Genomic DNA, 56277 nt, shown 5'->3' on the forward strand with positions numbered 1-56277 from the left:
TCGAGCGCGGCAAACAGTGCTTTCTCCTCGTCGGTCTCTGCGAATTTGACGTCCGGGCCAAAGCTGTATTCGACACCGTCCTTCTCTTCGGCCTGCGTCAGGATGTTATTGGCGCGTTTGAAGCCTTGGATCAGGTTGGTGCCGTCTTCCGTGTCGAGCATCGCCTGCAACGCGCGAGCGCGTTTCACCAGAAGCGTGATATCGTCATTGCCCGGCATCGCGAGACAGGCGTCGATCACGTCGTGACGAATGCCCTCGTCACGCAGGAAGACTTTCAAGCGATCATGGAAGAAGGACAAGAGATCGTCGGAGGTGTCCGGCACCGCCCCCGCCACGGATTTCACCGCGTCTTTCTCGTCATCCGAGAGTTTGTCGGAAATCGCGTCGAACGCCGCACCGAAGACACCGTGTTCGGCGATCTCATCGAGGATTTCTTTCAGCGTGTCGATAACACCGTCATTTTCATCCGCCGCAGCGATCTTGTGCAACAGAAGCTGGGCGTCGATGAAGCGATCAAGGCTCATGCGCACGTCGTTGGTGATCAGAAGACGGATCACACCCAGAGCTGCGCGGCGCAGCGCAAACGGGTCTTTCGAACCGGTGGGTTTCTCGTCGATGGCCCAGAAGCCGGTCAGCGTGTCGAGCTTGTCGGCCAGTGCGACGGCCACAGACACCGGATCGGTCGGCACATCGTCGGAGGGCCCGAGCGGCGAATAGTGGTCACGGCAGGCATCGGCCACAGCATCGGACAACCCGGCGATCTTGGCATAATAACGGCCCATGATGCCTTGCAGTTCGGGGAATTCGTAGACCATCTCCGAGGACAGGTCGGCCTTGGCAACTTTCGCAGCCAGTTCCGCCTCGTGCCTTTTCGCACCGACGATGGGCGCAATGTCATGGGCCAGTTGAGCGATCCGGGCGATGCGCGCGCCCTGCGACCCGAGCTTGTTGTGGAAGGTCACGTTGGCGAGCGGGGCGGCCATGGCTTCGAGCCCTTCCCGCTCCACCGTGCGCACATCGTTTTCCCAGAAGAATTTCGCATCGGACAACCGCGCGGAAAGCACTTTCTGGTTTCCCGCCAGAATGGTTGTGCCATTGTCGGCGGTTTCACGGTTGGCGACGGTTACGAATTTCTCGATCCGCCCTGTCTTCGGATTGCGGACAGAAAAGAATTTCTGATGCTCTTTCATCGAGGTCTGGAGCACCTCGGGCGGCAGGTCGAGGAAATCCGCCCCGATCTCCCCCATCAACACCACCGGCCATTCCACGAGGCCGGCGACTTCGGCCAAAAGCCCTTTGTCCTCAACGACTTCCAATCCCTGCGCAAAGGCCTGATTGGTCGCATCGTGCCAGATGTGATCGGCGCGCTCTTGCGGGTCGAGAATGACGAAATTCTGTTTCAGTTTCGCGACGTAATCGTCGAAAGAGGTTACCTTGAAACTGCCCGAGGACATGAAACGGTGGCCCCAGACAGTGTTCCTGGAGGTGATGCCGTCGATCTCAAGCGGCACCACTTCGGCCCCGTCTTCGCGGCTCATCAGACAGACAATCGAATGCAACGGACGCACCCATTTGAGGCTTCCCGCGCCCCAGCGCATCGACTTTGGCCAAGGGAAATTGCGCACGGTCGCTTCCAGTACCTCGGCCACGATCTCCGACGCCGGACGACCGGGTTTAGTGATCTTGGCAAAATAGACCTGACCTTTTTTCTCGTCACGAATCTCAAGCTCGTCTTTCGTTACCCCTGCCCCACGCAGGAAACCCTCCAGCGCTTTTTCGGGCGCATCGACGCGCGGGCCCTTGCGTTCCTCGACCGTGGTCGGGGACGCGTCCAATAGCCCCTCAATCGACAAAGCCAGACGGCGGGGCGTGGCAAAAGCGCCCGCAGAGGCATAGGTCAGACCGGCCTCGACGAGACCGTTCGTCACCAGAGATTTCAGGTCCTCGGAGGCACGTTTCTGCATCCGGGCCGGGATTTCTTCGGAGAAAAGCTCGATCAGCAAGTCAGCCATGGGTCAGTTTCCTTCAGGGGCGGGCGGACAGCCCGCAGGCGCGGGATCGCCGTCGAATACGGCCGCCCCGCAACGGTTGATCTGGTTCCAGGCATAGCCGCGCCCGTCCGGATAGACGGCAATCACACGGTCGATGCCATAGGTGATATTCTCTTCGCCCATAAAGGCGATGGCCAGCCCCGCCTCAAGATCGGCACCGATGCGTTTGGCATCAAAACACGAAAACCACGAGGGCGCGATCAGCGGCGCGGGGCGGTCGTAGGGCTGGAAGGTTTCGGTCATCATCGCCACGGAAAGCGGCGTGGTAAAACAGGCGCGGAACTTGATCGGTGAGGTGTCGGCGTCGATACCTTCGAAATTCTCGGCGATGATGTCCTCAGGCAGTCCCGCAAAGCTGGTCGCATGGATCGTGGCGGCGGGCGCAGAGGCGTCCAGCCGGTCGTAATAGGCATAGACCTGCGTGTAATAGAGGCCAGCGCCGAAAACGAGTGCGAGCACCACGATAAACCCTGCGATCAGCTTGCCGTTCATGCGCTCTGCGCCTCGGGCATCCAACCACCCGCCGTGGTCTGCACGAAGGCGTCGGCACAGGCCTTGGCCAACGTGCGCACCCGTCCGATATAGGCCTGACGCTCGGTCACCGAGATCACGCCGCGCGCGTCCAAAAGGTTGAACAGGTGCGAAGCTTTGATGCATTGGTCATAGGCCGGGTGGACCATGATGATACGCTTGCCGGTTTTCGGATCTTCCGCCGGATTGTCCAGAAGCGCGTGGCATTCCGCCTCCGCCTCTTCGAAATGCTTCAGGAGCATTTCGGTGTTGGCGGCGTCGAAATTGTGCCGGGAATATTCTTCCTCGGTCTGTTTGAAGACATCGCCATAAGTCAGCGGGATCGGCGATTGCGGATCGTTAAACGGCATGTCCATAACGTGGTCGATCCCCAACACATACATCGCCAGACGCTCAAGCCCGTAGGTCAGCTCACCCGAGACCGGTTTGCAATCATGGCCCCCGACCTGCTGGAAATAGGTGAACTGGCTGACTTCCATCCCGTCGCACCAGACCTCCCAGCCAAGCCCCCAGGCCCCCAGAGTGGGGCTTTCCCAGTCGTCTTCAACGAAACGGATGTCATGCAGATCGGTGTCGATGCCGATGGCTTTCAGGGAGCCGAGGTACAGGTCCTGCAAATCCGGCGGCGACGGTTTGATCAGCACCTGATACTGATAGTAATGCTGTAACCGGTTCGGGTTCTCGCCATAGCGCCCGTCGGTGGGACGGCGCGAAGGCTGAACATAGGCGGCGGCCCAGGCGGTCGAACCCAGCGAACGCAGCGTCGTGGCCGGGTGGAATGTTCCCGCGCCCACTTCCATGTCATAGGGCTGTAAAATAGCGCAACCTCGCGAGGCCCAATAGCTCTGGAGCCTCAGGATGATCTCCTGAAAAGACCGCGGTTTCTCGACACTCTCGGAGGGGGACAGGGACATGGGTTCTTTCGCCAATTCTGCTGATCAAACGCGGGCACATCCCTAGCGGGGCCCGGCGGGGGCGTCAATGACAAGGCAACCCGCACCGGTCCGCCAAGGCCGATTTCCCGGCAGTTTTACATCACAAGCCCGCCATTTGCGCCCATGCCTCTCCACAGCATGTTGACCTTCACGTCAAACCTGTTTTCTTAAACCACAATATAAGGGCCAAAGGGTCCGCAGGAACGTAAAGGGTTTTCATGAAAAGGTCTCTCGCCGCTGCCCCGCTGGGGCTCGCCGCCACACTGTTGCTCACCACGGCCTTGTACGCCGAACAATGGATTCAGATCGAAGCGCAACCCTCCCTGACAGAGGCAACCGAGGCCGCCCGCGGCTATGCCGGGCGTCTGCCGAATGTGGTGGGTTTCGAACTTCCGGGACGGTGGAATGCCATCGCACTCGGCCCCTACGCGACCGAGGCGGAAGCCGAGGCCGCCCGTCTGACGCTCCGCGCGCAGGGAATGATCCCCAGCGATAGCTACCTGACCGACGGCACCCAGTATCGCCAGCCGTTCTGGCCGGTGGGGGCGACGCTTTCGACCCTGCCCACGGCGACAACGCCGGATGTTGCAACCGAGGTCACGGTTCCCGAAGTGACCGAGACCGCGATGCCCGCCGAGGATCTGCCAGTCGAAAACATGCCCATCACGCTTCCCGATGAGACCCCCGCCGAGGCCCGTGCCTCCGAGCGTGCGCTCAACCGCGAAGACCGCGAGGCGCTTCAGACCGCGCTCAAATTCGCCGGCGTTTATGACTCCGGCATCGACGGTGCATTCGGTCCCGGCACGCGGCGCGCCATGTCCGACTGGCAAGCGCTCAAGGGCTATGACGTCACAGGCGTCCTGACCACGCAGCAACGCGAAGAGGTGCTCGGAGCTTATCGCACCGTGATCGACAGCCTCGGGTTGACTCCCGTAGCCGATGAGGTGGCTGGCGTCACGCTGTCCCTGCCCTTGGGGCTGGTCGGGTTCGACGCCTACGCGCCGCCATTTGCGAAATACAAATCGAAGGACAGCTCCGGCGTGCAGGTCCTGCTGATCTCGCAGACCGGTGATGAAGCCACACTGGGCGGCCTTTACGAGATCATGCAGACGCTTGAAATCGTACCCATGGAGGGCCCACGTTCGCGCGACAGCAAATCCTTCACCCTCACCGGCACCAATACGGAGATCACCTCGCACACCGAGGCGCGTCTGGTGAACGGGACCGTGAAGGGCTGGACCCTGATCTGGCCGACGCCGAAGACGACGGATGACGAGACCCGGCATCAGATGGCACTCGACGCGATGAAAACCAGCTTCGCAACGCTCGATGGCGTACTGCCTGATGCCTACGGCGAGGGCGCCGCGCAAGACATCGACCTTCTGGCCGGGCTCGACATTCGCCGCCCGGACAAGGCCGGCTCCGGCTTTTACGTCGATGACAAGGGCGCGGTTCTAACCTCCGCCGATCTCGTCGCCTCCTGCGCCAGAATCACCATCGACGATGGCTACGAGGCCACGGTGACCGCGACCGAGGACGGCATGGCGCTTTTGACCCCGGTCGAGACCCTTGCCCCTCTGGCGGTGGCGAAGTTCGACAGCCAGCTGCCGCGTCTTCAGTCCGAGGTCTCCGTGTCGGGCTATGCCTATGCCGGTCGTCTCGATGCGCCGACGCTGAACTACGGGCTGATGGCCGAGCACAAGGGGCTGTCGGGCGAAGAGGACCTTTTGCGTCTGGCGATGACCACGCTTCCGGGCGAGGCGGGCGGCCCGCTTTTGAACAACTCCGGCGCGGTGATCGGCATGCTCGCCGCGAAAGACGCTATCCCCGAGGCGCAGGCCCGCAGCCTGCCGGAGGATGTGGCCTTTGCCTATGACATGGAAAAGATCGCGGGCTTCCTGTCCGGCCACGGCGTGACCGTTTCCGCGTCCGAGAGCACCACGTCCGATGCCGATCTGGTCCGCATCGGGCGCGATCTCACGGTTTTGGTGAATTGCTGGAACTGAGCCTTTTCAGTACGCCCCTTGAAAACCCCGCTCCCAAGCGGGGTTTTATTTTTCCGGGGACACAGCACGGCGCAAAAGCGCAAGCGCCGCCTGATCCGCCTTGCCCTTTGTCAGCCAGGCTAGCGCAAAAATCCAGATACCCGCAGCCTCGCCCCAGAAGATCAGGTTATGCACATTGACGAACGTCTCCGCTCCGCCCCAGCGCGCCATGGCAAAAGCCCCGGCAATCCCCGCCAGAGCGACAAGGATGCCGTAGCCACAGGCTTTGTAGATATAGGGGCGCACGCGGCTTTCGGTCTTGGGAAACTGCACGAGGCAGAAGATGACGAGGCACAGGAAAAAGACCACCGCCGAAAGATTATGCACCCAGGAAGACGCGCTTACACCGATCAGCTTTTGCGTCACGGTTTCCGCGGGGGGCACGCAATGCGCCATACCCTCCGGCGGAATACAATCGGCCAGCGACGGGAAAAACGCCACGAGCAGGGCGGAGATTCCGGCAACAGAGGCCAGCACCTGATCCGAGAAGGTCTCGTCGGAGCGGCGCGGATAGCCCTTGTAGGAAATCAGGAACACACCGATGGCGGCGAGCGATCCAGTGAACATCTCGCGCAGCGGCGAGAAGAAGAAATTCGAAACGCTGTCGCGCAGCGAACCCTCAAGCCCCATACCGCCGACAATCAGCGCCGGGGGCAGGATCAGCGCCACCACGCCCAGTGCCTGCCGCACCCGGTAGAAACTCATCACATGCGGATCGCTCTTGTCGCTCTCGCTGGTGTCACTCATGCCCGTCCTCCTGTCGAACGGATTATGCCCGCCAGAACCGGATCGTGAAAAGGGCGAAAACCGACATCACCTCAAGCCGCCCGATCAGCATGGCTATGGCCAGTATCCATTTCGCCGGCGTGTTCACCGTCTCGAAATTCCCCGCAGGCCCGATGATCTCCCCAAGGCCCGGCCCGACACAGGCCAGCGCCGTCGCAGCCCCCGAGACAGCAGTGATGAAATCGAGCCCGGTGGCCGCCAGAAGCACCGCCGTGAGGCCCAGCGTCACGATGAAGAACGAAAAGAAAGCCATGACGGAAGACAACACGTCCTCGGTCACCGGATGGCCCTGATAGCGCGGGGTGAAGACCCCGTTAGGACTGTGGATCTTGCGGATTTGCGCCCGCATCGACGCCCAGAGAAGCTGATAGCGGAAGACCTTGACCGAACAGGCGGTCGAGCCCGCGCAGCCACCGATCAACCCGATGAAGAAAAACGCCACCGCCGGGAACGCGCCCCAAAGCTGATAATCGGTGGAGGCATAGCCGGTGCCGGAAATGATTGAGGTGACGTTGAACAGGCCTTCACGGAAGGAATGTTCGAAGTGGTCCTGATTGACGATCAGGCGATAGATCGCAAAGCCGATCGTCAGGGCGAAAATGATCGCGAGATAGGCGTGGATTTGCGTGTCACGCCACAGCGGCTTGGCGGTGCCTGCCAGCAGTTGCACATAGCGTACGAAGGGCAGGCTGGCCAAGATCATGAAGAAGGAGGAGACATATTCCGCCGGCCCCTGGAAGGCCCCGAACGACGCATCTCGGGTGGAGAACCCGCCGGTGGAAAGTGTCGTCAAAGCATGGTTCAGCGCATCGAAAACATTCATGCCCACAAGAATATAGCCGAGAAAACAGGCAATCGTCAGGGCGATGTAGATCACCGAGATGCGTGCGGCAATCTCCCCCGCGCGTGGCAACACCTTGCCATCCGTATCAAAGGCCTCGGAACGGAACACCTGCATGCCGCCGACCTTGAGTTCCGGCAGGAACACCATGGCGACAACAATGATCCCCACGCCGCCGAACCATTGCAACATCGAGCGCCACAACAAAATGCCCGCGGGCAGATCGTCGAGACCGGAGAAGACGGTGGAGCCGGTGGTGGTCATGCCCGACATGGATTCGAAAAACGCATCCGTCAGGCTCGCCTCCGTCGCACCGAGCATGAAGGGAATGCCCCCGAACAGCGGCAGGATGAGCCAGATCAGCGAGGTCAACAGGAACATCTGCCGGATCGACAGCCCCTGTTGCTGACCGTTCTGCGTGGCAAGGGCAAGCGTCACACCGGCAACGAAGGTGATCACCCCGGCCCGAAAGAACACGTGCCACTCGCCCGACCCCGTGGCGAGATCCATCGCCATAGGAATCGCCATCGTCAGGCCGAGGAGGCCGACGAGCGTTCCGATCACATATCCGACTGGGCGTAAATCCGTCATGGCGCCAAGGCTTGGCCGGGCTTCGCGGACAAGTCAAGCGCGCCTTCGGGGCAGCGGCGTCGCAGGCGGCTCAACCGACGTGAAACAAGGTCGAAAACAGTTTCGGATCGAGGCTCTGCGCGGCGAAGGTTTCGCCTTCGGTCAACACCGATACCGCATCGTGAGAATGCAGGCTTTCCTGATGCGAGGCGATGACACGGAAATCGCCGATGCGGCGGTCGTTTTCCAGCACTTCGGAGAAAAGCCGCGCCGCATCCTCGACGAAAATCGGATTGGCGGCATTGAGTTCCGCAAAGGCCTGTTCGTCCTCGCGCTTCACCATCACCTGCGTTTCGGTCGGGATGGCGGTCCGGCAGAGATCAATCAGGTCCTCGAACCAGAGCGTGTCCGGCTGGTTCTTCACCTCGACCGAAACCCGCGCCACGGAGCGTTGCGAATGTGGCGTGGCAAGCTGATGCCGGGTGCGGCGGGCATGTTCGGAAAGTTCAAGAGAACAGGGGCAAGTAGAGCTGTAAACATAGTCCAGATGCATGATTTCCGTCATTTTACCGCCCTGCTCCACAAGCTCCAGCGCGATGTCGTAATACTGGTACCCCTCAAGCCCGGAACGCAGGGAGCGGCGTTTGACCGGAAAGGAAAACCGCATCTGGATACGGGCATCGAAACTTTCGAGGTCGCTTTGATAATCCCGAAGCGCCGCCTCGATCACCTCGAAGGAAAAGCTCCGCTCCGCGTGTTTGTAGAAAGAGCGCATGATGCGGGACATGTTGATGCCCTTTTTCTCCGCCTCCAAAGACACGGTGCCGGTGACGGAGGTTTCAAGCGTCAGATCACCCGCACCGTTCAAACTGTCACGGGTCTTGAACCGGATCGGCAGACGGAAATTCGAGATGCCAACATGCTGAATCTGCCGTTTCGCCCCCTTGATCAGACTCTCCGGACCGTTTTGCAGATCCGGCAGACCTTGTTTATAGGCCTCCGAGACCTCGAAATCCTCCGGGTACGCCCGACGCAGTGCCGGGTAATTGGCGAAATCGTCCGCTTCGGGCAAGAGCCGCGCGATGGCCGGATCAAGCTCGGCCACTTCCGTGGGCGTCGCACTCTTGGCCCAGTCGCGTAGGGTGGCGAGAGCGGCCTCGGCGGCCGCTCTGTCATTTTTCTCAAGATCGCTCGTCTGGATGTTCATCGCAAATCCCCTTTGGCCCTCATATAGGAGGTTCTGAACTATTTACCAATACGAAGGAGATTTGCCTCTGGATCAAACGGCGTCGAGCGCGTGCAGAATGTCCGCGATGATGTCATCCGTATCCTCAAGCCCCATCGACAACCGCACCAGACCGTCCGTGAGACCAAGCTCCGGGCGTTTCTCCACCGGCACGTTCTTGTGCGTCGTGGTGCAAGGATGAGTCGCGATGGATTTGGCATCGGCGAAATTGTTCGAGAGCGTAAACACCTCAAGCGCGTTGAGAAATTTGAATGCCGCCTCCTTACCACCCTTGAGATCGACGGTGATCACGGTGCCCGAGGCCTCGGATTGGGACTTCGCGAGATCGTATTGCGGGTGTGATTTGTAGGACGGGTAGCGCACAGAAGCGAGCGCCGGGTGCCCGTCGAGCACCTCGCAAAGCCTCATCGCCGTCGCTGCCTGTTGCCGCACACGCAGGTCGAGCGTGTCGAGGGATTTGAGTTGAATCCAGGCGTTGAACGGTGAAATCGCGCCGCCGGTGTGCTTGATATACATTTCCACGGGCCCCCGGATCAGGTCCTTGTCGCCCGCGATGATGCCGCCGAGACAGCGCCCCTGCCCGTCCACATGCTTCGTTGTGGAATAGATGATCAGGTCCGCACCACATTCCTTGGCGTAGGAGAAGATCGGCGTGCACATGGCGTTGTCCACCACCACGAGCGCGCCGACCGCATGAGCCAGCTCAGAGACCGCCCTGAGGTCGATCACCTCCAGCGTCGGGTTGGAAATGCTCTCGCAGAACACCGCCTTGGTGTCGGGCCGGATCGCGGCTTTCCATTCATCAAGGTTCGTGCCATCGACCAGCGTCGTCTCCACCCCGAATTTCGGCAGCACTTCGGTGACGATATAGAGGCAGGAGCCGAACAAGGCCTTCGAGGACACCAAATGATCGCCCGCCTTCAAGATCGACATCAGCGCACCTGCAACGGCAGCCATGCCGGAAGCGGTCGCAAAGGCGTCCTCGCAACCCTCGATCGCGGCCATCCGGTCCTCGAACATACGCGTCGTAGGATTGCCGTAACGGGCATAGATGAACTCATCCTCACCCTGATCGACAAAGCGCGCTTCCGCCGCCTCGGCCGTGTCGTAGACAAAGCCCTGCGTCAGAAACAACGCCTCGGACACCTCGCCATATTGCGAGCGGCGTACACCGTCATGGATGAGTTTCGTACGGGTTTTCCAGTCTTTTCTGGTCATGTGATCCCTTTCGCCATTCCTAATCCCCATTCGATCAAGGGCTGGGGCACGGCAGGTTCTGACCAACCTGGTGTCTCGTCCTGACCTCTTTAGCGGTATGTTTATCGTGGCCCGCAATCCGGAGAACAAATCGCCACATGGCCCGTGGCGTACAAATCCTGCGACATTCTGTCAACAGCCCCCGCCCCCGTTAACAAAGATTCACCGCGCTGTCGCAGCATCGTGACAATCCCCACGCATCTTCGCGCGCGAGCAGTACCATCAGAGGCGGGTGCCATGCCCCTTTTGAAGATCAACGCCGACGGCCCCTTTCTGCCGCCCGAGACCCGTGTGCGCCTGCGTCACGCGCTCGACGCCACGCCCAAGGGCGCGCCCGTGGTGATCTGTCTCCATGGCTACAAGTTTTCACCCCGTGCCCCGGCGCATGATCCGCACGATCATATCCTCGCCCTCGATCCCGGTCTCAGTTCGCGCAAGGTGCTGAGCTGGCCGCGCGCCCTCGGCTTCGGCACCGGAACGGCGCAGGAGGGCCTTTGCATCGCGCTCGGCTGGGAAGCGCGCGGCACGATCTGGCAGGCCTTCGACATGGCCCGCCAGACCGGGGAGGCGCTGGCCCGGTTGATCTGGAAAATGGACCGGCCCGTGCAACTGATCGGCCATTCCCTCGGCGCGCGGGTGATCCTTTCGGCCCTGCCCCGCCTGCCTGCCGGTGCGGTGCGGCGCGCGATCCTTCTGGCCGGGGCGGAATTCCGCTCCGCCGCGCTCCATGCCCTCGACAGCGAGGCCGGACGCGCGACGGAAATTCTCAACGTCACCTCGCGGGAAAACCGGTTCTACGACCTGATGTTCGAGATGGCCCTGCCCGCCGAACACGGGGCCTCGCGTGCGCTTGGAGCGGGGCTTGGCGAAGTGCGGCGCAACTGGTGCGATCTCGCAATTGACGATTCGATGGCGCGGGCGGCGCTCGCCGGGCTCGGCTACCCGATCCCCGCCCCCGACCGACGTGTCTGCCACTGGTCTCCTTACCTGCGCGAAGGGCTCTTCGATCTCTACCGCGTCGTCCTGCGCACGCCCGAGCGCCTGCCACTGGCCCTGTTGCAGGACAGCGTGCAGCCGATCCCGCCCAGATCACGGTGGCGTGCGCAAGAATCTGTCGGTTCTCCCTTGTCCTTTTCGCGCAAAGCGTCATCCTGACGCGCATCCAACATCCGGATGACTGCACGGGCCTTAGACAAATGATCGACACCCCCATCACGCTTTACTACTGGCCAACACCGAACGGCTGGAAAATCTCCATCGCGCTCGAAGAGATGGATCTGCCCTATGAGGTGAAACTCGTGAACATCGGCAAGGGCGAACAATTCGACCCCGAGTTTCTCAAGATTTCCCCGAACAACCGCATGCCCGCCATTGTCGACCCGGAAGGCCCCGGCGGGCGACCGATCTCGATTTTCGAAAGCGGGGCGATCCTGCAATATCTCGCGCGCAAATCCGACAAGTTCTACGGCGGCGGCGAACGCGACCGGACCACGGTGGATCAATGGCTGATGTGGCAGATGGGCGGTCTTGGCCCGATGGCCGGTCAGGCGCATCACTTCCTGAGCTATGCGCCCAACATGGAGCCGCCGAACGATCTGCCCTATGCCAAGAACCGCTATCGCAATGAGGTCGCGCGGCTCTACGGCGTCCTCGACCGGCGGCTGGCCGAGGAGGAATTCGTTGCGGGCGATTTCTATTCCATTGCCGACATGGCGATCTGGCCCTGGGCCTCTCTGTGGGAGAAACAGGAACAGACGCTGGACGACAAGCCACATCTCAAACGCTGGATCGCACGAATCGCCTCGCGCCCGGGCGTTCAGCGTGGCCGCGCTCTCGCCGCCGAGAAGCGCAGCAATGTGGCCGATGACAAGGATGCACAAAAAGTGCTCTTCGGTCAGGGGGCAAAACAAGGGCCAAAAGCGTGATCCTGACCCGGCGGGACATGGTTCTGGGCGTGGGGGCACTGGCGCTGAGCGGCTGCTCGGTGCCGCAAATGACCATCCCGCCGGATATATCGGATATCCCCGTCGCCCGGCGCCGGGACCTTCTGGTCGTGACCAACCGGCGGGTGTCCGCCGCACAAGGCCTCGAATTCGACAGCCTGCGCTCCGACCGGATGTTTTATTGCGACTACGGGATTTCCGTGCCGCCGGATCGCAAACCGGGCGAGTTTTCCTTTCCACGCAGCACGCTCGATCCCGACCGCCAGTTCTTCGTCACCCAAAGCACGCATTTCCCGGACGAACGCGGGTTCCTCAACCGGCTGAACGCACGCCTGCGCACCCTGCCGAAAGGCGAACGCAACGTCGTGCTCTTCGTGCATGGCTATAACGTTTCCTACCCCGGCGCGGTGTTTCGGGCGGCGCAGATCGCCACGGATTTCGACCTCGGGCAACCGATGGTGCTATTCTCATGGCCCTCTGCCGGGCGGCTGTCGCGCTATGCTTATGACCGCGATTCCGTCCTCTACGCCCGAACGGCACTGGCCGAGACCCTGCGGATGCTGTGCAAAAGCCACGCCGAGAACATCATGGTGCTGGCACATTCCATGGGCGGACTTCTGGCGATGGAGGCGCTCAAGCGGCTGGCCTTGCAAGGCGACCGCAGGACGCTGTCCAGGCTGATCGGCGTGGCTCTGGTTCAGCCCGACATTGACGTCGATCTGTTCCGGCGACAGGTGGTGGATTTGCGGCCTTACGATGTGGATCTGGCGGTCTTCGCCTCCCGTCGCGACCGGGCGCTCAAGATTTCCGCCGTGCTCACCGGCGGGCATCCACGTGTGGGCGAGGCGGAAAATATCGAGGATCTGCGTCGTCTCGGCGTGGTGGTCATCGACACCTCCGGCGCACCTATGGGCGATCCTCTGGGGCATGCCGCCCTGATGCGCTCCCCTGCGCTCCTGTCCATGATTGCCTCGGAAGAGCTGGTGGACCGCATCGTGTCCGGCGCGCCGGGACAGGACATCCTGATCGAAGGGCTGAGCCTGACCGGCAAGGCAGCGCTGGCCATCGCCTACCTGCCCTATACGATCACCGGAAGCTGACCCCGAAAGCGGAGGCTTACTCCGCCGCGTCCTTATCGGCCTCTTCGGTCGAATGCCGCGCCATCAGCCCGGACTGGCTCATGAAGAAGGCGAGCATGGCAATGGGCAGGCCGAACGTCTTGAACTTGACCCATGTGTCGGTGGTCATCGTCCTCCAAATCGCCTCATTGGCGAGCGCGAGTCCGAAGAAGAACAGCATCATGCGAAATTCGAGCTTGCGCCAGCCGTCGGCATCGAGCGGCATCACCTCGCCCAGAACCAGTGAGAGATAGCTTTTCGAGCGCAAGAGACCGAGACCCAAGATGGCCCCGAACATCAGATAGATCATCGTCGGCTTCATCTTGAAGAAGCGTTCGTCATTGAGCCAGATCGTCAACCCGCCAAAGACGACAACCAGCACCAGCGTCATGATCTGCATCGCCGACAGCTTGCCGGTGAGCCGCCAGAGCACAAGCGTCGAGAGCGCCAGAAGCGGGATGAACACCGCCGTCATGACGATGAAACCGGAATATTCCGAGCCCGCGATCAGGAAGGTATGATCGCGCAGCGCGATATAGCCCGCGAAAAACGCGAGGATCGGACCCATTTCCAGCGTCGGTTTGATCCAGGGTTTCATCTGTTTCTCAGGTTGCTCTGACATGCGTTTCCTCTTAGCCACCCATCTCAACTATGACCGCGCCGACGGCAATCAAGGCCATGAGGGACAATCTTCTAGGCCCCACCTTTTCGCCCAGCACGATCCAGCCGATGAGCGCGGCAAATACGGTCGAGGTTTCCCGTAGCACAGCGGCCTCGCCGACATTGTCCAGCCGGGTGGCGAGCATGATACAGCCGAAAGAGAAATAGGCCACGATGCCGCCGAAGAAGCCTTTGACGGCAAGCGGGGCAAGCGCGGGTTTATATTCCATCTGGCGATAGCGCAGAAAGGCCACCACCGGCATCACCAGCCCGTCGAGGAAGAAGAACCACGCGAGGAAGGTAAACGGATCGGCGGTGGCGCGAATACCGTAGGCGTCATAGGTGGTGTAAAGCGCCACGAAAGCCCCGGTCAGAACCGCAAGCATCAGGGCGGGCACCATGGTCTCCCGCCCGACCGTGATGGTACGCAGGTTGTAGATCGCCAGCCCGAAGATGCCGGAGAGCAGCACCAGAACGCCCAGCCATTGGATCAGCGTGAAATGCTCGCCAAAGACGAACCCCGCACCGATGACGGCAAAGAGCGGCCCGGAACCGCGCACCACCGGATAGACCACGGTGTAGGCCCCTTTGGTGTAGGTGTACCCCTGCGCGATCTTGTAGCCCAGATGGATCAGGAACATGCCGAGAAAGATGATCCACATATGCGGCTCGGGCCATGGCACGACGAAGAGCGCGAAAGGCGCGGCCATCAGCCCGTAAAAGAAATCCATCGCACCGCGCGAGAGCCAGGGATCGTGCCGCCCCTTTTGCAGCGCACCGAACAGGGCATGCAGGAAAGCCGCCATCAGCGCCAGAATCAGCGCCGCGTGGTGACCCGTTTCGGTACCTTCAAGGGACAGGATGAAATCGCTCATGCCCCCTGCTATCCCTCGTCCTGCAAAAGGTCCAGAGCGTGAATATGCACAGGATGCTGCGCATCGCTCAGGAGGAGCGCTCGCGCAGATGTCGCTCCAGCCGCCTGAGCGCCAGAGAGAGCGAGATGGTCATCAGCAAGTAGAGCAGAGCGACCACGTTATAGGTCTCGAAATAGCGAAAATTGCCCGCGGAGGTGACCTTGCCCAATTGCGTGATATCGGTGACGCCCAAAACGGAGACAAGCGAACTGTCCTTGATCATCGCGATGAAATCGTTGCCCAGAGGCGGCAGTACCGTGCGCAGGGCCTGCGGAAAGACGATCAGCCGAAACCGCAGCCAGCCGTTGAGACCAAGCGCCTCGGCGGCCTCGATCTGCCCCTTGTCGACAGAGAGAAGTCCCGCACGAAACACCTCCGAGATGAAGGCAGAATAACCGATGGTCAGCGCAATAATGGCCCGCCACATCAGGGAAAAATCCCGCGTCCGGAGCGGATCGAACCCCAAGGGCACGGTCATGGAATTCACCGCCGTGACCAGCATGGGCGCGATCACGAAGGCCACGTAGAGCAGAAGCACGAGGATCGGCACGCCGCGCACCACTTCCGTGTAGAATCGCGCGATCTGACGCAACGCGGTGAAACGCGAAAGCGAGGCGGTGGCGATCAGAAGGCCCAGAAGGGTGGCGAGCACAAAGGCCACGAGGGTGACGAAAACCGTCACCCAGATGCCTTTTGAGAGCGTGCTCAGCACCTTGGCATAAAGATCGTCGGCAATCACCCGGTAGAACAGGTAGCCGCCCAAAGCAATCAGCGCGACAAGCCACCAGGGAAAATCTTTTGACCCGTCAGAGGGGGCCTTGGCAGGTCGCAAGCCTTATTCGCCTATCTTGTAATCGAGGAACCATTTGGTGTTGAGCGCCTCGATCGTACCATCCTCTTTCATGGAAGCAATCGCCGCATTGATCGGCGCCACGAGGTCGGATCCTTTCGGGAAGATGAACCCGAAATCCTCGGTCCCGAGTTTTTCGCCCACGATCTTGAGCGCGCCCTCAGAGGCCGCGACATAGCCGTTGCCCGCCGTCCCGTCGGTCAGCACAAGATCGACATCGCCCGCGCGCAAGGCCTGCACACAGGCCCCGAAGGTCTCGAAGAGTTTCACGCGCGGATTGGCCTCATCCCCGTCGAGCACGTCATAGACCCCGACATAGAAAGGCGTGGTGCCGGGCTGGGCCGCCAGAAGCAAATCCGCATCGGCGGCAAAAGAGGCGGCATCGGTGAAACGGCTTTCATCGCCACGCACCAGCATGACCATTTCAGACCGCATGTAAGCGTCGGAGAAATCGACTATTTCGACGCGATCTTCGCGAATGGTGATGCCGGTCATACCCATGTCGTACTGACCTTCAGAGACCGCCGGGATCATTGCGTCCCAGGAGATGTTCTCATAGTCGAGCGTGGCGTTCAGACGTTTGGCGATCTCCGCCATGGCATCGTATTCCCAACCCACGGCCTCGCCCGACCCGTCGATGAACTGCAAGGGCGGATAGGCGTTTTCCGTCACCACGACGATCTCGCGCCCGCCCAGATCGGGCAGATCGGTCGCAAAAGCGGCGGTGAGCGGGGCAATCAGTGTGGCGGAGGCCAGCGCCAGAGTGGAAAGGATTTTCATGAACGACTCCCTGAGATGTTTTCCCAGAGCTTACCCGCTCAGACCGCTTTGGCAACGCACGCGCCAGCCCGGTTCGATCTCACCCGACAAGCTGCCCGAAATTCAGGCGGCACGCGGGCTGTCGCTGCGCATCAGCCCCGGCATGTCGGAATAGGGATTGGGCACCAGCATCCCGTCGGTCGCCTCGATAAAAGCATAGGCCGGATCGAGACAGCCCGCGTTGATCAGCGCTTCCTCAAGGGTGCGTACCACGAAATCCGTGCGGTAGTCGGGCAAGACACCCATGCCCCAGATCCGCGCCGGGCGGTCTTCGCGCTCCGGGTCCACCACGAGCATCGCCGTGCCGACAAGGCGCGGGCCATCGACCACGACCATCTCGGCATAAAGCTCGCGATCCTCCGGCCAGTCCTCCCCGGTCTCTTCCGGGCAGACCGGATGATCGAAGAACAGCTCCTGCATGGCCTCGCGCCGCGCCACGGGATCGCCCCCCGACACCCAGCTGTTCGGGCCGATTGCGTGCAGAATTTCGAGCATCAAACCTCCAGACCCATCAGGGCCGCGGCAAATTCCTCGGGATCGAAAGGCGCAAGATCGTCGATCTGTTCGCCCACCCCGATCGCGTGGATCGGCAGGCCGAACTTGTCGGCCAAGCTCACCAGAACGCCACCGCGCGCGGTCCCGTCGAGTTTCGTCATCACAAGGCCGGAGACATCCGCGAGTTTCTGGAAAGTCTCGACCTGCGAAAGCGCGTTCTGCCCTGTCGTGGCGTCGAGTACAAGCAGAGTATTGTGCGGCGCGCTCTCGTCCTTCTTGCGGATCACCCGGACGATTTTCGCCAGTTCCTCCATGAGGTCCTGCCGGTTCTGCAACCGCCCCGCCGTGTCGATCATCAGAAGATCGGCACCGCTTTCCTGCGCCTTGGTCATCGCGTCAAACGCAAGGCTCGCGGGATCGGAACCTTCGGGCGCGGTCAGCACCGGCACACCGGCGCGCTCGCCCCAGACCTGCAATTGTTCGACAGCCGCCGCGCGGAACGTATCCCCCGCCGCAATCACAACCGACTTGCCCGCCGCCTTGAACTGCGAAGCAAGCTTACCGATGGTCGTCGTCTTGCCGGAGCCGTTGACGCCCACAACCAGAACCACCTGCGGGGTCTTGGCGTAGAGCGGCATCGGTTTCGCCACCGGCTCCATGATGCGTGCCACTTCGCGCGCCATCAGCCGTTTGATCTCTTCGACCGAAAGCTTCTTGCCATAGCGCCCCTCGGCCATGGCGGCGGTCACGCGCATGGAGGTCTCGACCCCCATATCGGCGGTGATCAGCAACTCTTCGAGTTGCTCCAGCATGTCGTCATCGAGCACCCGGCGCGTGACGGTCTTTTGGTCCTTGCGACCCAGAAGCCGCCCGAGAAAGCCGGGTTTTACCGCCTCTGCCGGGGCAGCAACCACGTCCTCGACAGGAATTTCGGTCGGGATTTCAACAGGCAACTCCGCCGGCATCTCCGTGGGAATCTCAACCGGAGCAGGCGTCACATCCGGCTCGGAGACAACCGGCACCTCCTGCGGCACATCGGCAGGCAGTTCTTCCGGGACCGGCTGCGGCGTGATCTCAGGGATGATTTCCGGCTCGGGTTCGGGAACGATCTCCGGCACGACCTCCGGCTCAGATTGTGGTTCGGGCACAATTTCCGGTTCGGGCTCGGGAATCGGCGCAGGCTCCGGCTGGGGTGCAGGCTCAGGTTCCGGAATGACCTCCGGCTCAGCGGCCTCAACCACGTCCTCGGCAAAGGCCTCCTCGGCACCGCTTTCCTCGCCGCCGTCCTCGACAATGGCTTCCAACCCCTCGTCGATCTTCGACGAGGATTTCATCAGACGGGATTTGAGTTTCGAAAAAAGCGACATGGGGCCTCCGTTCTTTCGTCACTTAATGAGTCTCACCCAAAGAAGAAAGCCCCCAGCACGCGCTCAGAGGACAAAGGCAGCAAGGATCAGCGCTTGCGCCACGACATAAAGCACCCAGAGCGCGTATCCGGCGCCGCGACTGAGCGCACCCGCCTTGTCCAGTCGAAACATCTGAATCGCGAGGATCAGGTCGGAGAGTACAAAGGCTACGGCCCCGACACTGGCCAGCCGAAGCGTGTGCGGCAGGTTCACCGCCGCCACGGCCATGGCACAGATCAACAGAACATAAATCCGCACCGGGATCTTCAGCCCGCCGGTATGGGGCGCAAGCCACAACTCAGTGGACAGTGCCAACACCACAAAGGGCAGCACAGTCCAGAACGCCAGATGCTCCAGCCCGGCGAAAAGCACGAAGTAACACAGATGCCCCAGCGCGAACCCGATCAGCCCGATGAGAAAGGCACGCTCGCCAGGGCGCGACAGCGCCCAGTCCCCGAAAGCCGAGAGCGCCAGTCCCGCAATCAACAACAAAGGTGCGCCGGAAAGCCCCCCGATCAAGGCGAAAACGGCCACCGGCAGGGTCTTGATCCCGCTGCGCCAACGCGCGGGCGGTCGCGCGGTCAGCGGCAGGTAGGCAACAGCCGCCACACCCGCGATTCCCCAAAGCATTATCTCCATCGCACCCCGCCCTTTTGCCACAGTTTTCGCTTTTGCAGAGCGTATATCCCCGCTCTATAGTCACTTTAACCCGACAGGAGCGCCCATGATCCGAAAAACCACGCATATCGTCCGTTTTTTCGCCGTCACGACTATCGCCCCTGTCGCCCTTCTGGCGCTTGGCGCACTCTTCGGCGGGCTCTGGGCCGTGGCGGGGTTTCTCTATATGACGGCGCTTGCCTATTCGCTCGATCAGCTTGTGGCACTGGCCTGCGATCCGGAAAACCCGGAGGCCGAATTCCCCGACGCAAATGCGCTTTCGACCGTTCTGGCATTGTCGCATTTTGCCCTTTTGCCGCTCGCCGTCTGGGCGCTTTCCAACGGACAACTGGCCTTTTGGGAAAGGCTTTTCGTATTTTTCGGCATGGGATTGTTTTTCGGTCAGGTGTCGAATTCCAACGCCCATGAGATGGTGCATCGTTCTGATCGCACCCTGCGCCGGCTCGGCACATGGGTCTATATCACGCTCCTGTTCGGCCATCACGCCACCGCCCATGTCCGCGTCCATCACCGCTATGCCGCCTCACCCCGTGATCCCAACTCCGCCCCTCTGGGCATGAGCTATTACCGCTTTCTACCGCGCGCCTGGATCGGCTCTTTCCGGGCAGGTCTGCGCGAGGAAAACGCGATGCGGGCGCGCGCGAAGCCCTCTGATCTGCATCCCTATGTGCTTTATGTCGGCGGGGCGGTGGCCTGCCTCGTCCTCGCTTTTGTCATCGGCGGGTTCGCGGGCGTTTTCAAATATATCCTGCTGGCGGGCTATGCCTCAGCCCAGCTCTTGCTGTCGGACTATGTGCAGCATTACGGGCTGCGTCGCCGCGAAGTCGCCCCCGGTAAATATGAACCCGTCGGCCCCGGCCATAGCTGGAACAGCCCGCAATGGTTCACCTCTCTGCTGATGCTGAACGCGCCGCGCCACTCAGATCACCACGCGCATCCGATGAAACCCTATCCGGCGCTGGAACTGACCGACGAGATGCCGCAACTGCCGCGCTCCCTGCCCGCCATGGCGACGCTGGCGCTGATCCCGCCTCTGTGGCGTAAGGTGATGGACCCGCGTGTGGCGCGTCTGGAGCAAGTCCCAGAGCCTTAAACGCGTCCTGCCTTTAACCACTTGTTAAGAACGTGAATGGTGCAAAAGGCGCCGGTATGGCATGGTTACGACATGATGAATCGCCTACTTCTCCCGCTGTGTTTTCTTGCAGCACCTCTGGCCGCCGATCCGTTGACCGGCGCAGAATTCGACGCCTATGCCACCGGCAAAACCCTGACCTTCGCCGAAAACGGTCAGCCTTACGGCGCCGAGCAATACCTGCCCGGCAAACGCGTCCGCTGGGCTTTTGATCAGGACACCTGCAAGGAAGGCATCTGGTACGAACAGGGGCAAAACATCTGCTTCGTCTACGAAGACGGGTTTGCGCCGCAATGCTGGCAGTTCTTTATTGAAAGCGACAAGCTAAAGGCAGTGTTTCAGGGAGAAAGCGGCACCGAACTGTACGAAGCCTGGACCTCCGACGGGCCGCTCTCCTGCATGGGACCGCATGTCGGGGTGTGACGGGTTCCGCTCTCCGATCTGTCCATGCTGCAAATTTCCTCAATTCTCTCCACGTGGCCTGTCCGGCATCATCCTGACGCTGTGCTAACCTTAATTTGCGTTAAGGCTTATGCCTGAGAGAAGAGCGGTTCCGTAAGGAGACACCGTGATCAGAACAGACTGCCCTGCTCCGGCCCCTTATCCTTCGGGGCGCGCGTCTTCGCGGACTTGGCGGGGGTCGCCACACCGCCTCCGATCCGCACACGCCCATCAGAGAACTGCACCTCATGCATCCGGGCTGCGTCTTTCGAGGAAGTCACGACACCGCCCTCCGCATCGCGCACCACCGCATAACCACGCTTGAGCGTCTCCTCATAAGACAGCGCCGAGAGCATTCCCGCCCGCTGATCGAACGCGGCGCGCCAACGTTGGGTTTGGCCTTGGGCTGCGCGGGCAAAACGATCCGAAAGCTGCGTCAGGTCACGCCGTGCCTGTGTGGTGTTTCGCGCCACCGTAGCAGGCGAGAGCCGCGCCGACAGACGGTCGAGATCGCGCCGGTGCTGCATCGTGCCACGGGACAAAGCCGGGGCAAGACGTGTGGTCAATGTGGACAGGCGATCCCTCTGCGCGTTCATCCGTCCCTGCAACAGAGAGGGGCGCAGAATCGTCGCCGCCTCAGACAGTGCCAGGCGTCGGTTGCGCACGCCGTTGATCAGGGCCTGTGTCAGACGCAGGTCTATCTGGTCCACCCTTTGACGCGGCCCATCCAAAAGGCGCTCCTTCGGCGGCAAGGCCCGGCTCAAATCACGCAAACGCTGCTTACGCAGCTCAATGCCCCCGCTCAACGCCCGCTCCATCCGGGCGCGCAACTCCTGCACCGTCACCCACAATTCGCGCCGCACCGGCACGGCGAGTTCTGCGGCGGCGGTGGGCGTGGGCGCGCGTTTATCGGAGGCGAAATCAATCAGCGTCGTGTCGGTCTCGTGCCCCACAGCGGAGATCAACGGAATCGCGGACTCCGCCGCCGCCCGCACCACGATCTCCTCGTTGAAGCCCCAAAGGTCCTCGACCGATCCACCGCCCCGCGCCACGATGATCAGGTCCGGACGTGGAATGTCCCCGCCCACCGGCAAAGCATTGAATCCGCGAATGCCATTCGCAACCTCTTCGGCGCATTTCTGGCCCTGCACCGCCACCGGCCAGATCAACACATGGCGCGGGAAGCGATCACTCAGCCGGTGGAGAATATCGCGAATGACGGCCCCCGAAGGCGAGGTCACCACCCCGATCACCTCCGGCAACCACGGCAGGGGTTTCTTGCGCGCGGCATCGAACAGCCCCTCGGCGGCCAGCGCCTTTTTGCGCTTCTCCAGCATCGCCATGAGCGCGCCCGCGCCTGCCGGCTCGACATTGTCGACGATGATCTGATAGCGCGATCCGCCGGGGAAAGTCGTCATCCGCCCCGTCGCGATGACCTCCATCCCCTCCTCAGGCTGGACCTCCATCCGCGCGACCTGGCCTTTCCAGCTCACCGCGTTGATCACCGATTTCTCGTCTTTCAGATCGAAATACAAATGCCCCGAACGCGGGCGCGACACACGCCCCACCTCGGCACGCACTCGCACATAGCCGAACTCGCCCTCGATCAGCGCTTTCACCGCACCCGACAGTTCGGACACGGTAAACTCCGGGGCGTTGGAAGTGCCTTTCGGACTTTTATCCTCGAAAAGATCGGACATCTTGTGTCTCCGGGGGCTGCTCGTGCTTGTGTCAAACTCGCACTGACCTTAGAACGCGCGCAACCAAAGGTGAAGCGGAGAGGCGCGATGAACATTCTGATCCTTGGCAGCGGCGGGCGTGAACATGCTTTGGCATGGGCGGTGATGCAGAACCCGAAATGCGACAAGCTGATCGTGGCCCCGGGCAATGCCGGGATCGCGGCGATTGCCGAATGCGCCACGTTCAACATCAACGATGGCGCGTCGGTTGTGAGTTTCGTCGAGGAAAACGCCATTGATTTCGTGATCATCGGCCCGGAAGCGCCGCTTGCCGCCGGGGTTGCCGACGATCTGCGTGCGGCGGGCATTCTGACCTTCGGGCCCTCCAAAGCGGCGGCCCAGCTTGAAGCCTCGAAAGGCTTCACCAAGGAGATTTGCGACGCCTCGGGTGCTCCGACCGCCGGTTACGCGCGCTTTGACGATGCCAAGGCCGCCAAGACCTATATCCGCGCGCAAGGCGCCCCCATCGTGGTTAAGGCCGACGGCTTGGCCGCGGGCAAAGGCGTCATCGTCGCCATGGACGAGGCGACCGCTTTGGAGGCGATCGACGACATGTTCGGCGGCGCTTTTGGCGGCGCGGGCGCGGAGGTCGTGATCGAGGAATTCATGGAGGGCGAAGAGGCCTCCTGGTTTATCCTCTGCGACGGCGAAAACGTCCTGCCCATCGGCACGGCGCAGGATCACAAACGCGTCGGCGATGGCGACACGGGGCTGAACACCGGCGGTATGGGGGCCTATTCACCTGCGCCGGTGATGACCGAAAGCGTGATCGCGAAGGCCATGGACGAGATCGTCAAACCGACCGTGGCGGAAATGGCGAAGCGCGGGATGCCCTATCAGGGCGTGCTTTATGCCGGGTTCATGATTAAAGACGGTCAGCCGCGCCTTGTCGAATACAACTGCCGCTTCGGCGACCCGGAATGTCAGGTTTTGATGATGCGCCTTGGTGCGCAGGCGCTGGACCTGATGCTGGCAACCGCCGAAGGGACGCTCGATCAGGCCAAGGTCAACTGGGCCGAGGATCACGCGATGACGGTGGTGATGGCGGCAAAGGGCTATCCGGGGGCTTATGAAAAGGGCTCCGTGATCAAGGGTTTTGATGCCCTGCCCGAGGATTCGAAAAACATGGTGTTCCATGCCGGAACCGCTGAGAAAGACGGGCAAATCATCGCCACCGGTGGACGGGTTCTCAACGTCACTGCGCGCGGCGATAGTTTGCAAGAGGCCCGTGACCGCGCCTATGCCATGATCGAAAAGATCGACTGGCCCGAAGGCTTCAACCGTTCGGACATCGGCTGGCGTGCGCTGAAATAAGTCCTTCGCAGTTAAACCGGTGTTAACCTTACCCATGGCATAACCATGTTGCGAAATGCACCAAAGGCTCGAATGGCCCTCCGGTTTGGAACTTCGGCGTAAAAGCCCGGTCAAGGCTGTTGCGACGGAATAGAGGCGCGCTCGAACGGCGCGCCTTTTCTTTTACTGCGTTTCAATCCTGATCTGGCCTGATCTGGCGCAGGCGGGGGCCAGCCCCCGCACCCCCGGGATATTTTCAGACAAAAGAAATCCCGTTAAGCTGGCATTAACCTTAACGCGCCATGCTTGAGCCACGGTACAGGCGGGGACGCCGATGACCGTGACGGAAGAAGCCCTCTGTTCCGGTTGATGGGACAGAGGGATACGCCGAGGCCTCTGCGCGGATGAGGACGCGTGCTTCTTTTGTCTCGAAATATCCCGGGGTGAGTTTGGCGCGGGGAACCCGTGCCAAGTGAGGGGCAGCGCCCCTTTCAACAGCAACGCTTAAGCGCCTCTTACCCGGCGCCCGCAAGTGTGCGGACGCGTTCGAGCCTTTGAAAGGTCCACTGGACCTTTCAATCCGGCAAACCCGGACCGGCTCTCACCCCATCCGCTCCGAAGCATAGCTGCCCGGAGACGCCGGAAAGACCACCGTCTTGTTGCCGTTGATGAACACCCGGTGGTGGATATGCGCATGGATCGCCCGCGACAACACCTGCGCCTCCACATCACGACCCAAAGATACGTAGTCCTCGGGCGATTGCGCATGGGTCACGCGGATCGTGTCCTGTTCGATGATCGGACCCTCGTCGAGATCGGCCGTCACATAATGCGCCGTTGCCCCGATCAGTTTCACACCCCGTTCGAACGCCTGTTTGTACGGGTTCGCGCCTTTGAAGGACGGCAGAAAGGAATGGTGGATGTTGATGATCCGACCCGACATTTTCCGGCAAAGCTGATCGGATAGGATCTGCATGTAGCGCGCCAGAACGACGAGTTCCGCGCCGCTCTCCTCGACAATCTCGATGAGACGCGCCTCGGCCTCCGGCTTGTTCTCCTTGGTCACACGCACCTGATAGAAGGGGATGTCGTGGTTTACCACAAGCTTTTGATAATCCATGTGATTGGATACCACGGCCACGATGTCGATCGGCAGAGCACCGATGCGCCAGCGGTAGAGAAGATCGTTCAGGCAATGCCCGAAGCGCGACACCATGATCACGACCTTCATCTTCTTCTCTTCGTCATGCACCGCCCATCGCATCGCGAACGCATCCGCAACGGGGGTGAATTCGGCGACCAGATCGGCACGGGACAGGCCCTTTTCCGAGACAAAGCTCACCCGCATGAAAAACTGGTCCGTGCCGGGATCGTCGAACTGCGCGGAATCGGTGATATTGCAGCCCAGCTCGGCAAGCTTGCCGGAAATGGCGGCGACGATGCCCCGTTTCGAGGGGCAGGTGACGGTCAGGACATGGGAGGTCATAGCGGGCCTTCGGTTGGTTTTGACGCAGAGTCTTGCAACGCCGGGCCGCGCGAGACCAGAGGCAAAACGACAGAAATCCCGCCGATTGGCGGCCCGATCAGGGACGGAAGTTTCCGAAAGGCGTCAGTTGCACGCCATATGGGGCGCAAAGCTCGCCGCACCTTCATAGCGTGCCACAAGCACCGCCACCAAACCGCCGTTGTCCCAGCGGGTTTCCATGATCCGCGCCCAGTCGGCATCGGCGGTGAGGATCACCGGAGCCTCGCCGGGACAGATACGCACACCACCCTCGATCATATCGGAACCGAGGTGATGATTGGTGATGCCGGGAAGCCGCGCGGAGGGCACGAGCATTCCCTCCCGCGACAGATCGACGGGCATAAGCACCAGTTCTTTCACCAGATGCGGACGGTCGACATAGGCGATCTCCTCCACCCCATCGCCATCGACATCGGCGATACCCGCAATCGCGAGCCACCGGTGCCGCTGGCCGATAGGCGCGCTGGCTTTGGCGGGGATGAGACGGTCCTCTGTGTCGAGCGCCCAGACCTGCACCCAGGCCCCGGTGGCAAAACCGCTGACGACGGTGACCACCTCCGGCGCGCCGTCACCATCGAAATCATGAAGACGCGGCGCAGTATCCTCGAACACGCTTTTCTTGAAAGAGGCCTCGCGTGTGGTGCCATCATCCAGCGTGACCACCATGCGAGCATATTCACCGTTTTTCACCGCTCCGTGGCCATAGACCTCCGTCGGTTCTACATAAGCCGCCCCGGTGATCCGGGCGGCAGCAAGCGGACTGGCCGCCAGTATAAGAAAAGCGGCCAGTTTCAGCATCAGATCTGCTTTTCAGGCAGGTTCACCACGAGACCGTCGATCTCCGGCGTCACCTTGATCTGGCAGGTCAGGCGCGAGCGCACCGGATCGGGCTCATAGGCGAAATCGAGCATATCCTCTTCCATGTCATCCTTCTCAGGGAGCTTCTCGACCCATTCGGGGGCAACATAGACATGGCAGGTGGAACAGGCACAGGCACCACCGCAATCGGCGTCAATGCCCGGAATGCCATTGTCGCGCGCACCTTCCATGACGGTACGTCCCTCGGGCACGTCCACGACATGTTCGGTGCCGCCGAATTCGACATAGGTGATCTTGACCATTGGCTCGTCCTTCTTTCGCAGCTTTGGCTTTTCGCATCTATCGCTTCGCAACAGGCTTATCGCGCAGCCTGCCCGGAGAAAAGGGGCATTCCGTCGCGACTCTCCGTCCGGTTGCGCCCGAAACTGGAAAAGCACTGGGAAAATCCCGCATCGACGCATTTTTAAGCCCCGGATGTAACATGCGTCAGACCCGACAGCATTCCCCCTTTGGAATTCGTCAAAGCCGCGTTAACATTGCGCAAAGCCCCCAAGAGGCGCCAGATGAGCAGAGCCATGATCCATAAAAGCCCCCCGCTGCGCCTGCCGCTCGTGCTGATGGCCGTGCTGCTCACCGCTTGTCAGATGAGCAATCCCGACAACGAGATTTTGCGTGCCGCCGAGACGCCCGGCGCGCCGCCGGGGGCCGACCCGAATGCCTGTTATGCCCGCCACGTCACCCCCGCGATCATCGAGACGGTCACCGAACAGGTGATGGTGCAACCGCCGCAAATCGACAGTTCCGGCAAGGTCATCTATCCGGCGGTCTATCGCACCGAGACCCGTCAGGAGATCGTGCGCGAACGCAAGGAACTGTGGTTCGAGACGCTGTGCCGGGAGGACTGGACACCCGAGTTCATCTCCTCGGTGCAGCGTGCGCTTCAGGTGCGCGATTATTTCCACGGCACGGTCAACGGCAGGATGGATCACGCCACACGGCGGGCGATCCGCACCTATCAGTTCGAACAGGGTGTAGACAGCGAAGTTCTGTCCATTGCCGCAGCGCGTCAACTGGGTCTCAAGGAAGTGCCGCGCGAAGATTGAAGCCCGCGTCGTTGGTCACCCAGAGCCTCAAATATTCTTCGGGCCTCCCCTTGTAGCGCCCGGCCCCGCACGCCACCTCTGCGCTCAAGCGCCTTCAAAGATGCGCAATGGAGACAGGGATGACTGAAATATGGGTGCCACTGGTCGGTGGATTGCTGCTACTGGTGGCCGGAGGCGATCTGCTTGTGCGCAGCGCGGTACAAACCGCCGAAAGATTGGGAATGTCGCCTTTGGTGATCGGGCTGACACTGGTCGGTTTCGGCACCTCAATGCCCGAACTTGTGACCTCCGTCCAAGCCGGATTGCGCGGCGCACCGGGGGTTGCCTATGGCAATATCGTCGGCTCCAACATTGCCAATATCCTGCTCATCACCGGCTTATCTGCCCTTCTTTGTCCGGTTATCGTGACCCGCTCTGCATTATGGCGCGATGCGGGCGTCATGTTCGTCGTCGCAGTGTTTTTTGCCGGTCTCGCCATGGTTTTCCCCATGGGGCGCCTCCTCGGCGGCATGATGATTTTCGGACTCATCGGCTATCTCTGGGTTGTGATCCGTCAGGAGCGCACGTCAGCACAAACCAGCACGCCGCATGACACGTCACACGCCGTTTCGAAAACCGGTCCGATGCAACCCCCATTTCCCGCCGAAAGATCGCTCGGGCTTTCCATCTTCATAGCACTGAGCGGCCTCGCAATGGTAATTGCGGGCGGCTGGCTTCTTGTCAGCGGAGCCGTGGCACTTGCACGCGGTGCCGGTCTGTCCGAAACCCTGATCGGCCTGACCATCGTCGCCGTCGGCACTTCCCTCCCCGAACTCATCACATCTGTCATCGCCGCACTGAAACGACAGGGAGATGTCGCCTTCGGCAACGTCGTCGGTTCCAACATCTACAACATTCTTGGCATCGGAGGCACAACGGCTCTGATCGCCCCGTCCCACGTTCCCGAGAAAATCGTGCGGTTCGACGCCCCGGTGATGGTCGGCACCTCGCTGCTCCTGATGATTTTCGCAGCGACAGGTATGCGCATCGAACGTCGCGAAGGGGCGGTGCTTTTCGCAGGATATCTGGCCTATCTCGCGATGCTGTGGCCGTAAAACCTGAACAGAAAAAAGGCGGCCGTCGTGGCCGCCTTTGATCTGTCAGGGAAAAGCTCTGCCTTACTCGCCAACTCCCAGCGCCACGAAGCGCGGTTCACCGGCCCGACGGACCAGAAGCAGCACGGTCTTGCGCCCAGCCTCCTTGGCCTCGTCCACGCGGGCTTGCAGATCGCTGAGGTTCGTCACCTTCTGCTGACCGGCCTCGGTGATCACATCACCGGCGCGCAGGCCTTTGGTATAGGCCTCCGAAGTCTCGTCCACCTCAACGACCGCGAGACCGTCAGTGCCTGCGGAAACACCAAGCTGTTCACGCAGCGTATCGTCCAGCGGTTGCAGGGTCATACCCATCATCTGCATGGTTTCCGGAACCTCGGCAGAGGGTTGATCCTCGGGGAAAGCCGTGTTTTCCGCATCCTCACGACGTCCGAGCGTCACCATCAGGGTCTGGGTCTTGCCATCGCGGAACACCACGACGCGCACAGCCTTGCCCACCTCGGTCTCACCCACGGTACGCACCAGTTCGCGGGTGTCCGTCACATCCTTGCCGTCGAAGGACAGGATGACGTCACCGCTTTCAATCCCCGCCTCTTTCGAGGGACCTTCCGGCACGTCGGTGACCAGAGCGCCCTTGGCGACGTCGAGCCCCATGGCCTCGGCCACGTCATCGGTCACGTCCTGAATGCGGACACCGAGCCAACCGCGACGGGTCTCACCGAATTCCTTGAGCTGATCGACCACTTTGGACACGACGTTGGAGGCCATCGAGAAGCCGATGCCGATGGAACCGCCGTTGGGCGACAGGATCGCGGTGTTCACGCCGATCACCTGACCGTCCATGTTGAACAGCGGCCCGCCGGAGTTGCCCCGGTTGATCGCCGCGTCAGTCTGGATGTAATCGTCATAAGCGCCGGAAAGCGCACGACCGCGTTGCGACACGATCCCCGCGGAGACGGAGAATCCCTGCCCCAGCGGGTTGCCCATGGCCATGACCCAATCCCCGACGCGGGCGGCGTCGCTATCGCCGAAAGGCACGAATTTCAACGGCTTGTCGCTTTCGACCTTGAGCACGGCGATGTCGGTTTTCGGATCGGTGCCGATGAGTTTCGCCGGAAGGGTGAAGCCCTCGAAAAACTCGATCTCGATCTCGTCGGCGCCTTCGATCACATGGTTGTTGGTGACGATATAACCGTCTTCGGAGATGACGAACCCGGAGCCCAGCGCCTGGGAACGGCGCGGACCGCGCGGTCCCTGACCGTTGCGATCCATAAAATCACGGAAGAAATCTTCGAAGGGCGAGCCTTCGGGCACGATCGGTTGCTGATCGGTGGAGGCCTCGACCACGGTGGTCGTGGTGATGTTCACCACGGCGGGACTGACCTTTTCGGCGAGATCGGCGAAGGTTTCCGGCGCCCCGCGCGCCTCTGCGGCAACGGATTGGAACATCAGCGCAACCGTGGCGATCAAAGCGAGGAAAAGCGTTCGCAGATCGGTGCGGGGAGAGCGCAGGGGAAGGGAAACGGCGCGAGCCTGTGTCATCGGTATTCGGTCCTCCGTATGGATGCGCCGGGGAGCGGCCCCCTGCGCGACAACTGCCTTTTCGGGGTACAGATAGGGGCCATCAGGCACAACTCAAACCCTGTCGCGCTCAGTCAACAGCATGTGAGCGGGATGTGACAAGGAGAAAGGCGGCACGTTGGCGGGGAATTCCTGCCGATGCACGACCATCGACAGATCGCTGTCCTGATCGCTGTCCAATGAGCCGCACCGCCCTGAACGACCGTTAAGGTTAATTCATGATGAACGGAGGCAAGAGGGGCGAGACACGCCCGCACTCTTGTCTGGCACCTCAGAGGCCAAGCCAGCGACGCGCCAAAGCAACCAGAACCACACCGATTGCCAGAGCCGTTAACCCGATCCCACGGCGTGTCGCGGGGGACAGTTCCGCAAAGGCCCGCACGACCTCTTCCAAACGCGAAGGGGCCAGCGCAAGCACCAGCCCCTCCACACAAAGCACCAATCCCACGGCGAGGATCAGGAAACCCATTTACCGGCCCTCACCGACCGCTGTCCGATTTCAGGTAATCAAAGAACTCGCTGTCCGGGGACATCACCATGGTGGTGTTCGAACCTTTCAGCCCCTGACGATAAGCGTCCAGAGAGCGATAGAACTCGAAGAAATCCGGGTCAGCCCCATAGGCTTCGGCATAAATGCGGTTTTTCTCCGCATCGGCCTCACCGCGGGTGATCTCGGCCTGACGACGGGCGTCGGATTCGAGCTCGACCACGGTCCGGTCGGCCTGCGCCCGCACGCGCTGTGCGGCTTCTTCCCCACGCGCACGCTCGTCGGCAGCTTCGCGTTCGCGCTCAGCACGCATCCGGGCAAAAGTCGCATCGAGGTTCTGATCCGGCAGGAATGTCTGTTTCAACCGCACATCCACGATATCGACACCGAGAGACGCAGCCTCAGACCGGGCCTGATCCCGGATACGCAACGCGAGAGCACCACGATCCGCGGAAATAATCGTGTTCGAAGTCACGGTATCGGCACCCAGAACCTCACGCACCTGTGCGTTCAGAATGCCTTTGAGACGATCTTCGGCCAGACGCACACCGCCCGTGGAAACGGCCTGACGGAAACGAACCACATCGGCGATGCGATAGCGCGCGAAAGCGTCGACCAGAAGACGGCGGTCATCCGAAGGCGTGACCTCGATCTCCGGCGTTTCCAGCGACAGGATGCGGTCATCATAATAGACCACTTCCTGAATGAACGGGATCTTGAAGGCAAGTCCCGGCTCTTCCTTCACGGATTTGATCTGACCGAACTGCAGCACCAGCGCCTTCTGGCGTTCGTCCACGATGAAAAGCGAGGACATCACCAAAACCACAGCAACGAAAAGGATGCCGAAAAGGATGGGAAGTTTCTTCATCAGTTCGCTCCCTCGGTGGTGGTGGATTTCTTCAGCTCATTGAGCGGCAGATAGGGTACGACACCCTGACCGGAAGCGCCTTCGTCGAGGATGATCTTGTCCATCCCGCCGTAAACCTCTTCGATCGCCTCAAGATAGAGACGCTTGCGGGTCACTTCCGGGGCATTCTTGTATTCCTCAAGCACGGCGCTAAAGCGGCTCGCCTCACCTTCGGCAGCGTTAACCACCTGTGCCCGGTAGCCTTCGGCCTCTTCGACAATCTGCGCCGCCGTACCACGCGCGCCAGCGAGAACCCGGTTTGCATAGGCATCCGCCTGACGTTCAAGACGGTCGCGTTCCTGCTCAGCAGCCTGCACATCCCGGAAGGCGTCGATCACCTCGGAAGGCGGGTCCGCCTTGTCGAGGTTCACACGGATCACGGTGATACCGCTGTCATAGCTGTCGAGCGTCGACTGGATCAGGGTCATCGCACTGTCCGCGATCAGACCACGATCCCGGTTGAGGATCGGGGCCAGAGTGGAGGCGGCGATGATCTCACGCATGGAAGCCTCGGACACTGCCTGCACCGTCTGGCGCGGATCGCTGAGGTTGAAAAGATATTTTGCCGGATCGTTGATGTTCCAGACCACCTGAAAGTCGATATCGACGATATTTGCATCGGTCGTGAGCATCATGCCGGTATTGTCCTGCCCGACACCGCCGACGGTTTCGGTCCGCTCGCCGGTCACGACGACTTTCTCATAGGAGACCAGCGGCCAGGGGGCAAAGTTCAGACCGGGCTGGCCGATTTTGTAGAACTCGCCGAGAAACAGCTCGACAGACTGCTCTTCCGGTTTCACGGTATAGAAAGAGGACCAGGCCCAGAGCGCCACAGCACCGAGCACAACAAGGCCGATCGTACCCTTGTTGAAACCGGGTCCGCCCGTACCGGAGCCGCCGGGACGACCAGTGCCGCCGCCTTTGCCGCCCATGAGCACTTTCAGGTACTCGTTGCCCTTGTTGAGCATCTCGTCGATCTCGGGGATTTGCGGCTGGTCGCCCGGACGGCGCCCGTTGTTTCGGTTGTCACCGCCGCGGTTGTCTCCTCCGCTGGGTCCCGTCGGTCGGTTGCCACCGCCGCCGCCCCAGGGACCGCCATTGTTGCTGGCCATTAAGGTCATTTCCTCTTTATACGTATGGGTCCGACCCGGCAGGGAATTCCCGTCGGGTCGAGGCTCGGTCTCAACCTGTTCCTTCCGGGGCGAATTTTCAAGGGTGCGAGAGGGTCGCACCCCGCCTTTCTCGCCTGTTTCGGTCAGTTATGGATGCGCGTCGGCGTTTTCATCAGGACGATTTCCTCCGCCATGGTCGGGTGGACCGCCACGGTGGCATCGAAATCTTCCTTGGTCGCACCCATCTTCACCGCCACGCCGGCAAGCTGAATCATCTCACCCGCATGCGGCGCGATGATGTGACAGCCAAGCACACGGCGCGTGTCGGCACAGACGATGAGTTTAAACATCACGCGCTCGTTTTTCTCGATGAAGCTGTTCTGCATCGGGCGGAAAGCAGCGGTGTAGACCTCCACCGGGCCTTCTTCGCGCGCCTGCTCCTCGGTCAGTCCCACGGCGCCATATTCCGGCTGGGTGAAGATCGCCGACGGCACATTGGTGTGGTCCGGCTTCATCGGGTTACCCTTGAACACCGTCTCATGGAAGGCCACCGCTTCGCGGATCGCCACAGGGGTCAGTTGGATGCGGTCGGTGACATCGCCCACGGCAAAGATCGAGGGGATATTCGTTTGGGAATAGTCATCCACCTTGATTTCGCCATGACGGCCCAGTTCGACACCGGCGTTCTCAAGGCCAAGACCCGCCGTGTTCGGTTTGCGCCCAGTGGCGTAGAGCACCACGTCAAACACCGCCTCACGCCCGTCGGTGGTCTTGGTCCAGATGCCGTCCTTGCGCTTTTCCAGCCGTTCGATGTCGGTGCCGACATGCAGGTTGATCCCCTGCCCTTCGATCAGCTCGGCGATATGGCCGCGTGCCTCGTCGTCGAACCCGCGCAAAATCTGCGCGCCGCGATACACCTGCGTCACTTCGGAGCCCAGCCCGTTGAAGATGCAGGCGAATTCACAGGCAATATAGCCACCGCCGACGATCAGGATTTTCTTTGGCAGGTCCGGAATGTCGAAAATCTCGTTCGAGGTGATCGCATGTTCGATCCCCGGCGTCTGCTCCGGCACAAAGGGCGTACCGCCCACGGCGATCAGGATGTGCTTTGCGGTTTTCTCCGTGCCATCGGCCAGAACGACCGTGTGCGCATCCTTGACGGTGGCGCGTTGGTGCAGAATCTCGACACCCGCATTGCCGGCGTTTTTGGTGTAAATGCCTTCGAGGCGCGCCAGTTCGTCTTTCAGCTTTGCCTGAAAGCTCTTCCAGTCGAATTTGCCAAGCTTCACGTCCCATCCATACTTGCCAGCCTCATCGGCGGCAGCCGCATATTGCGAGGCGAAGACCATGAGCTTTTTCGGCACACAGCCGCGAATGACACAGGTGCCGCCCATGCGGAATTCCTCCGCCATAGCGACCTTTTGCCCGCCCGCCGCCGTCAGCCGCGCCGCACGCACCCCGCCCGAGCCACCACCGATCACGAAGAGATCATAGTCGAAATCCATCTGTCCCGCCTTTGAAAGAATTCTGAAGTCGCGGGTAGATGTAGGCGCTTTGGCCTCAAAGGAAAACCCCGCGCCTGTCGCACGGGGTCCTTGCATTTTCGGAGGTAGAACCGCCGTTCACTCCAGATCGGCGAAGATATTCTCGCTGTCCTCGAACTCGACCCGATCCTCGCTTTCCTCGCCGGAGATGATGTCACGCACCGTCACCCGCCCGTCGCCGTGACCGATGATCACCTTGTCGCAAATGTCGATGAAAAGACCGTTCTCCACCACGCCGGGGATCTGGTTGAGCACCAACGCGAGTTGCCGCGCGTTGCCGATGCGCTGGAGATGCAGGTCGATGATGTGATTGCCCTCGTCGGTGACATAGGCCGCATCGCCGCTCATCCGAAGCGTCGATTGCTGGCCCAGAACGTCCATCGACACCAGCACCTCCTCGACCAGTGCCTTGGTCGTCTGCCAGCCAAAAGGGATCACCTCGACCGGAAGCGGGAAATGCCCGAGCGTCTCCACCTGCTTCGACACGTCCGAGATGACGATCATCTGATCCGAGGCCGTGGCAACGATCTTTTCCTGCAAAAGCGCCCCGCCGCCGCCCTTGATCAGGTTCAGCTCCGGATCGACCTCGTCGGCCCCGTCGATGGTCAGATCGAGCCATTTCACCTCGTCGAGCGAGGCCACCCTGATCCCCTGTTGCCGGGCCAGTTCCGCCGTGCGCGACGAGGTCGGCACACCCAGAATGTTGAGTCCGCCTTCGCGCACCATCTCACCCAGAATCCGCACCATCCAGGCCGCCGTCGACCCGGTGCCGAGCCCGAGTTTCATCCCGTCCTCGACATAATCCACGGCCTTCTTTGCGGCCACGTATTTGGCGGTATCAATCGGCGACAGCGTATCGGACATGGCGATTTCCCCGGAGCGCAACATTTTCGAAAATGGCAAGGTCTGCGGCGCTTATAGGCCGCGTGCGACCATTTGGATAGGAAAAATCCGGGTCTTGCCGCTGGACAGCGCCCGTGTCCGACGTAAATGATCGGATAAGGGGGAGCGACAACTGATGAAAGACATGACGGACCGGATGTCAAAATACATGCATCTCACTCTCGGCTGGCTTTGCGTCCTGCTCGGCGCCATCGGAGCCGTGCTGCCCGTCATGCCGACCACCGGCTTTCTCATCCTCGCCGCCTTCTTTTTCACCAAGGGTTCGCCGCGCCTGCGGCAATGGCTGCTCGATCATGCACAGTTCGGCCCAACCATCCGCGCCTGGGAAGAGACCGGTGCGATCCCGCGACGGATCAAGGTGATCTCGATCTCCATGATGATGCTGAGCTTCGTGCCCACGACCCTGATGGGCGTGCCTTGGCCCTGGATCGCCATTCAGGCGGTGCTGATCGCGACGGGTGCGCTTTATATCCTCACCCGACCGGACGCCTGACAGCCCCCGGGAGGGCTTGCGCCCGGTGAGAAACCCGTCGACAAGGGCGCATGACACAAGACAGAACTCAGGACAGACCGGTTTTCGGCATGGCGATGATGCTCGTCTATTGCGCTGTCGCGCCGATCATCGACGTCTTTGCCAAGCTGGCCTCGGATCACCACGCCGTCGGACAGATCACCGCCGGGCGTTTTCTCGTGCAAGGCGGGCTTTTGCTCCCCGTCGCTCTGGTGCTGGGCCTGCCGCTTCTGCACTCCACGCGCGATGCCGCGCTGATCTTTCTGCGTGGGCTGTTCACACTTGCCGCCACTTTCGCTTTCGTCTGGGCGGTCTCGGTCATGCCTCTGGCCGATGCGCTGGCGATCACTTTTGTCGAACCTTTCCTCCTTTTGCTCTTCGGATGGGCGCTCTTTGGCGAAGAGGTCGGTCCGCGCCGCATCCTTGCCTCGCTCACCGGATTCCTCGGTGTGCTGATCGTGGTGCGCCCGGGGCTTCTGGCTTTTGGTTCCGCCGCGCTCTTGCCGCTCGCCGCAGGGTTCTTTTTCGCCTGTTACATGCTGGTGACCCGTGCCCTGCGCCATTATCATCCCGTCGCGCTTCAGGCCTCCACCGCCATCGCGGCCCTGATCGTCGCGCTGCCGCTTCTGGTGATCTTCGATGGCACCGGCGGATCGCTCGACCCGAACTGGCCCAAAGGCTGGGACTGGCTTTGGCTGGCAGGCGTCGGTATCGCTGCGACAATCTCGCATCAGGGGCTGACGCTCGCGCTGCGTCATGCGCCCTCGGCGACCGTAGCACCGCTTGCGTATCTGGAACTCGTATTCTCGACGTTCGCGGGCTTTCTCGTCTTTGGCGACTTCCCGGTTCCCGTCGTCTGGCTCGGCATTTCGATCATCGTCGCCTCCGGCCTCTACATCATTCACCGCGAACGGCAGACCCAAGGCAAACCGGCCATCCCCGGAGATCCGACCGCGCTTTAACCCCAGTCGGGGGCCGCCAGCAGCCGTGCAATCAGGTCCGTCCCCAGCATCGCGCGCGACAGGATCACCATCATCCCCGGTGTGTCGAAGCAAAGCGTCACCTGTTCACCGGAGGCGATGTTCGACGTGCCGACCCGCCCGTCGGGTGCAAAGGAAATCCCCTCAATCGGCCAGCGCAGCCCCTCGGAGCGGCCCGTCACCGCTCCCATCGGAAAGAGCGACACCCGGTCTCCGGGACGCGTCGGCAGGTTGAACACGGGCGGGGCTATGAAACAGAGATCCTCCTCGCCAAGGATCACACAGCGCCGGTCCGGAAACCGCGCGAGCGTCGCATAGACCGCAAGCTCATGGTCGATCCGTGCTCCCGTGAACCCCACGCCGAGAATCACCGGCGCCGCAATGCACATCAGCGCCTTCTCGAAATCCGTGCTGTCCTGTTCGGGAATGTGAAACAGTCGCTCGGGCGCGATCTGGGCGCGGGCTTTCTCGTCGAGACTGTCGAAATCTCCCACCACACACTCGGGCATATGCCCCAGCGCCAGCGCCTTTGCCGCCCCGCCATCGGCCGCAACGAGCTTTGGTGCAAAAGATAGCGCCTCATTGAGGATTTCGGCACGCACCGCGCCTCCGCCCAGCAAAGTAACGTTTTCTTCTGTGCTCAAAGCGGGTTCAATGGGTGTCATGATCGACTCGTTAACCTCTTTGCCACATTTTGGACAGGAAAAGATCACGACCATTTCCCGGTTTTGTTCCGATTTGTGAACCAATTCATGGTAAACAAGAGACTGCTGAGCAAGTGTAGAAAGCGAGTATTGGCATGGTGAGTGACAGCAAAATCCTGACCGTATCCTACGGGACATTCTCCTGTACGCTGGAGGGATTCGACGATCCGTTCTCCACGATGCGGTCCATCGCGGAATATTTTCGCGACCTCGCCGCGGACGACCGCTACTTCGGCGCGGAGCCGCCAACCCCCGATCCGCAGATGCTGAGTTCCATCGCGGAAAAGGAAATCCAGCGCCGGGTGGAGGCCCGTGTGCAGGAGGGCGGGCTTGTACTGCGCCAGATGGAGCAGGAGCAAGACGCCAAACCCGCCGAGGCACCGGCACAACCGGTTGCACGGTCTGCACCGGCGATTTCCGCACCGGAAGCCGCAGCTCCGATTGCACCCGTCACGCCTCCGACTGCGGAACCGACCAACGCTCCGATTGCCGAACCCGCTTCCCCCCACGGCGAAACAGCCGGGCCACAAACGCCCCCCGCCGGAAGTTCCATTGCCGACAAGCTCGAACGCATCCGCGCCGCAGTGGCACAACGCAATCAGGCGGAGTTTGCCGAAGATCAGAACGAGGCAATGAATTTCGGTTCGAACGTCGCGCCGGAAAGTTTTGAGGACGACGGCGTCGAAGAGGCACTGGTTGTCGAACCCGTGCAAGACGAGGTTCCGGTTTCCGCAGAGCTTTCGACGGAAAACGAAGCGGACATCGGGGAAGAGGTCGAAGATGAGGTTGAAGCCGCGGAAATTGAAACCGGGGCGGAAAAACCGTCTCGCATCGCCGCGCCCTTTCAGGAAGCCGCTGCGATCATCGCGGAGATGAACGACGAGAGCGACGACACCGCCTCCGAAGACCTGCCTGAAGACGAGGACGATCAGGACGCCACACTCGGAAACGTGCTCTCCTCGCTGCAATCCGATGAGGCTGTGATCACGGAGGCGGAAGCCGAAATCGCCGATGAAATCGCTGACGAAATCACGGACACCGATACCGCGCTGCACGAGATGGACCCCAATCTCGCCGCCGACATCGCCGAAGCAACCCGCCCGGTCGAGACTGCCGAGGACGAAGCCGCCAACGATCCGCTGCAACGTGTCCGTGCCCGTGTGGTGAAAATGCGCCGCTCCGATTTCGAAGCGGAAACGCAAGTGGAAGACGCAGCGGCAAACGCGAACGAGGAAAAGGCAGAGGAAGCTGACGCGGAAGAGAGCCCCGAAGCGTTGACTGAGACGCTGCGCCGCGAACTTGGCACTTCCACGCTCGATGCGGAGGACGAGGACGAGTTGATGCGCGAGCTTGCCGAGGTCGCCATCGCTGCCGAGGTCGGGGAAGAAGGTGAGATCGGGGAAGATATCGAAGAGGAGGCCCCCGCCGCATTCTTCGACGACGAAGATGAGGTCGAAGACGACAGCGACGCGCGCAATGTCTTCGACACCTCCGACGCCTCGATGTCGCGCCTGATGGATGAAACCGACCGCGAAATGGCCAAGGGGGAAAACACCCGTCGCCGCAATGCGATCCAGCACCTGAAAGCCGCCGTGACAGCCATCCGTGCCGAGAAAAGCGAGAAAGGCGATGTGTCCGAAGAGGACGAAGCCGAGGTCTACAAGGAAGACCTCGCCCGCGTGGTACGCCCGCGCCGCCCCGAAGGTGCCAGCCAAACGCGGCGGCAATTGCCGCCGCTGATGCTGGTGTCCGAGCAACGCATCGACACGCCGAAAGACGTGCCGGGCGGGGCCAACATCACCCCGGTGCGCCCGCGCCGCGTCTCCCGTGCCGCTCTGGCGGTGCAGGAGAACGAAGCTCTTGAAACTGCGGAAGAAATCCATACAACGCCCCCGAAAACCGGCATCACCTTTGCCGATTTCGCCGAAGCGCAGGGGGCCGAAAGCCTCGCTGACGTTCTGGAAGCCGCCGCCGCGTTTTCGAACTTCGTGCAGGGGCGCGAAACGGTGAGCCGCCCGCAGATCATGCATCTGGCGAAAGAGGCGATGCCGCAGGATGTGCCGGTTGAGGAACGCCTGCGCTCCTTCGGTCAGCTTCTGCGTCAGGGCAAGATCCGCAAACAGAGCCGCGGCCAGTTCACGGTTGCCGACACGACGCGGTTCAAGCCGCAATAAGAGCGCTTGAGAGACCATGAAAAAGGCCGCCCCGAGAGGCGGCCTTTTGTTATGTGTCACTGTCCTCGGAGGCATCCGGGTCGGGCTGGCCAATGCCTTTGAACACCACCTTAAGCGGAAAAGCCCAAAGCACGCCGAGCCCCACATAAACCGCCAGTTCCACCCAAAGCCCAGGCCGGTCGATCCAGTTCATGATCGTCACGGCCATCACGATGTAAACCGGAAGGCCGAGCACCAGAACGAGAAGCGCCAGACGCCGACGTGCTTTGTAGGACAGCGCCATGGATCAATCCGCGAACGGGTCGGTGACGAGGATGGTGTCGTCGCGCTCCGGCGAGGTGGACAAAAGCGCCACCGGGCAGTCGATCAGCTCTTCAACGCGTTTGACGTATTTCACAGCATTGGCCGGAAGGTCGTTCCAGCTCCGCGCGCCTTCGGTCGACTCGGACCAACCGGGCATTTCCTCATAGACCGGGGTGCAACGCGCCTGATCTTCGGCGGCAAACGGCAGGTAATCGAGCACTTCGCCATCGAGCTCGTAGCCCACGCAAATTTTCAGCGTATCGAATCCGTCGAGCACGTCGAGCTTGGTAAACGCGATGCCGGTCACGCCGGAGGTGGCACAGGTCTGACGCACAAGCGCGGCGTCGAACCAGCCGCAGCGACGCTTGCGCCCCGTCACGGTGCCGAATTCATGGCCACGGGTGCCAAGACGGTTGCCGTCCTCATCGAGCAATTCGGTCGGGAACGGCCCCTCGCCCACACGGGTGGTGTAGGCTTTGACGATGCCCAGTACATAGTCGATGGAGGTCGGGCCGATGCCGACGCCGGTGGCCGCCTGACCCGCGATCACGTTCGAGGAGGTCACGAAGGGATAGGTGCCGAAGTCGATGTCGAGAAGCGCGCCTTGCGCCCCTTCGAACAGGATGCGCTTACCGGCTTTGCGCTGCTCGTTGAGCACCTTCCAGACCGGACCGGCATAGGGCAGGATGTCTTTGGCGATCGCCTTGAGATCATTGAGCAAACGCTCGCGATCGACGGGTTCGATGCCAAGCCCTTTACGGAGCGGATCGTGGTGCTGAAGGGCGCGATCGACGCGGGCTTCGAGCGTGGCTTCATCGGCGAGATCGGCGACACGGATGGAGCGACGCCCCACCTTGTCCTCATAAGCCGGGCCGATGCCGCGACCGGTGGTGCCGATCTTGGTGCCCTTGGAAGCGGCCTCTTCGCGGGCGCGGTCCAGTTCGCCGTGGATCGGCAGGATCAGCGGCGTGTTCTCCGCGATCATCAGCGTTTCCGGTGAAATATCGACGCCCTGCTCGCGGATTTTGGCGATCTCGTTGACGAGGTGCCACGGGTCGAGCACGACCCCGTTGCCGATCACCGACAGCTTACCGCCCCGCACCACGCCCGAAGGCAGCGCGTTCAGCTTGTAAACCTGGTTGTTGATGACGAGCGTGTGGCCCGCGTTATGACCGCCCTGAAACCGCGCGATGATATCCGCACGCTCCGAAAGCCAGTCCACGATCTTGCCTTTTCCCTCGTCACCCCATTGGGCGCCGACAACGACGACGTTAGCCATAGTGAGTCCTTATGATCGGATGAAACCCGTGGCTGTATAGCGATCTGCACCCGACGATGAAACCGAAATCTCGCCCCGTGCTCAGGCACGCGATTTTCGGCGCAAATCTTTTCGCAACGCATCTGATGGACCGGCCCCAAAATCAATGCCGCTTTCCCGGCGGACAAGCTTGGACATTCCCGCTATTGTCTCCCCCATGACACTCTTTGATCTTCCCGATGCCGACACGCTTTATGCCGCGCTCCTCGCCCGTGATCCGTCTTACGAGGGCCGCGCTTGGGTCGGTGTGAGTTCCACCGGCGTATTCTGCCGCTTCACCTGCCCGGCCCGCAAACCGAAACAAGAGAACTGTCTTTGGTTCGACAATCTCGGAGCCTGTCTTGAGGCGGGGTTCCGGCCCTGCAAACGCTGTCAGCCTTTGAAGGCCGCGACGGATGCGGAACCGGTGATCGAGGAATTGCTCGCCGCGCTGAACGAAAGACCGGACCATCGCTGGTGCGAAGCCGATGTCACCGCCATGGGGTACGACCGGGGCACGGTACGCCGTGCCTTCAAGCGGCATTTCGGGATGAGTTTTCTCGAACTGGCGCGTCTGGAGCGGCTGAGGCGCGGATTCGAGGTGTTGAGCGAGGGCGGCACGGTGTTGGAGGCGGGGCTTGAGGCCGGGTTCTCGTCGCCCTCGGCGTTTCGGGCACGAGTGGGCGCGCTTTTGGGCATGGCCCCCAGCACGCTGAGCCTCGATCCGCTTCTGAGCATCGACTGGATCGACACGCCTTTGGGACCGATGATCGCGGTCGCCGATACGCATCGCCTGCACCTCTTGGAATTCATGGATCGCAAGGCGCTCCCGACCGAGTTGAAGAAACTCGCGGCGGGGGCGAAAGGACGGTTGGGCTTTGGACGCACACAGGTCCACGATCAGACGGCACAGGAACTGACCGAGTATTTCGACGGCAAGCGTGCCCGGTTCACCGTACCGCTTGCCTATCACGGCAGCGGTTTTTACGGACAGGTCTGGGACGCGCTCTGTGCCATCCCGGCGGGTGAGACCCGAAGTTATGGCACACTGGCCCGCGAAATCGGACGCCCCAGCGCCACGCGGGCGGTGGCACAAGCCAACGGAGCCAATCAAATCGGCATCCTCATTCCCTGCCACCGGGTGATCGGCGCGGACGGGGCCTTGACCGGCTATGGCGGCGGGCTTTGGCGCAAGCAAAGGCTTCTGGAGATCGAGGCGGGTTATGCCCGCGCCGCCAAAGCCGAAAGCGCGCTCCAGCCATAGGCCACCTCACTCAGCCCGCCCTCGGGACGAGTGTCGATCCGCTCGGCAACCTGTGTACCGCCCAAAGCCTCGTAAAAGGCCCGCGCGGGCGCATTCTCCGTCAGCACCCAAAGGGCTGCGGCCTCATGTCCCATGGATAGAAGCCCCTGCGCACTGGCGGCCATGAGGGCAGAACCGATGCCTTGACGCGAAGCGCTGACATAAAGCGCTGAAAACTCGCCGGGGAAGGCTTTGGCGAGATCGGCGTCGCGCTGATCGCCACAAGAGAGAAATCCCACGACCGCACCGCTCTGTTCGGCCACGAACACGGCTCCGCGCCCGGAAGCGGCATAAGTGTCGAGGATTTTCCCCCAGCCCTTTTCGCGATCCGACACGGTCATACGGTCGATCAGGGCGTCGGGGACGATGCCGCGATAGGTGGCACGCCAAAGCGAGACCTGCACCTTGGCAATCGGCAGGGCATCGTCACGGGTGGCAGGACGGATGAAAAATGTTTCGCTCATGCTGACAAAATGCCGGGGAACGGGCGAAACGCAAGCCCCGGCGCGCTTTGGCCCCGCCGTTCCGGTAAGATCGGGCCATATCGCGCCAGATCGGGGTTGCGCGACGGCATGAGACCCCTTAAGTAGCCCCATCGTACGATCCCAAAGGCCTGATCCATGGAAAATGTCATTCTCGTCATCCACCTGATCCTCGCGCTCTGCCTCATCGGCATTGTGCTCTTGCAGCGTTCCGAGGGTGGCGGTCTTGGCATGGGCGGTGGCGGCGACGTCATGACGGGCCGGGCGGCGGCGACCGCTCTGAGCAAGCTGACGTGGCTTTTCGCCATCGGGTTCATCATCACCTCGGTCACGCTGACGGTTCTGGCGCGCAAGGATGCGGCCTCCACCTCCGTGATGGACGGGGTCACAACCGAAGAGACCGTGCCCGCCGAGGAAACGGCCCCGGCCCTGCCCTCGGGCAGCGATCTTCTTCCGCCGTCGTCAACGGACGCGCCCGTGGCCCCGCCGCGCGCCGACTGATCTTTCCAAAGGTTAACAAGACTTTGAGAGTTGAGGGGGAAATCCCCTCAACATGTTGAGGTTTGGTTGCGCGGGATGGCCGAATCTGTTATTTCTTAAATCCCGTGAACCACGTTGTTTTGAGCAGGGGCCAACCGGTCGATAAGATCGGATAAATCGGTCATTGGAACGACGTAAGAACAAGAATTCGGACTATCACGGGAGCTTCTCCAGCCCATGGCACGCTATGTTTTCATCACCGGCGGTGTTGTTTCTTCGCTTGGGAAAGGTCTCGCATCGGCCGCCCTCGGCGCTTTGTTGCAGGCGCGCGGCTATTCGGTGCGTTTGCGCAAACTCGACCCCTACCTGAACGTGGACCCCGGGACGATGAGCCCGTTTGAGCATGGCGAGGTTTTCGTGACCGATGACGGGGCGGAAACCGATCTGGACCTCGGCCACTACGAACGCTTCACCGGTGTCGCGGCGCGTCAGACCGATTCCGTGTCCTCGGGTCGGATTTACACCAATGTGCTCGAAAAAGAACGGCGTGGCGATTACCTCGGCAAGACCATTCAGGTCATTCCGCACGTCACCAACGAGATCAAGGATTTCATCGAGATCGGCGACGATGAGGTCGATTTCATGCTCTGCGAGATCGGCGGCACGGTGGGCGACATTGAGGGTCTGCCCTTCTTCGAAGCCATTCGCCAGTTCGCGCAGGACCGCCCGCGTGGCCAGTGTATTTTCATGCACCTGACGCTTTTACCCTATATCGCGGCCTCCGGAGAGTTGAAGACCAAGCCGACCCAGCACTCAGTGAAAGAGTTGCGCACCATCGGATTGCAGCCGAACGTGCTGGTCTGCCGTTCCGAACATCCGATCCCGCAGAAGGAACGCGAGAAGATCGCGCTGTTCTGTAACGTTCGCAAAGAGGATGTGATTGCAGCACCCGATCTCAAGTCGATCTACGAGGCGCCGCTTGCGTACCACCGCGAAGGTCTCGATCAGGCCGTGTTGGACGCGTTCAACATCGCCCCTGCCCCAAAGCCCGATCTGTCCGTCTGGCATGACGTGGCGGACCGGATTTTCAATCCGGAAGGCGAGGTCAAGGTCGCGATCGTCGGCAAATACGTTCAGCTCGAAGACGCTTATAAATCCGTGAGCGAAGCCCTCACCCATGGCGGCATGGCCAACCGGGTGAAGGTCAAGGTGGAATGGGTCGATGCGGAGATTTTCGAGCATGAAGACCCCGCGCCCTATCTCGAAGGGTTCGACGCCATTCTCGTGCCCGGCGGCTTTGGTGAGCGCGGCACGGAAGGCAAGATCAAGGCGGCGCAATTCGCGCGTGAGCGCAAAGTGCCTTACCTCGGGATTTGTCTCGGTATGCAGATGGCGGTCATCGAAGCCGCGCGCCATCTGGCCGGAATCGAAAGCGCAGGATCGGAGGAATTCGACCACGAAGCCGGGAAAAAGCGTTTCGAGCCGGTGGTGTATCACCTCAAGGAATGGGTGCAGGGCAACCATACCGTGCAGCGCAAAGCCGATGACGACAAGGGCGGCACCATGCGCCTTGGCGCTTATACTGCGGTGCTCAAAGAGGGCTCGAAAGTGGCGAAAATCTATAGCGCGACCGAGATCGAGGAACGCCACCGCCACCGTTATGAAGTGGACATCAAGTACCGTGAACAGCTTGAAAACTGCGGTCTGGTGTTCTCCGGCATGTCGCCGGACGGGCGTCTGCCGGAGATCGTCGAGGCTAAGGATCACCCGTGGTACATCGGCGTGCAATACCACCCGGAGCTGAAATCGAAACCCTTCGCCCCCGCGCCCCTGTTCCGCGATTTCATCCGGGCCGCAAAAGAAAACTCCCGTCTGGTGTAAGGACCGATCCTCATGAGTGACAACAAACGCATCGCGCTCTCCTCTGATCACGCCGCCATCGAGCTGCGTCAGGCGATTGCCGCCCATGTTGCAAGCCTCGGCTGGGAACCGGTCGACATCGGCCCGACCACGGCTGAGAGCACGCATTACCCGAAACACGGTGAGGCGGCGGCACAACTGGTGGCTTCCGGGGATTGCCGCTTCGGCATCGTTCTCTGCGGCACGGGTCAGGGCATCATGATGGCTGCGAACAAGGTCAAAGGCATCCGCTGCGGCGTTTGCTCCGAGGCTTATTCCGCGAAGATGATCCGCCAGCACAACGACGCCAACATGCTCTCCATGGGCGCACGCGCCGTCGGCGAAGGGCTTGCGTTCGACATCGTCGAGGCGTTCCTGTCGGCCGAGTTCGAAGGCGGCCGCCACGGCACGCGGGTCGATATGATCATGGAGATCGAGGGGTAAAAGCCTCGCTCGGCATGGATTGAAAAGGCGTCCTTCGGGGCGTCTTTTTTAGTCCTCAGGGAAACTCGCCAAGGCCTGCGCCAGATCGACGCCCTGCTCGCCCGAGGTCATCAGCCCCGCATAGGTGCCCTGCCGGTCTTCCAAACTCTTGTGCTGGTTCACCTTCCATTTGCCTTCCAGACGCTCCACCGTGAACCGCAGCCCGACGATGCCGCGTTTCAACGCGGCGATATAGGGCACAGGCGCGTCGGAGACAGACCACGGTTCGGCGCGGCTCACCTCATGCCGGTCGGTCAACGCGTCGAGATGCGCACCCAGCCCTTCCGCGTCGTTGAATGCCTCGAACGTCCCATGGGCATGGACCACGATATAGGCCCAGGTCGGCACGACTTTGCCGTGCTCCTGTTTCGACGGGTAAAACGACGGCGAAACATAGGCCTGCGGTCCCTGAAAAATCAAAACGGAGCGCGCGCCCGCCAGTTTCCAATGCGGATTGGCGCGCGCCAGATGGGTCTCGATCACGGTCTGGCCGCCCTCTTCATGCACCACGACCGGCACATGGGTGATCTCGATCCCCACCTCATGCGGTGTCACGAGGGCGGCAAAGCCGATCTCCGCCACGACATGGCGCAGCGTGGCGGGATCGTCGATGGCGGAGTTGTTCGGTCGGTACATGGGCTGCCTGCTCTGTTGATGCCCCGGCCTAACATGGCCCTGATCGCACCGCACCTGTTTTCCCGCCTCTCCCTTTCATTGCAGCCATAAATACTCAGGCTCAGCCCCGCAAATCCTTGGGGCTTTCCATCACGATATAGGAGGTGATCGAGGCGACGTTCGGAACTGTGCCAAGCACCTCCGTGTGAAAACGCTTGTAGGCGTTCATATCCGCCGCCTCGACGCGCAGGAGATATTCGAACGCGCCCGCGATGTTGTGACATTCCTTGACCTCGAAGGCCGCTTCCATCGCCTGCTCAAAGCCCTTCTGCGAAACCTTGTTATGTTCCGAAAGACCGACAGCGATATAGGCCAGAAACCCCTGCCCGACCTGATCGCGGTCGATGACGGCTCGGTAGCCGCGAATGACCCCCGAACGCTCCAACTCGCTCACTCGACGCGAGGTGGCGGAGGGCGAGAGGCCTATGCGGTCGGCCAAATCGAGATTGCTCAACCGCCCGTCGCGCGACAGTTCACGCAATATGTTTTCGTCGATCTGATCCATGATCGTGATTTCGTGCAAAAATAACCATTCCAACGCGATATTTGCACAGCGATTGCAAGGAAAAAAGCCTAACCTCACCGTCATGGACATGACACTCTTTCTCGCCCTTCTGGCCTTTGCCTTCGTCACCTCGGTCACGCCGGGGCCGAACAACCTGATGCTTCTGGCCTCGGGGGCGAATTTCGGCATCCGCCGCAGCCTGCCGCATATGTTCGGCATCGCGCTTGGCTTCACGCTCATGGTGTTCATCGTCGGTTTGGGGCTGGCAGAGGCATTCGATACGTTCCCGGTGCTGCGTCAGGGGATGATGGTCGTCGCGGTGCTCTACATGCTGTGGCTGGCGTGGAAGATCGCGCATGCGAGCGCCCCCGAAGCGGGACAGACCGGGGGCAAACCTCTCACCTTTCTACAAGCAGCGGCCTTTCAATGGGTCAATCCGAAGGCCTGGATCATGGCGATCGGAGCGCAGACCAATTACGCGCAGGACGCCACCTGGGCAGCAGCGGCGCTTGTGGCACTTGGCTTTGTGCTGATGAACCTGCCGGCGATTTCGCTCTGGACCTGGCTCGGTCAGGAAATCCGCCGTTTTCTGACCAATCCACGCCGTTTGATGGCGTTTAACTGGACAATGGCGGCACTTTTGGTCGCGTCCTTGCTGCCGATCCTTTTCCATTAAGAAACCGTCATATATGAGTGATTAAAGGCGGCGAAGATTTTGCGCCGCCGATGGTGGATTTTAAGAGACGGGAGACGGAGCGTATCATGAGCTTTGACAAGGATGCCCAAGACTGGCTGGAAGCGGAACTCGCAGACACGCTAGACGAGGAATGGGAGATTGAGCTCGAGGATTCGATCCTGTCGCGGGAGATCAAGAAGATCTACCAGAAGGAGCATCCCGACATGCTCCCCCGTTCGGTCTATTTCCGCGAGTTGTTGCGGCTTCAGGCGGAGCTGATCAAGTTTCACGACTGGGTGCAGGCAACCGGTCAGAAGGTCGTGGTGCTGTTCGAGGGGCGCGACTCGGCGGGCAAGGGCGGCGTGATCAAGCGGATCACCCAGCGGCTCAATCCGCGGGTGGTGCGCGTCGTGGCGCTTCCGGCCCCCTCGGACCGGGAAAAGAGCCAATGGTATTTCCAACGCTACGTGCCGCATCTGCCAGCAGCGGGCGAGGTCGTGTTGTTCGACCGCTCATGGTACAATCGTTCCGGCGTCGAGCGGGTCATGGGCTTTGCTGATGAGGATCAGGTCGAGCAATTCTTTCAGGACGTTCCCGAATTCGAACGCATGCTTGTGCGCTCGGGCATCAAGGTGGTGAAATACTGGTTCTCGATCACCGACGAGGAACAACAGATGCGCTTTCTGATGCGCATTCACGACCCGATGAAACAATGGAAACTCTCGCCGATGGACCTGCAATCGCGCATCCGCTGGGAGGATTACACCAAGGCAAAGGAAGACACGTTCTTCCGCACCAATATCCCCGAGGCGCCTTGGTATATCGTCGAGGGCAACGACAAGAAACGCGCGCGGCTCAACTGCATCGACCATTTGCTGTCGATGTTCGATTATTACGAAATCCCGCATGACGAGATCCACCTGCCGGAGCGCGTCTACAACAAGGATTACGAACGCGCCGTGCTGCCGCCGGAATTGTATGTGCCGAAGAAATATTGAGGGATGGGGGCCGTAAAATCCCCCCACAAACCTCTCCCCCTGTGTTAATCTTAGGCGATTAACCTTAAAGTGGGGAAAGCGAACAATATACTAAGCGCACGCATAAACGTGATGCACAGGGAGGCTTTCCCAAGGCCGCGCCCTGCCCTATATCCATTTCATGTTCGGTGATTTTCTCAAAACCCTGCTGCAACCGCAGCCTGTCCGGCTTCCCGATGCGGATGCCCGTCTTGCCCTCGCCGCGCTGCTGGTGCGGGTCGCGCGTGCCGATGGGCGCTATGACCCGGAAGAGGCGGACCGGATCGTGAAACTGCTGATGCAGCGCTATCAGCTCTCCCCTTTCGAGGCCACGAAACTGCGTGGTGAGGCCGAACAGCTTGAGGCTGAGGCGCCGGACACCGTGCGGTTCACCCGCGCCATCAAGGAGGCCGTGCCTTTCGAAGAACGCATCGGCGTGATCGAGGGGTTGTGGTCCGTGGTTCTGGCCGACGGGATGCGCGACGAGGGCGAGGATGCGCTTTTGCGGCTGGTGTCGAACCTTCTGGGTATCAACGACCGCGACAGCGCACTGGCCCGTCAGCGAGTCGAAGCGCAACGGTAGCGCCGAACCCTCCGTCTGGGAATCGCCGCCCTGCCGGAACATTCCGATGATCTCACCCATTGCCCGTTTTATATGCCACACTGCCCTTTAACGGGACAAAGAACGGTATTTTCGCCCAAGGGCTGTGCGCGACCGGAGAATTTGATCAAAACGCGGGCAGAACCTCACGGCACAACGCCGTTCATTGTTGCATCTGCTGAAAGTTTAGCCCTAACTCTTGGCAATGTTGACCAATGACTCAAATCCCGCGACGCCCGTCATCGAGATCCATGACCTGCACAAGGCCTATGGCGATCTTGAGGTTCTGAAAGGCGTGTCCATGACCGCACCGCGCGGCCATGTGACCTCGCTCATTGGGTCTTCCGGCTCCGGTAAATCCACGCTGTTGCGCTGCGCCAACCTTCTGGAAGACAGCCAGCGGGGCGAGATTCTGTTCGAGGGCGAGCCGATCACCTGGAAGGGTGAAGGGCTGCACCGGCGTCCGTCTGACCCGAAACAAGTGATGCGCATTCGCACCAACCTGTCGATGGTGTTTCAGCAGTTCAATCTCTGGGCGCATATGACGGTGCTCGAAAACGTCATGGAAGCGCCGATTACGGTGCTGGGACGTGCCCGTGCCGAAGTCGAAGAGAAAGCCCGAATGTATCTCGACAAGGTGGGGATCGGCGACAAATGCGATGTCTACCCGGCACAGATGTCGGGCGGCCAGCAACAAAGGGCGGCGATTGCCCGTGCGCTCTGCATGGAACCGCGCGCGCTTTTGTTCGATGAGCCGACCTCCGCGCTCGACCCGGAACTTGAACAAGAGGTGATCAAGGTGATCAAGGCACTCGCCGAAGAGGGCCGAACGATGATCATCGTGACCCATGACATGCGCATGGCCTCCGACATTTCGGACCATGTCATTTTCCTGCACCAGGGGCTGATCGAGGAGGAGGGGACGCCCTCCGACCTGTTCGGCACCCCGAAATCCGAACGCCTGAAACAGTTCCTGAGCGCGACTGTTCCGGCCTAACCACATAGAGCGCTGACTTTTGGGGAGTACCACATGAAGAAGATCCTTCTTTCCGCCGCCGCCCTGGCCCTTCTGGCCGGTGCCGCCTCGGCCGACACCGTGCGTCTCGGCACGGAGGGCGCCTACCCTCCGTACAACTACATCGACGACAACGGCGAAGTGGCCGGTTTCGAGCGGGTGCTGGGCGACGAGCTTTGCAAACGCGCCGAACTGACCTGCGAATGGGTGACGAACGACTGGGACAGCATCATCCCGAACCTGCTCTCCGGCAACTACGATGCGATCATCGCCGGTATGTCGATCACCGACGAGCGCATGGAGAAGGTGGACTTCTCGCAGAACTACACCCCGCCGTCAGCCTCCGCTTATGCCGCCCTTTCCGAGGAAGCCGATCTCGAAGGTGGCGTGGTTGCCGCACAGGCCGGCACCATTCAGGCCGCCCATGTGGTCGAAACCGGTGCGACCCTGCTTGAGTTCCCGAATTTCGAGGACAGCGTGGCTGCCGTGACCTCCGGTGAGGCCGACGCGGTCATGGCCGACAAGGACACGCTGGTGCCGGTCGTTGGCGAAGGCACGCTTATGTTCGTCGGCGACGACGTGCCGCTCGGTGGCGGCATCGGCATGGCCTTCCGCAAATCCGATCCGGAACTGCGTGGCAAATTCGATGCGGCGATCCAGTCGATGAAAGACGACGGATCGCTCAACGCGCTGATCAAGGAATGGCTCGAAGACAGCCCGATCTTCGAGTAATCCGCATTCCACTGCATCCCGGTGGGGCGTTCGCGCCCCGCCTCTACCGAACAGGTGTCCCATCTTTTCCTATTGCGCCGATCCTGACACGCTCGACCGCCTGCATTGGCTGAGCTGTTATCTGACGACCGGAAAGCATATGGCTTTCTACACCTCCTTCGGGACGGTGCTCTTGCTTCTGGCCGTAACGGCACCGCTGGCGCTTGCCTTCGGTTTTGCCGCCGCCAGCGGATCGCGGTCGCATTTCTTCCCGCTGAAATGGCTGTCGAACATCTACATGGCCATCGTGCGCGGCGTACCGGACATCGCGTTCTTCCTGTTTTTCGTCATTGCGCTCGATCAGGGCTTTGAATGGATGCGCCATCAGGTGCTCTGCCCGAATTGGGATCAGCCGATCCGTCAGGGCAATGACTTCATCGTCTGTCAGGCGGCCAAGCTGCCACATAACTCCGCACCTGAGATCGTGCACCAGATTTACGGTTTCGCATTGGCGGTGCTGACCTTTGCCATCGTCTTCGGGGCCTTTGCGGGCAATGTGCTCGCCGGGGCCTTCAAGGCCGTGCCACACGGCCAGATCGAAACCGCCGAAGCCTATGGCATGACCAGGCGCCAGACCTTCTGGCGCATCATGGTGCCGCAGATGTGGACCTATGCCATTCCCGGCCTGTCGAACCTCTGGATGGTGCTGATCAAGGCCACGCCCTTGCTCTTTCTTCTGGGGGTCGAAGATGTGGTCTACTGGGCACGCGAGCTCGGCAACACCAAGACCGCGCGCTTCACCGATTATCCGCATGGGGACTGGCGTATCTATTATTTCTTCGGGCTTCTGGTCTTTTACCTCGCCTTCACGAAGCTTTCCGAAATCGTGCTGAACCGGATCACCCGCAAGCTTTCCCAAGGGCAGGCCACCGCCGCCGGCGAAGCGATGCGCAAAGCGGGGGCACAAGGATGACCTGTTCGGAGACCCTCGCAAACTACGCCTTTCGCTCTCTGGGTTTTGGCGAACGCCGCCTGCCGGTTAGCGACATCACGATCTGCGATCAGGTGACTCTGATCGGGTCGGGTATGCTCTGGAACATCTATTTCGGGCTTCTGGCCATCGCGCTCGGTTTCTTTACCTCACAGGCGCTGGCCGTGGCGAAAACCTCGTCCAACCGCGCGATCCGCAAACCGGCCGAGTGGTTCATCTTCGTCTTCCGCGGCTCGCCGCTGTTCATCCAGTTCTTCTTCGCTTATTTCCTCTTCCTGACGATCAAGCAATCCGTGCCGATACTGAGCGATCTCACCAACGCCTGGCTGGGTGCGGCGATCGTGCTGTGGTTCAACACCACGGCCTATTCCGCCGAAATCTTTTACGGCGCGCTCATGGCGATCCCGAAAGGCGATCTGGAGGCTGCCGACGCCTATGGCTTCACGGGTTTCAAACGCTTTCGCCGGATCGTCTGGCCGACCATGCTGCGGCTGGCGTGGCCCGCCTATACGAACGAGGCGATCTTTATCTTTCACTCCACCACTCTGGTGTTCCTCTCCGGTTTCCCGGCCTTGCAGCAAAAGGGCGACGCGCTTTATTACGCCTCCTATTTTGCCGACAAGACCTTCAACCCGTTCATCCCCTACCCGATCCTCGCGGGCTATTTCGTTCTGGTGACGCTCTGCATCATCACCGTCTTCGGCCTGATCGGAAAGCGGTTGAACCGTCACCTTCCGCAACCCCGTCAGAGACGGCCCCGGATGATGGCGCAAATCTTTCGTTAATGGTGTCTCATGACTTCCCCCCACAGCTGGCTTGCCCAGAACCCCGACGTCAAAACCATCCGCATCGCAGCCGCTGACCTGAACGGTCAGGCACGCGGCAAGCGCATGTCCGCGCGCTATGCCGACAAGGTGGAGACCGAGGGCACACGTTTTCCCCTGTCTGTCCTAAACCTCGACATCTGGGGCGAAGACATCGAGAACAGCCCGCTCGTTTTCGACAGCGGCGACAAGGACGGGGTGCTTTTGCCCACCGAGCGCGGATTTATTCCGATGCCCTGGCTCGAAGGGCCGACGGCGCTTTTGCAAATGTGGATGTTCCACGAGGACGGGCGGCCTTTCGACGGCGACCCGCGTCAGGTTCTGGCGCGTGTGCTGGAGCGCTACAAGGCCAAGGGGCTGACCCCCGTGGTGGCGACCGAACTGGAATTCTACCTCGTCGATGACAGTTCGCGGCAGCTCCGCGTGCCGCGTTCGCCGCGTTCCGGCAAACGCCGTCCGGGGGCAGAGACACTGGCCCTGCGTGCGCTCGACTCCTTCGACCGCTTCTTTACCGATCTCTACGAAGCCTGCGAGGCGATGGATATCCCGGCGGATACCGCGATTTCCGAGGCGGGTCTTGGGCAGTTCGAAATCAATCTGGTCTACTCGCCCGATGCCCTGAAAGCCGCCGATGACGCGTGGCTTTTCAAGCTCATGGTCAAGGGACTGGCGCGCAAACACGGGTTCGCAGCCTCTTTCATGGCGAAACCCTATGACGAATATGCCGGCAACGGCATGCATACGCATTTCTCGATGCTCAACGAGGATGGCGACAACATCTTTGACGATGGCTCTAGTGCGGGCACCGACATGATGCGCCATGCGATTGCCGGATGCCTCGCCGCGATCCCGGATTCGACCATCCTTTTTGCGCCGCATGGCAATTCCTACGACCGTCTGGTGCCGGGGGCACATGCGCCGACGCGGATCTGTTGGGGCTATGACAACCGCACGGCTGCGGTGCGCGTCCCCGGCGGTTCGCACAAGGCGCGGCGGATCGAACACCGTGTGTCCGGGGGCGATGTGAACCCGCACCTGATGATCGCGGCCATACTCGGCGCAGCGCTCATCGGCATGGAGGACAAGATGAAAGCCCCGCCCCCGATCACCGGCAATGCCTATGCGCAGGCGCTGCCGGAAATGCCGGGCGACTGGGGCACGGCGATTGCCACTTTCGAGACCTCGGAGATGATGCGGCGCATCTTCCCTGCCGAACTGATCCAGAACCTGACGCTCACCAAGCGGCAGGAGCTTCGCGACTGGATGGAACTGACGCCCGAAGAGCAAGTGGAGCTTTATCTGGACACGGTTTGAGCGTGTTTGGATATTTTTGATCAAATTTCTGCGCTTTGCCGCCTGCCCTCTTGTCGGGCTAGCGGCGAAGCGCTAGCGTCGGATCATTCCAAAGCACTTGGTGACTTATGAAACTCGGCATTCTGCAATGCGGACACGCGCCCGACCCCGTCGCGCAAATACACGGGGATTTTCCACTGATGTTCAAACGGCTCTTCGACCGTCCGGAGTTCTCCTATGAAGCCTGGGATGTAGAGCATATGGATTTCCCGAAAGGCCCGGAGGATGCCGACGCGTGGCTCCTGACCGGCTCGAAACACGGCGCCTATGAGAATCACCCGTTCATCGAACCGCTCGAAGGACTGATCCGTGATGTCCATGCCTCCGGGCGTCGGATGCTGGGCATCTGTTTCGGACATCAGATCATCGCCACCGCTCTGGGCGGCACAGTCGAGAAATTCAAGGGCGGCTGGGCCGTCGGGCGTCATGCCTATGACATCGCACCTCTGGGGCCGATCCATCTCAACGCCTGGCATCAGGATCAGATCGTGGAGTTGCCCGAAGGGGCCGAAGTCTTGGGTGGCAACGATTTCTGCGAGAACGCGGCGCTGGTCTACGGCGACAGCATCCTGACCATTCAGCCGCATCCCGAACTCAGCAATCCGATCATCGCCGATTACATTTCCTCGCGCATGGGCAACCCCGCCTATCCGATGGAACTGATGATGCGGGCGCAGGAAGAGAATAGCAAACCCACCGACGACAAGCGTTTTGCCGATCTCATGGTGGATTTTTTGCAACGCGGCCGGGAGGCGCTTTGACCATGGAATTTCTCGACAAACTGCCGCAGGCCGCACTCGACTTCATGGAAGGGCGCAAGCTCGACGAGGTGGAATGCATCGTCGCGGACCTTTCCGGCATTGCGCGAGGCAAGGCCATGCCCGCCGCAAAATTCGAAAAGCAAAAGCATTTCTACCTGCCGAATTCGATCTTCTTGCAGTCGATCAACGGCGATTGGGTGGACGATGCGGACGCGCCCTTCACCGAACCGGACATGGTGCTTGTGCCGGATTTCGAAACCGCGACCGCCGCGCCCTGGACCGCGGACTGCACGCTTCAGGTGATCCACGATGTGCTGGACCAGAAGGGCGAAATGGTCCCGGTCGCGCCGCGCAACGTGCTTAAACGCGTGGTGCAACTCTATCACGCACAGGGATGGGACCCGATTGTCGCCCCCGAGATGGAATTCTTTCTCGTGGCGCGCAACACCGATCCGAACCAACCGGTCGAACCGCCGATTGGCCGCACCGGGCGGCGCGCGGCGCAGCGGCAGGCCTATTCGATGTCCGCCGTGGACGAATACGGGCCGATCATTGACGACATTTACGACTTTGCCGAAGCGCAGGGCCTGGAGATCGACGGCATCCTGCAAGAGGGCGGTGCCGGTCAGATCGAGATGAACCTGCGGCACGGCGATCCAGTGAAGCTCGCCGATGAGATGTTCTATTTCAAACGGCTGATCCGGGAGGCGGCGCTGCGCCACGATTGTTTCGCGACCTTCATGGCGAAACCCATTCAGGACGAGCCGGGTTCGGCGATGCACATTCACCATTCGGTTGTGGACATCAACACGGGCGAGAACATCTTTTCCAATCCGGACGGCTCGGAATCCGAAGCCTTCCTGCATTTCATCGCTGGGCTGCAAAACCACCTCGCCTCCACGATTGCGATCCATGCGCCCTATGTGAACAGCTACCGCCGTTACGTTCGTGACTTTGCCGCGCCCATCAACCTCGAATGGGGCCGCGACAACCGCACCACGGGTCTGCGCGTGCCAATCTCCGGGCCGGAAGCGCGGCGGATCGAAAACCGTCTGCCGGGGATGGATGTAAACCCCTACCTGTCGATTGCTGCCTCGCTGGCCTGTGGCTATCTGGGTCTCATCGAACGGCGCGAGCCGCGGGCGGAATATGTCGGCGACGCCTACGATTCCGCCGATGGCATCCCGGAAACGCTCGGTTCCGCGCTCGACCTTCTCGAAGGCGCCACGCAGATGCAGGATGTACTGGGCAAGGATTTCGTGCGTGTCTACACCACGGTGAAACGCGCCGAGAACGAGGCCTATCTTCAGGTCATCTCCCCTTGGGAGCGCGAGCACCTGCTGCTCAACGTGTGAACCAGAACACAGAACCGTATTCAAGGGGGCCGGGTGCCCCCTTTTTCGCACGCGTTTTTGTGACGTTTTTGCGAAATTTCGCCGGTCTCCCGGCGTGGGAGTAGATTTTTAAGCGCGCAATACTTACAGTTATTCTGAAAGAAGAATTCCAAAAAGGTGAAATCATGAGTCTCGGGCCCAATGTCTATGACGCCGAACCGATCCCCGAAGAAGCGCGCGCAATTGTCGAGCAGCTTCTGAGCTCGGGCGATCTGTTCCGCTATACCGCGCCGGGCAATGCGCCCGTGACGCTTTTGGAGCGTGAGTTCGCCGAGATGCTGGGCGCGAAATACGCGCTGGCCGTGGCCTCCTGCTCC

Annotated in this window: 57 protein-coding genes and 1 riboswitch (2 of these 58 running past the window's edge); of the genes, 27 read left to right on the forward strand and 30 right to left on the reverse strand. The window is 61.0% G+C overall.

Annotated features, from left to right (window positions below):
- The 3 genes in view from glyS to C8N42_RS09695 are tightly spaced (at most 3 nt apart) and all read right to left on the reverse strand, a layout consistent with a single transcriptional unit that may run on beyond the window.
- Positions 1-2012, reverse strand: the 5' portion of a protein-coding gene (gene glyS, locus C8N42_RS09685) for a glycine--tRNA ligase subunit beta (RefSeq protein ID WP_107816366.1). 217 nt of this gene lie to the left of the window's left edge; only the first 2012 of its 2229 coding nucleotides appear in the window; its start codon is at positions 2010-2012; its stop codon lies off the left edge, out of view.
- Between the two features lie 3 nt (positions 2013-2015).
- Entirely contained in the window at positions 2016-2543 is a 528-nt protein-coding gene (locus C8N42_RS09690) for a DUF6446 family protein (RefSeq protein ID WP_107816367.1), read from the reverse strand.
- Entirely contained in the window at positions 2540-3496 is a 957-nt protein-coding gene (locus tag C8N42_RS09695; protein WP_107816368.1) for a glycine--tRNA ligase subunit alpha, read from the reverse strand. The genes C8N42_RS09690 and C8N42_RS09695 overlap by 4 nt, the downstream gene beginning before the upstream one ends.
- Positions 3497-3735: 239 nt before the next feature.
- On the opposite strand from C8N42_RS09695, the gene C8N42_RS09700 reads away from it, so the two are divergent.
- Positions 3736-5523, forward strand: a complete 1788-nt coding sequence (locus C8N42_RS09700) for a serine protease (RefSeq protein ID WP_107816369.1) — start codon at positions 3736-3738, stop codon at positions 5521-5523.
- Positions 5524-5568: 45 nt separating this feature from the next.
- On the opposite strand, the gene C8N42_RS09705 is transcribed toward C8N42_RS09700, so the two are convergent.
- From C8N42_RS09705 to metZ, 4 genes are all read right to left on the reverse strand, one after another.
- Entirely contained in the window at positions 5569-6309 is a 741-nt protein-coding gene (locus tag C8N42_RS09705; RefSeq protein ID WP_107816370.1) for a hypothetical protein, read from the reverse strand.
- A gap of 22 nt (positions 6310-6331) precedes the next feature.
- The gene (locus C8N42_RS09710) at positions 6332-7780 is read right to left on the reverse strand and encodes a TrkH family potassium uptake protein (RefSeq protein ID WP_107816371.1); all 1449 of its coding nucleotides are present in this window, start codon (positions 7778-7780) and stop codon (positions 6332-6334) included.
- Positions 7781-7850: 70 nt separating this feature from the next.
- Positions 7851-8966, reverse strand: coding sequence for a GTP cyclohydrolase FolE2 (folE2, locus tag C8N42_RS09715; RefSeq protein ID WP_107816372.1), 1116 nt, complete (start codon positions 8964-8966; stop codon positions 7851-7853).
- A gap of 72 nt (positions 8967-9038) precedes the next feature.
- A complete protein-coding gene (gene metZ / locus C8N42_RS09720) occupies positions 9039-10223 on the reverse strand; it encodes an O-succinylhomoserine sulfhydrylase (protein WP_107816373.1) in 1185 nt (394 codons plus the stop codon).
- Positions 10224-10291: 68 nt separating this feature from the next.
- Positions 10292-10370: riboswitch (SAM riboswitch) on the reverse strand.
- A gap of 129 nt (positions 10371-10499) precedes the next feature.
- Here metZ and C8N42_RS09725 point away from each other — a divergent pair.
- The 3 genes from C8N42_RS09725 to C8N42_RS09735 are packed head-to-tail and all read left to right on the forward strand — an operon-like array spanning position 10500 to position 13305.
- Positions 10500-11417: a DUF726 domain-containing protein gene (locus tag C8N42_RS09725; protein WP_107816374.1), complete on the forward strand. Its 918-nt coding sequence runs from the start codon at positions 10500-10502 to the stop codon at positions 11415-11417.
- Positions 11418-11458: 41 nt separating this feature from the next.
- Complete coding sequence (locus C8N42_RS09730; protein ID WP_107816375.1) at positions 11459-12187, forward strand: glutathione S-transferase family protein; 729 nt, start codon at positions 11459-11461, stop codon at positions 12185-12187.
- Positions 12184-13305, forward strand: coding sequence for an alpha/beta hydrolase (locus C8N42_RS09735; protein WP_107816376.1), 1122 nt, complete (start codon positions 12184-12186; stop codon positions 13303-13305). The genes C8N42_RS09730 and C8N42_RS09735 overlap by 4 nt, the downstream gene beginning before the upstream one ends.
- 16 nt (positions 13306-13321) lie before the next feature.
- Here C8N42_RS09735 and C8N42_RS09740 read toward each other — a convergent pair whose 3' ends face one another.
- From C8N42_RS09740 to C8N42_RS09770, 7 genes are all read right to left on the reverse strand, one after another.
- Positions 13322-13945, reverse strand: a complete 624-nt coding sequence (locus tag C8N42_RS09740; protein WP_107816377.1) for an inner membrane-spanning protein YciB — start codon at positions 13943-13945, stop codon at positions 13322-13324.
- A gap of 10 nt (positions 13946-13955) precedes the next feature.
- Positions 13956-14858, reverse strand: a complete 903-nt coding sequence (locus tag C8N42_RS09745; RefSeq protein WP_107816378.1) for a DMT family transporter — start codon at positions 14856-14858, stop codon at positions 13956-13958.
- A 67-nt stretch (positions 14859-14925) separates the two neighbouring features.
- The gene (locus C8N42_RS09750; RefSeq protein ID WP_107816379.1) at positions 14926-15729 is read right to left on the reverse strand and encodes an amino acid ABC transporter permease; all 804 of its coding nucleotides are present in this window, start codon (positions 15727-15729) and stop codon (positions 14926-14928) included.
- Between the two features lie 3 nt (positions 15730-15732).
- Entirely contained in the window at positions 15733-16527 is a 795-nt protein-coding gene (locus tag C8N42_RS09755) for a transporter substrate-binding domain-containing protein (RefSeq protein WP_107816380.1), read from the reverse strand.
- A 102-nt stretch (positions 16528-16629) separates the two neighbouring features.
- On the reverse strand, positions 16630-17061 hold the full coding sequence (locus C8N42_RS09760) for a GNAT family N-acetyltransferase (RefSeq protein ID WP_107816381.1): 432 nt from the start codon (positions 17059-17061) through the stop codon (positions 16630-16632).
- Positions 17061-18428: a signal recognition particle-docking protein FtsY gene (gene ftsY, locus C8N42_RS09765; RefSeq protein ID WP_107816382.1), complete on the reverse strand. Its 1368-nt coding sequence runs from the start codon at positions 18426-18428 to the stop codon at positions 17061-17063. The genes C8N42_RS09760 and ftsY overlap by 1 nt, the downstream gene beginning before the upstream one ends.
- 63 nt (positions 18429-18491) lie before the next feature.
- On the reverse strand, positions 18492-19106 hold the full coding sequence (locus C8N42_RS09770; protein ID WP_107816383.1) for a lysoplasmalogenase family protein: 615 nt from the start codon (positions 19104-19106) through the stop codon (positions 18492-18494).
- Positions 19107-19191: 85 nt separating this feature from the next.
- Between C8N42_RS09770 and C8N42_RS09775 the strand changes: the two genes are divergently transcribed.
- The gene (locus C8N42_RS09775; protein ID WP_107816384.1) at positions 19192-20238 is read left to right on the forward strand and encodes an alkane 1-monooxygenase; all 1047 of its coding nucleotides are present in this window, start codon (positions 19192-19194) and stop codon (positions 20236-20238) included.
- Positions 20239-20313: 75 nt separating this feature from the next.
- A complete protein-coding gene (locus C8N42_RS09780) occupies positions 20314-20700 on the forward strand; it encodes a hypothetical protein (RefSeq protein WP_107816506.1) in 387 nt (128 codons plus the stop codon).
- 149 nt (positions 20701-20849) lie between these two features.
- On the opposite strand, the gene xseA is transcribed toward C8N42_RS09780, so the two are convergent.
- Positions 20850-22418 carry an exodeoxyribonuclease VII large subunit gene (xseA, locus tag C8N42_RS09785; RefSeq protein WP_107816385.1) on the reverse strand — a complete coding sequence of 523 codons (1569 nt, stop codon included), beginning with the start codon at positions 22416-22418 and terminating at the stop codon, positions 20850-20852.
- A gap of 87 nt (positions 22419-22505) precedes the next feature.
- On the opposite strand from xseA, the gene purD reads away from it, so the two are divergent.
- Positions 22506-23771, forward strand: a complete 1266-nt coding sequence (gene purD, locus C8N42_RS09790; RefSeq protein ID WP_107816386.1) for a phosphoribosylamine--glycine ligase — start codon at positions 22506-22508, stop codon at positions 23769-23771.
- Between the two features lie 580 nt (positions 23772-24351).
- On the opposite strand, the gene purU is transcribed toward purD, so the two are convergent.
- The 3 genes from purU to C8N42_RS09805 all read right to left on the reverse strand — a co-directional run bounded on the left by purU (position 24352) and on the right by C8N42_RS09805 (position 26396).
- Positions 24352-25236, reverse strand: coding sequence for a formyltetrahydrofolate deformylase (gene purU, locus C8N42_RS09795; RefSeq protein ID WP_107816387.1), 885 nt, complete (start codon positions 25234-25236; stop codon positions 24352-24354).
- 123 nt (positions 25237-25359) lie between these two features.
- The gene (locus C8N42_RS09800) at positions 25360-26073 is read right to left on the reverse strand and encodes an FG-GAP repeat domain-containing protein (RefSeq protein WP_107816388.1); all 714 of its coding nucleotides are present in this window, start codon (positions 26071-26073) and stop codon (positions 25360-25362) included.
- Entirely contained in the window at positions 26073-26396 is a 324-nt protein-coding gene (locus C8N42_RS09805) for a 2Fe-2S iron-sulfur cluster-binding protein (protein WP_107816389.1), read from the reverse strand. The genes C8N42_RS09800 and C8N42_RS09805 overlap by 1 nt, the downstream gene beginning before the upstream one ends.
- A 273-nt stretch (positions 26397-26669) precedes the next feature.
- On the opposite strand from C8N42_RS09805, the gene C8N42_RS09810 reads away from it, so the two are divergent.
- Both C8N42_RS09810 and C8N42_RS09815 read left to right on the forward strand, forming a co-directional pair.
- Positions 26670-27197, forward strand: a complete 528-nt coding sequence (locus C8N42_RS09810) for a peptidoglycan-binding domain-containing protein (protein WP_107816390.1) — start codon at positions 26670-26672, stop codon at positions 27195-27197.
- A 119-nt stretch (positions 27198-27316) separates the two neighbouring features.
- On the forward strand, positions 27317-28291 hold the full coding sequence (locus C8N42_RS09815; RefSeq protein WP_107816507.1) for a calcium/sodium antiporter: 975 nt from the start codon (positions 27317-27319) through the stop codon (positions 28289-28291).
- A gap of 63 nt (positions 28292-28354) precedes the next feature.
- Here the strand turns inward: C8N42_RS09815 and C8N42_RS09820 are convergent, their stop codons facing one another.
- From C8N42_RS09820 to rpiA, 6 genes are all read right to left on the reverse strand, one after another.
- Entirely contained in the window at positions 28355-29830 is a 1476-nt protein-coding gene (locus C8N42_RS09820; RefSeq protein WP_107816391.1) for a Do family serine endopeptidase, read from the reverse strand.
- Between the two features lie 310 nt (positions 29831-30140).
- Positions 30141-30338 carry a DUF2065 domain-containing protein gene (locus C8N42_RS09825; RefSeq protein WP_107816392.1) on the reverse strand — a complete coding sequence of 66 codons (198 nt, stop codon included), beginning with the start codon at positions 30336-30338 and terminating at the stop codon, positions 30141-30143.
- A gap of 10 nt (positions 30339-30348) precedes the next feature.
- The gene (gene hflC, locus C8N42_RS09830) at positions 30349-31224 is read right to left on the reverse strand and encodes a protease modulator HflC (protein ID WP_107816393.1); all 876 of its coding nucleotides are present in this window, start codon (positions 31222-31224) and stop codon (positions 30349-30351) included.
- Positions 31224-32375 carry an FtsH protease activity modulator HflK gene (hflK, locus tag C8N42_RS09835; protein WP_107816394.1) on the reverse strand — a complete coding sequence of 384 codons (1152 nt, stop codon included), beginning with the start codon at positions 32373-32375 and terminating at the stop codon, positions 31224-31226. Before hflK ends, hflC begins: the two co-directional genes overlap by 1 nt.
- A gap of 143 nt (positions 32376-32518) precedes the next feature.
- Positions 32519-33880, reverse strand: a complete 1362-nt coding sequence (gene gor, locus C8N42_RS09840; protein ID WP_107816395.1) for a glutathione-disulfide reductase — start codon at positions 33878-33880, stop codon at positions 32519-32521.
- Between the two features lie 117 nt (positions 33881-33997).
- Complete coding sequence (rpiA, locus tag C8N42_RS09845) at positions 33998-34783, reverse strand: ribose-5-phosphate isomerase RpiA (RefSeq protein ID WP_107816508.1); 786 nt, start codon at positions 34781-34783, stop codon at positions 33998-34000.
- Between the two features lie 154 nt (positions 34784-34937).
- Here rpiA and C8N42_RS09850 point away from each other — a divergent pair, with 154 nt between their 5' ends.
- Entirely contained in the window at positions 34938-35315 is a 378-nt protein-coding gene (locus C8N42_RS09850) for a YbaN family protein (protein ID WP_245890025.1), read from the forward strand.
- 50 nt (positions 35316-35365) lie between these two features.
- Entirely contained in the window at positions 35366-36295 is a 930-nt protein-coding gene (locus tag C8N42_RS09855) for a DMT family transporter (protein ID WP_107816396.1), read from the forward strand.
- Here the strand turns inward: C8N42_RS09855 and C8N42_RS09860 are convergent.
- The gene (locus tag C8N42_RS09860) at positions 36292-36978 is read right to left on the reverse strand and encodes a thiamine diphosphokinase (protein ID WP_107816510.1); all 687 of its coding nucleotides are present in this window, start codon (positions 36976-36978) and stop codon (positions 36292-36294) included. The genes C8N42_RS09855 and C8N42_RS09860 overlap by 4 nt on opposite strands.
- A 134-nt stretch (positions 36979-37112) precedes the next feature.
- On the opposite strand from C8N42_RS09860, the gene C8N42_RS09865 reads away from it, so the two are divergent.
- Positions 37113-39191: a hypothetical protein gene (locus C8N42_RS09865; protein WP_107816397.1), complete on the forward strand. Its 2079-nt coding sequence runs from the start codon at positions 37113-37115 to the stop codon at positions 39189-39191.
- Positions 39192-39240: 49 nt separating this feature from the next.
- On the opposite strand, the gene C8N42_RS09870 is transcribed toward C8N42_RS09865, so the two are convergent.
- Entirely contained in the window at positions 39241-39474 is a 234-nt protein-coding gene (locus C8N42_RS09870; protein WP_107816398.1) for a DUF2842 domain-containing protein, read from the reverse strand.
- Between the two features lie 3 nt (positions 39475-39477).
- Positions 39478-40773: an adenylosuccinate synthase gene (locus C8N42_RS09875; protein ID WP_107816399.1), complete on the reverse strand. Its 1296-nt coding sequence runs from the start codon at positions 40771-40773 to the stop codon at positions 39478-39480.
- A 196-nt stretch (positions 40774-40969) separates the two neighbouring features.
- Between C8N42_RS09875 and C8N42_RS09880 the strand changes: the two genes are divergently transcribed.
- The gene (locus C8N42_RS09880; protein WP_107816400.1) at positions 40970-42055 is read left to right on the forward strand and encodes a bifunctional transcriptional activator/DNA repair enzyme AdaA; all 1086 of its coding nucleotides are present in this window, start codon (positions 40970-40972) and stop codon (positions 42053-42055) included.
- On the opposite strand, the gene C8N42_RS09885 is transcribed toward C8N42_RS09880, so the two are convergent.
- Positions 42013-42558, reverse strand: a complete 546-nt coding sequence (locus C8N42_RS09885) for a GNAT family N-acetyltransferase (protein ID WP_107816401.1) — start codon at positions 42556-42558, stop codon at positions 42013-42015. The genes C8N42_RS09880 and C8N42_RS09885 overlap by 43 nt on opposite strands.
- 156 nt (positions 42559-42714) lie before the next feature.
- On the opposite strand from C8N42_RS09885, the gene secG reads away from it, so the two are divergent.
- The 3 genes from secG to rpiB all read left to right on the forward strand — a co-directional run bounded on the left by secG (position 42715) and on the right by rpiB (position 45399).
- Positions 42715-43077, forward strand: a complete 363-nt coding sequence (gene secG / locus C8N42_RS09890; RefSeq protein WP_107816402.1) for a preprotein translocase subunit SecG — start codon at positions 42715-42717, stop codon at positions 43075-43077.
- A 216-nt stretch (positions 43078-43293) separates the two neighbouring features.
- Positions 43294-44937: a CTP synthase gene (locus C8N42_RS09895; RefSeq protein ID WP_107816403.1), complete on the forward strand. Its 1644-nt coding sequence runs from the start codon at positions 43294-43296 to the stop codon at positions 44935-44937.
- Between the two features lie 12 nt (positions 44938-44949).
- Positions 44950-45399: a ribose 5-phosphate isomerase B gene (gene rpiB, locus C8N42_RS09900; RefSeq protein WP_107816404.1), complete on the forward strand. Its 450-nt coding sequence runs from the start codon at positions 44950-44952 to the stop codon at positions 45397-45399.
- Between the two features lie 48 nt (positions 45400-45447).
- Here rpiB and C8N42_RS09905 read toward each other — a convergent pair whose 3' ends face one another.
- Positions 45448-46074 (reverse strand): FMN-binding negative transcriptional regulator, encoded by a 627-nt coding sequence (locus tag C8N42_RS09905; protein ID WP_107816405.1) that lies wholly within the window; start codon positions 46072-46074, stop codon positions 45448-45450.
- Between the two features lie 100 nt (positions 46075-46174).
- A complete protein-coding gene (locus tag C8N42_RS09910) occupies positions 46175-46618 on the reverse strand; it encodes an Lrp/AsnC family transcriptional regulator (RefSeq protein WP_211309173.1) in 444 nt (147 codons plus the stop codon).
- An 82-nt stretch (positions 46619-46700) separates the two neighbouring features.
- Between C8N42_RS09910 and C8N42_RS09915 the strand changes: the two genes are divergently transcribed.
- The 11 genes from C8N42_RS09915 to C8N42_RS09965 form a co-directional block, all read left to right on the forward strand.
- Positions 46701-47294: a LysE family translocator gene (locus C8N42_RS09915; protein WP_107816406.1), complete on the forward strand. Its 594-nt coding sequence runs from the start codon at positions 46701-46703 to the stop codon at positions 47292-47294.
- An 86-nt stretch (positions 47295-47380) separates the two neighbouring features.
- The gene (gene ppk2, locus C8N42_RS09920) at positions 47381-48292 is read left to right on the forward strand and encodes a polyphosphate kinase 2 (protein WP_107816512.1); all 912 of its coding nucleotides are present in this window, start codon (positions 47381-47383) and stop codon (positions 48290-48292) included.
- Positions 48293-48452: 160 nt separating this feature from the next.
- Entirely contained in the window at positions 48453-48893 is a 441-nt protein-coding gene (locus C8N42_RS09925) for a tellurite resistance TerB family protein (RefSeq protein ID WP_107816407.1), read from the forward strand.
- Between the two features lie 223 nt (positions 48894-49116).
- The gene (locus C8N42_RS09930; RefSeq protein WP_107816408.1) at positions 49117-49908 is read left to right on the forward strand and encodes an ABC transporter ATP-binding protein; all 792 of its coding nucleotides are present in this window, start codon (positions 49117-49119) and stop codon (positions 49906-49908) included.
- A gap of 33 nt (positions 49909-49941) precedes the next feature.
- Positions 49942-50658, forward strand: coding sequence for a transporter substrate-binding domain-containing protein (locus C8N42_RS09935; RefSeq protein ID WP_107816409.1), 717 nt, complete (start codon positions 49942-49944; stop codon positions 50656-50658).
- 61 nt (positions 50659-50719) lie between these two features.
- Positions 50720-51610: an ABC transporter permease gene (locus C8N42_RS09940; RefSeq protein ID WP_107816410.1), complete on the forward strand. Its 891-nt coding sequence runs from the start codon at positions 50720-50722 to the stop codon at positions 51608-51610.
- Positions 51607-52413, forward strand: a complete 807-nt coding sequence (locus C8N42_RS09945) for an ABC transporter permease (RefSeq protein WP_107816411.1) — start codon at positions 51607-51609, stop codon at positions 52411-52413. Before C8N42_RS09940 ends, C8N42_RS09945 begins: the two co-directional genes overlap by 4 nt.
- A gap of 9 nt (positions 52414-52422) precedes the next feature.
- A complete protein-coding gene (locus C8N42_RS09950; protein WP_107816412.1) occupies positions 52423-53766 on the forward strand; it encodes a glutamine synthetase family protein in 1344 nt (447 codons plus the stop codon).
- A gap of 179 nt (positions 53767-53945) precedes the next feature.
- The gene (locus C8N42_RS09955; RefSeq protein WP_425430522.1) at positions 53946-54566 is read left to right on the forward strand and encodes a type 1 glutamine amidotransferase; all 621 of its coding nucleotides are present in this window, start codon (positions 53946-53948) and stop codon (positions 54564-54566) included.
- A 2-nt stretch (positions 54567-54568) separates the two neighbouring features.
- Positions 54569-55921: a glutamine synthetase family protein gene (locus C8N42_RS09960; RefSeq protein ID WP_107816414.1), complete on the forward strand. Its 1353-nt coding sequence runs from the start codon at positions 54569-54571 to the stop codon at positions 55919-55921.
- A 164-nt stretch (positions 55922-56085) separates the two neighbouring features.
- Positions 56086-56277, forward strand: the 5' end (the start) of a protein-coding gene (locus tag C8N42_RS09965; RefSeq protein ID WP_107816415.1) for a DegT/DnrJ/EryC1/StrS family aminotransferase. Its footprint extends 1011 nt past the window's final position; 192 of the gene's 1203 nt are visible here — the first part of the coding sequence; its start codon is at positions 56086-56088; its stop codon lies off the right edge, out of view.

The organism is Celeribacter persicus, assembly GCF_003050785.1.
GTDB classification, from domain to species: Bacteria; Pseudomonadota; Alphaproteobacteria; order Rhodobacterales; family Rhodobacteraceae; genus Celeribacter; species Celeribacter persicus.

Coding starts and splice junctions, on each gene's coding strand:
- metZ (WP_107816373.1), bottom strand. CDS start 10,223: ATGACCAGAAAAGACTGGAAAACCCGTACGAAACTCATCCATGACGGT.
- C8N42_RS09745 (WP_107816378.1), bottom strand. CDS start 14,858: ATGAGCGATTTCATCCTGTCCCTTGAAGGTACCGAAACGGGTCACCAC.
- C8N42_RS09945 (WP_107816411.1), top strand. CDS start 51,607: ATGACCTGTTCGGAGACCCTCGCAAACTACGCCTTTCGCTCTCTGGGT.
- C8N42_RS09960 (WP_107816414.1), top strand. CDS start 54,569: ATGGAATTTCTCGACAAACTGCCGCAGGCCGCACTCGACTTCATGGAA.
- C8N42_RS09875 (WP_107816399.1), bottom strand. CDS start 40,773: ATGGCTAACGTCGTCGTTGTCGGCGCCCAATGGGGTGACGAGGGAAAA.
- C8N42_RS09930 (WP_107816408.1), top strand. CDS start 49,117: ATGTTGACCAATGACTCAAATCCCGCGACGCCCGTCATCGAGATCCAT.
- C8N42_RS09880 (WP_107816400.1), top strand. CDS start 40,970: ATGACACTCTTTGATCTTCCCGATGCCGACACGCTTTATGCCGCGCTC.
- C8N42_RS09755 (WP_107816380.1), bottom strand. CDS start 16,527: ATGAAAATCCTTTCCACTCTGGCGCTGGCCTCCGCCACACTGATTGCC.
- C8N42_RS09780 (WP_107816506.1), top strand. CDS start 20,314: ATGAATCGCCTACTTCTCCCGCTGTGTTTTCTTGCAGCACCTCTGGCC.
- rpiA (WP_107816508.1), bottom strand. CDS start 34,783: ATGTCCGATACGCTGTCGCCGATTGATACCGCCAAATACGTGGCCGCA.
- C8N42_RS09695 (WP_107816368.1), bottom strand. CDS start 3,496: ATGTCCCTGTCCCCCTCCGAGAGTGTCGAGAAACCGCGGTCTTTTCAG.
- gor (WP_107816395.1), bottom strand. CDS start 33,880: ATGGATTTCGACTATGATCTCTTCGTGATCGGTGGTGGCTCGGGCGGG.
- purU (WP_107816387.1), bottom strand. CDS start 25,236: ATGACCTCCCATGTCCTGACCGTCACCTGCCCCTCGAAACGGGGCATC.
- secG (WP_107816402.1), top strand. CDS start 42,715: ATGGAAAATGTCATTCTCGTCATCCACCTGATCCTCGCGCTCTGCCTC.
- C8N42_RS09850 (WP_245890025.1), top strand. CDS start 34,938: ATGAAAGACATGACGGACCGGATGTCAAAATACATGCATCTCACTCTC.
- C8N42_RS09810 (WP_107816390.1), top strand. CDS start 26,670: ATGATCCATAAAAGCCCCCCGCTGCGCCTGCCGCTCGTGCTGATGGCC.
- purD (WP_107816386.1), top strand. CDS start 22,506: ATGAACATTCTGATCCTTGGCAGCGGCGGGCGTGAACATGCTTTGGCA.
- folE2 (WP_107816372.1), bottom strand. CDS start 8,966: ATGAACATCCAGACGAGCGATCTTGAGAAAAATGACAGAGCGGCCGCC.
- C8N42_RS09825 (WP_107816392.1), bottom strand. CDS start 30,338: ATGGGTTTCCTGATCCTCGCCGTGGGATTGGTGCTTTGTGTGGAGGGG.
- C8N42_RS09885 (WP_107816401.1), bottom strand. CDS start 42,558: ATGAGCGAAACATTTTTCATCCGTCCTGCCACCCGTGACGATGCCCTG.
- C8N42_RS09710 (WP_107816371.1), bottom strand. CDS start 7,780: ATGACGGATTTACGCCCAGTCGGATATGTGATCGGAACGCTCGTCGGC.
- C8N42_RS09915 (WP_107816406.1), top strand. CDS start 46,701: ATGGACATGACACTCTTTCTCGCCCTTCTGGCCTTTGCCTTCGTCACC.
- hflK (WP_107816394.1), bottom strand. CDS start 32,375: ATGGCCAGCAACAATGGCGGTCCCTGGGGCGGCGGCGGTGGCAACCGA.
- C8N42_RS09865 (WP_107816397.1), top strand. CDS start 37,113: ATGGTGAGTGACAGCAAAATCCTGACCGTATCCTACGGGACATTCTCC.
- C8N42_RS09905 (WP_107816405.1), bottom strand. CDS start 46,074: ATGTACCGACCGAACAACTCCGCCATCGACGATCCCGCCACGCTGCGC.
- hflC (WP_107816393.1), bottom strand. CDS start 31,224: ATGAAGAAACTTCCCATCCTTTTCGGCATCCTTTTCGTTGCTGTGGTT.
- rpiB (WP_107816404.1), top strand. CDS start 44,950: ATGAGTGACAACAAACGCATCGCGCTCTCCTCTGATCACGCCGCCATC.
- C8N42_RS09770 (WP_107816383.1), bottom strand. CDS start 19,106: ATGGAGATAATGCTTTGGGGAATCGCGGGTGTGGCGGCTGTTGCCTAC.
- ppk2 (WP_107816512.1), top strand. CDS start 47,381: ATGAGCTTTGACAAGGATGCCCAAGACTGGCTGGAAGCGGAACTCGCA.
- C8N42_RS09775 (WP_107816384.1), top strand. CDS start 19,192: ATGATCCGAAAAACCACGCATATCGTCCGTTTTTTCGCCGTCACGACT.
- C8N42_RS09895 (WP_107816403.1), top strand. CDS start 43,294: ATGGCACGCTATGTTTTCATCACCGGCGGTGTTGTTTCTTCGCTTGGG.
- C8N42_RS09700 (WP_107816369.1), top strand. CDS start 3,736: ATGAAAAGGTCTCTCGCCGCTGCCCCGCTGGGGCTCGCCGCCACACTG.
- xseA (WP_107816385.1), bottom strand. CDS start 22,418: ATGTCCGATCTTTTCGAGGATAAAAGTCCGAAAGGCACTTCCAACGCC.
- C8N42_RS09805 (WP_107816389.1), bottom strand. CDS start 26,396: ATGGTCAAGATCACCTATGTCGAATTCGGCGGCACCGAACATGTCGTG.
- C8N42_RS09925 (WP_107816407.1), top strand. CDS start 48,453: ATGTTCGGTGATTTTCTCAAAACCCTGCTGCAACCGCAGCCTGTCCGG.
- C8N42_RS09760 (WP_107816381.1), bottom strand. CDS start 17,061: ATGCTCGAAATTCTGCACGCAATCGGCCCGAACAGCTGGGTGTCGGGG.
- C8N42_RS09740 (WP_107816377.1), bottom strand. CDS start 13,945: ATGTCAGAGCAACCTGAGAAACAGATGAAACCCTGGATCAAACCGACG.
- C8N42_RS09815 (WP_107816507.1), top strand. CDS start 27,317: ATGACTGAAATATGGGTGCCACTGGTCGGTGGATTGCTGCTACTGGTG.
- C8N42_RS09855 (WP_107816396.1), top strand. CDS start 35,366: ATGACACAAGACAGAACTCAGGACAGACCGGTTTTCGGCATGGCGATG.
- C8N42_RS09950 (WP_107816412.1), top strand. CDS start 52,423: ATGACTTCCCCCCACAGCTGGCTTGCCCAGAACCCCGACGTCAAAACC.
- C8N42_RS09870 (WP_107816398.1), bottom strand. CDS start 39,474: ATGGCGCTGTCCTACAAAGCACGTCGGCGTCTGGCGCTTCTCGTTCTG.
- C8N42_RS09705 (WP_107816370.1), bottom strand. CDS start 6,309: ATGAGTGACACCAGCGAGAGCGACAAGAGCGATCCGCATGTGATGAGT.
- C8N42_RS09935 (WP_107816409.1), top strand. CDS start 49,942: ATGAAGAAGATCCTTCTTTCCGCCGCCGCCCTGGCCCTTCTGGCCGGT.
- C8N42_RS09910 (WP_211309173.1), bottom strand. CDS start 46,618: ATGGATCAGATCGACGAAAACATATTGCGTGAACTGTCGCGCGACGGG.
- C8N42_RS09955 (WP_425430522.1), top strand. CDS start 53,946: ATGTTCAAACGGCTCTTCGACCGTCCGGAGTTCTCCTATGAAGCCTGG.
- C8N42_RS09690 (WP_107816367.1), bottom strand. CDS start 2,543: ATGAACGGCAAGCTGATCGCAGGGTTTATCGTGGTGCTCGCACTCGTT.
- C8N42_RS09730 (WP_107816375.1), top strand. CDS start 11,459: ATGATCGACACCCCCATCACGCTTTACTACTGGCCAACACCGAACGGC.
- C8N42_RS09820 (WP_107816391.1), bottom strand. CDS start 29,830: ATGACACAGGCTCGCGCCGTTTCCCTTCCCCTGCGCTCTCCCCGCACC.
- ftsY (WP_107816382.1), bottom strand. CDS start 18,428: ATGTCGCTTTTTTCGAAACTCAAATCCCGTCTGATGAAATCCTCGTCG.
- C8N42_RS09800 (WP_107816388.1), bottom strand. CDS start 26,073: ATGCTGAAACTGGCCGCTTTTCTTATACTGGCGGCCAGTCCGCTTGCT.
- C8N42_RS09860 (WP_107816510.1), bottom strand. CDS start 36,978: ATGACACCCATTGAACCCGCTTTGAGCACAGAAGAAAACGTTACTTTG.
- C8N42_RS09725 (WP_107816374.1), top strand. CDS start 10,500: ATGCCCCTTTTGAAGATCAACGCCGACGGCCCCTTTCTGCCGCCCGAG.